Raw genomic sequence first — 57,671 nt, 5'->3', positions numbered from 1 at the left:
TCTCGACGCATTCGGCGTTGTCGGCGATCGTGATGCCGACCCCGTGCTCGGCCAGCCAGTCGTGGCCGCCGTAGAACGTCGTGGCCTCGCCGATCAGCACGTTCGAGATGCCGAACTGGCGCACCAGGCCGCTGCAGTACCAGCACGGCGACAGCGTCGTGACCATCGTCGTGCCGCGATAGCTGCGCTGACGGCCGGCGTTGCGGAAGGCCGAGGTCTCCGCGTGCATGGAGGCGTCGTTGTCCTGCACGCGCCGGTTGTGGCCCCGGCCCAGCAGACGGCCGTCGCCGTCGAAGAGCGCGGCGCCGATGGGGATTCCGCCTTCGGCGAGTCCCATCCGCGCCTCTTCAACGGCGACGGCCAGCATTTCTTCAGCGGTCATGCGGCTGAAGTTACTTCGTCTTGAACAGCTTCACGGTCATCGACGTGCCGCTCTGACGCAGAACCTTCAGGCCGACACCGACGGCGGGCAGCTTCACGCCCGCGTTCGGCTGCTCGGCGAACCAGAACTGCTTGGTGTCGTCGAACGTCGGCTGGGCCGCGGCGCCGCGGATGTAGGAGGCCTTGCCGTTGACGTGCAACGTGAAGGAGTCCGACTTCTGCAACCCGAACGGCGCGTCGTAGCCGCCGACGGTCGGCGACCAGCGCTGGCCCTCGAGGTTGTAGATCGGCGCCGGGTTGGCGTCGATCGGGAGGATCAGGCCCTCACCGGGGTGCTCGCTGACGTTGTTGTCGAGGAAGCTCGTGTTCCACAACGACACCAGCAGACCGTCCTGGTACGGGAAGTGCTCCACGAAGTCGGGCTTGTCCGGGAAGCTGTACCGGTACGGGCCGGTCTTGTTGTACTTGCCGTACGACTCGTAGGTGCGGTTCGACGCGACGTAGAACTGGTCGAACGTCTTCGTCTCCTTGCCCGCGGTCGTGCGGAAACCACGCGTGGTCCACGGCGAAGCGGACTCCGCGCCGTCGGTGAGCACCGGCACGCCGTCGGCGGTCACGGTGATCTGGTCGGCGAAGAAGCCTTGCAGCGCAAGGGCACCGTCGGTGCGGTAGGCCAGGCGCAGCTTGGTGTTCCTGCCGGCGTAGGCGTTGAGGTCGACGCTCAGGTCGACCCACTGGCCACCGGACGACGCGCTGAGCGCCGGCGCGTTGGCCGAGTCGCGCTGGAACGGCTGCCCGTTCGCGACGCCGTCGAGCTGGGTCCAGCTGCCGTCCTCATTGGACGCTTCGACGTAGAGGTAGTCGTAGTCCACCTCGATGTCGTAGCGGGCCTTCATGCTCAGCGACGCCGACGTCTTGCCGCGCAGGTCCAGCGGGACCGTCATGGAGTGGTCGAGGTCGTTGCCCTTGTCGCTCCACCACATCTTGGTGCCGGCGAAGGGCGCGCCGTAGTCGAACGACTTGGAGATGTCCGGCAGCACCACGACGAGACCCTGGGCCTTGGCGGTGTTGTACTCGTGCGGGCCGAGCTCGAACACCTTCTCCTGGCCCGCCACCGCGACCTCGTAGTCGAGCCAGCCGAGCTGCAGCTTGTCCCACGCGGAGAACTCGTTGGCCCGCTCACCGGGAACCTCGCCGGGCGCGTTCACCCGGTTCTGGGCCATGATCGACCACCAGTTGACGCCGTTCGAGCCACCGGCGGTGTCGTAGTGGTCCGGCAGGCCCAGGTCGTGACCGAACTCGTGCGCGAAGACGCTGACGCCGCCGTTCTCGGGCTGCACGGTGTAGTCGCCGACCCAGATGCCGGTGTCACCGACCTGCGCACCACCGAGCTTGTTCGTGCCGGGGCCGGTCGAGTAGTTCTTGAACGCGTAACCGCGGTGGCTCCACAGCGCGTCCTCACCCTGCAACGGGTCACCGTCGGCCTGGTCACCGCCGGCGTGGACGATCTGGAAGTGGTCGATGTACCCGTCGGGCTCGTTGAAGTCGCCGTCGGAGTCGTAGTCGTAGCGGTCCCACTCGTCGTACTGCGCGAGCGCCGCCTTGATCTGCTCGGTGGTCTTGCCGGCGGCCTGCTGGTCCGCGACCCACTGCGAGACGGCGTCCTTGATGAGCTCACGCGAGTTGTTGCAGATGTTGTCGGCGCACGGGTACCCGTTGCTGCGGCCGTAGCGCGCCTCGTTGTACTTGACCTTCACCCAGTCCGAGACGGTGCCGCTGACCGTGTACCGGCCACTCGACTGCTTGTCGTAGAAGTTCGCGACCGAGTTGGCGTCCTTCTTGCGGCTGAAGTACAGGTCCTGGAAGTACTGCCGGCTGAAGTCGGGCTTCCAGATCGTGGTGTTGTCGACGGCCCGGTTCGGCTCGGGAATCTGGTTGCGCACGGGCCCGTCGAACCGCTGCGGCCCCGGCACCGCGGGGTTCGTGTCGCGATCCGGGTAGTCGGGGTGCCGCTCGTTGCCGAACTCCGCCAGGATCACGAAGATCTTGTCGGTCTTCTCCCGCTCGAGCTCGACGTACTGGTCCTTGCCCTGCTTCTTGCCGACCTTCGCGACGGTGCTGCTGCCGCGCTTCTCGGTCTTGGCCTCCCCGGTCAGCACCTCGGCCAGCGCCTGCTGCTTCAACGCGCGGCGCTTGACCTCCAGCTCGTGCGGCTGCTCGTCGGACTGCCGCGCCTCCTGCTTCTCCGGCTGCGCGGGCGGTGTGGCGGTGGCCGGCGTGACCAGGCCCGCCGTGATGAGCGTGAGCGCCGCGGCTCCCGCCAGTAGTCTTCGCACGGTTCGTTCCCCTCTCGGAATCCGGAGGGCACGCTACGTAGCCGACTTGAGACTCAACACGTCCGAAAGTCGGGACTAACCAGACAAGCCGATGTCCAGCATCGCGTCCTCGGCCGTGCCGCCGAGCTCCGGGTCGTCGAGGAGCTCCCGCAGACGGGCGACGACCTCGGGCACCACCACGCCGTCGAACATGGCCCGGCACGGCTCTGGACCTCCAGCGCGGAGCTCGTCGTGCCACCGCGCCACGCACTCGGCGATCACGATCTCGGACGATCGTGCGATCCAGTCGGCGAGGTCACCGATGACGGTCCGCCGGAGGCTCACTTCGGCGGCAGCGCTTCCACGAACTCACGGCACCGCCCCACCCAGTCGTCCAGCACTGAGTCCTCCGACACAGCGGCACCGTCCACAACAACCCAGCCCTTCATCGGCCGCCCCGTGAAGTCGAAGACCCGAGCCCCGGGCTGAGCCAGGGCGTCGGCCTGCCCCTCCGGCCCGACGCGGGCGATCAGGTCGGTGCCCATGACCCCGACCAGCATGTTTCCGTTCCACATGAACACCAGCCCGCCGAACATCTTCTTCGTGATGACGCCCGGCAGCGGTCCCAGAACATCGCCCAGCCGGTACGCCAGGCCTTCGTCGTACGCCACACGCTGAATCTTGTCTCAGCGAGTTGCCAGGCGCCTCTCAGATTCGTGTGGCTTGATGGACATACAGGACATTAGGAGGCCATCTTGTTCGGCTTGGTCGGCTTCGTGCTCTATTGGCTGCTGACGCTGTTCATCCTCGTGATGATCGGCCGGATGATCGTCGACTGGGCCGTGACGCTCGAGGCCCGCGGCGACTGGGTGTGGAAGGTGCGCAGGGTGACGCACGGGGTGACGGAGCCCGTGCTGGCGCCGGTGCGGAAGGTGTTGCCGCCGCTGCGGTTCGGCGGGTTCGGGCTGGACCTGGCGTTCACGGTGGTGTTCATCGCCGCGTTGATCCTCAGGTCGATCGTGTGGTGAGGACGCCGGGGTTCAGCACGCCGGCGGGGTCCAGCGCGGCCTTGGCGCCGGCCAGTGCCAGGGCGAAAGGAGCCGGACGCTGGCGGGTGTACCAGGGCATGTGATCGCGGCCCACTGAGTGGTGGTGAGTGATGGTGCCGCCCGCGTCGATCAACGCCTCCGACACCGCGGCCTTGATCTCGTCCCACTGCGAGGTCAGGCTGCCCCACCTGCCCGGCGCGTAGATGCCGTAGTACGGCGCCGGACCGTCTGGGTAGACGTGAGTGAAGCGGCACGTGACGACTCCGATGCCGCACACCGCGCGCAAAGCAGACGTCGCGGCTGAGACCACCGCGGCGTGCAACTCCGCGAAACGATCCCACGTGCAGGCCGTCTCGAACGTCTCGGTGATCATCCCGTGCTGGGCCATCACGTCACGCTGGTAAGGCATGCGCAGGAACGACTTCCGCCACTGCGAAGCCGCCCCTTCGACGACCTCGCCGTCCCCGCACAGCTCCAAAGCCCGTGCCAGCAACGCGTCCACCGGGTGATCAGCCGACTCGAAAGCCAGCACCAGCACCGAAGAGGCCGCACCGGCGTTCAAGAAGGCCTCCGCCGGATCGAGCAGACGGCAGTTGGCGGGATTCAGCCCGGACTGCGCGATCAACCGCGTCGCCTCGACCGCGCGCTCGAACGACGCGAACCGCACCGAAGCCCCCGCACGGAAAACGGGCGGCGACTGCAACCGCATCCACGCCTCGGTGATCACACCGAGCGTCCCCTCGGAGCCCAGGAACAACCGGTCAGGCGACGGACCGGCCCCCGATCCCGGCAACCGGCGCGACTCGGAAACGCCGGCCGGAGTCACGACGCGGAGCGACTCGGTCAGGTCGTCGATGTGCGTGTAGAGCGTCGCGTAGTGGCCACCGGCACGGGTCGCGAGCCAGCCACCGAGCGTCGAGAACTCGAACGACTGCGGGAAGTGCCGCAACGTCAACCCGAAAGGCTTCAGCTGCGCCTCCAGCGACGTCCCGAACACCCCCGCCTGGATCCGCGCGGCACGGGACACCGGGTCGACCTCCAGCACCCGGTCCAGCAACGAGAGATCCATCGTCACCACACGGTCCAGGTCCCGCGGCTCCACCCCGCCGACCACGGAAGTGCCGCCACCGAACGGAATCACCGCGACGTCATGCGAAGAACACCAGTCCAGCACGTCGACGACGTCCTGCTCGGTACGCGGCCGCGCGACAGCGTCCGGCAACGGCCCGACCACCCCGGCGAGATTCCGCGTGACATCGCGATAAGCCTGCCCACGGCCGCGCGAAAGCCGATCAACGACGTCAACGGAGTAGAGATCACCTGGTGGCACAACGCGCGGCGGCGGCACGTCCAGCGAGGAGGGATCCGGCGCGGAGTGGAACGTCAGGTCCGCGTCCGGCAGCACCGCCCGCACACGGGAGACCAGCTCACGGCGTTCATCCGGGGTGACGGCGTCCTCGACGTTGCCCCAGCCCCACCACGACCTCGTTGTCATGGCGAGCAACCATAAGCGAAACACCAAAGTTCCGGAATAGCGTGAGTAGAAGTACTCGCGCGCACAGCACGACCACAGCGCTACCGTCCGAGCTATGAAGTCCCTGGGGGTCGCACTTCTACTGCTGCTGGCGGCTGTGCTCGGCGCAGTCGGTGTCTACGTGATCAGACCTGACGGCAACAGCGACACCGACAAGACGGCGGAGAAGGTCGCGGCGCGCATCGGCTACCCGGTGCCGCGCGACGCCAACGCCTACGCCCGTGCGGCACTGGAGGGGCACACCGACCCGAAGTACTTCGCGGTCGTCGAGATCACCGACAGCCCGACGGACGACCCGCAGAAGGTCCGCGCCACGCTGGTGTTCCGCATCTACGACCCCGGCACCTCCGAGTCCCCGCCGTCCTTCCGGCTGTGGGAAGAGGACCCGGTGACCGCCTGCTACCGAGCCGACTTCAACTACTACGGCGTGCTGGGCAGCGGCCCCGAACGCGTCCGCTGCCCCGAGAACGCCAGGCCGATCACTCCCCCGCCCGTCCAGAAGACGGGCGTGCCGGACACCTACCTCGAGGCCTTCAAACAGATCCTCACCGAACTACCGCCCACCGTCACGCAGGACGAGGTGCTCGCGACCCTCCACACCAGGCTGCCGCCGGTACCGGTCGACGAGCAGACCAAGCTGCCCTGGGCCGAGCCGCGCCTCGACGCCTTCGTCAAAGACGGCCAGATCGGCGTCATCGCCGCAGGTGGCGGGTCATGCCTGAACGGCGTGCGACTGGCCGACGGAACGGTTGCCGCGTGGTACCCGCCTCGCGTGCAGACCCAGCCCGGCGAGTACGGATGTTCCGGCGAGAGCGCGCTGGCGCTCTACAAGGTGCCGCCGCCGCACTGATCAGCCCGCTCCGAAGCACACGAACCCGACGGCGGCAGCGTAAGCAGCGTCGTCGGCAGCGGCCCGTTGCACCGCGGCCAGAGCCTCGGCCGGCGCCATCCCGGCGGCCAGTTTTTGGTGCAGCTCCACCATCACCGGCGCCGTTCCGTCGGTCGGCACCGGCACCACGGGCGCGATCAACGTCCGGGTTCCCAGCCCCAACAGAGCAGCTGTGAACCCCATCAGCTCATCGCCGGGCCGGACCGCCGACTGCCCGGTGTCACAGGCCGACAGCACCACTCGCGTCGGAGGCTGGTGCAGCCGCTCGATGTCGTAGACCGTCAACGGCCCGTCGGCCAGCTCCAGAGCCGAGAACAGCGGGTTGTCGACGCGGAACGACCCGTGCGCCGCGATGTGCGCCAGCGCCGCACCGTCCATTGCGGACGCAACAGCGCTCACGGTCGCTTCCGAGTCAACGAGAACACGACCGGGAACGTGCGAGCTGATCGCCTTGATCTCGGCAGGCGCGGCCGCCATCCGCGGCCCGGCCGCCAGAACAGCCTCTCCGGAAGCATCGGCAACGGAACAGGCCCGCAACCACACCGAAGCCGACGGCGCGACCGTCACCTGACGCTCCAGCACCGCCCAAGGCAACCCGTTCAACGCCCCGGTCGGCACCACGACCAGCGGCCGTCCGTCGATCCGCGAGGCCAACGGCACCATCAACCGCTGAGCCAGCAGAGAAGCCGCGTGAGCAGCAGAAGACCGCGCCACAGCCAGGTTCGGCAGCTGCGGCGGCAACGTCACCAGCCGGTGCAAAGCGAAGCGCAGCAAGCGAATCTCGCGGACCACACCCTCCGCCGACCCGAGCGGATGAAGCGTTGCCCGCCCACCTGCCAGGACGACGGCCATCAACGAGCCGTCGTACTCCACGAACTCGATCAGCGCCGCAGTCCCCAACGCGGCAGCCAGCGTCGCCACCGGCGGAGGCTTGAACACCGAGACCTCACCGGACATCTGCCGCGTGAGGTCGCGCACCCGCTGCTCGGCCCGCACCAGCTTCACCCGCAACGCACCCGCGGGCTTCCCGGCCAGCAACGCGGACTCGATGTCGGCCGAGACCGCCCGCAACGCCGCCAGCGCGTCCTCGAGCCGGGGATCGTCCGGCGGCGACACGGCCTTCATCCGCAACGCGCCCGCCCGCCAGCTCTCGGTCCACGACAGCACCCGAGCGGCGTTCCCGGACGCCACGGCCAGCCGCAGCCCCTCGAGCGCCAGCGCCTGCCCCTGCACCCCGGTGGACGCCCGCAGCTCGGCCGCCCCCAGCGAGACCCGGTACTCGTCCAGCAGCCCGATCCCCCGGCGCAGCGCGGCGGACGTTCCCCGGACATCACCGGAAAGCTTGCGCCGCAACGCTTCCGCGTACCACCCGCGCACCCGCAACCCGGCCGGGCCGCGCAACCGGGCAGCAGCGGCGGCGGACAGCTCCGACACCGCCCGCGAGCGATGACCGAGATCGGCCGCGACCAGCCCGGCGTCGATCCGGGCCTCCAGAGCCGGCAACCGCCAGTCCATCGCGTCCAGCTCGGAGGCCACCCGCGACAACGCCAGCCGCAACGGCCGGGTCCGGTCCCCGCGCAGAACGGCGGCGTGCAGCTCCAGATACCGCGCCCCGGCCGCCCACAGGAGCCGTTGCTCGCGGCGGAACCGGCGCCGCGCCTCAGCGGCGAAGCCATGAGCCGCATCCGGATCGTCGTCCAGCAAGGCGATCCGCGCGCGGAAGTACAGCGCCTCCGAGACGCCCAGCGGGTTCTTCAACGCCTTCAGCTCGATGATCGCCCGGTCGGCGGCCGCGCGCGCCTCGTCCAGCAGCGGCACCGACACCAGCAGCTCCAGCCGGTTCACCAGCAGCACGGGACGCATCACGTCCAGCCGCCGGTGCACCTCCTCGGCCTTGTCGAACAGGGTCAGCGCGGCCGGCACGTCACCGGATCGGGTGGCCATGATGCCCGCGTTCCAGTGCACGTCGGCGACACCCAGCTCCTGGCCGAGCTCGCCCAGCAACGTCGCCGCGCGCTCGAAGTCCGCCGACGCCTCACGCATGTCGCCCACGTACGCGCGCACGAGCCCGCGGTTGTTCAAGGCCCGCGCCTCGACGAGCGTGTCACCGACGCGGCGGGCTCCGGCGATCGCGGCGGTGTAGTCGCGCTGGGCGTCGTCATGACGCGTCAGGTAGTGGAAGACAACGCCGCGCTGCATCAACGCGGCCACCGCGTCGGCGCCGGCGAGCTCAGGCATCGCGTCGTCGAGCGCCTTCAACGCCTGCTTGTGCTTACCGGTGTAGACGAGCACCCACGCCAGGCTCATTTGCGCCAATGCGGACAAACGGGGCAACGAAGCGTCGCCCGCGATCTTGATCGAGCGACGCAGGTGCCGAGCCGCACCGGGGAAGTCGTGCATCTCGCGCAACGCGAGGCCGATCGCACGCTCGGCGATCGACCATTCCGAGCGATCATCCGTCGTGCGGAGCACGGCGCGGGCCATCTCCACGGCCGCGCGCGGGTTGCGCTGCCTGGCCTCCAGCGCGTCCTCCGCACAAAAGTCGGTCACGGCATCACTTTATCCGGTGTGGTAGTTTGATCAAGCTCGGTCGGGGTGCCCGTCAACGCTGCTTTAGTGAGGCCGTGGTGTCGAAAACGCCAGAAAGCGCGGAGCTTTACCAAAAAGCTTTTCTGCAGCTCATCGCCGAGGACAAGAACATCAGTTTCCACGCCGAACGCGGGCGTGAATTCCTTTACCGGCCTGGTCAGCTGCTCGTCAGCGCCGAGGATCAGCAACGCGTGATCGAAAAGCTGCGCGAAAACAACATCGTCGCCCGGCCCGGCGAGGGATTCGCCGGAATGGCCCGTTTGACGTTGCCGAACAACGCCGAGGACATTCCTCGCATCGTTCGTTTGTTGAGAGATCAACGAAATTGGCCGAACCAGCGGGTGCCGCTGGTCCAGCCGCACCACGTGATCGTCGGTCACGGCGGCCTCATCATGGGCAACCCCGGCGACCGGCCCTACCCCACCGACCCGATCTCCGCGCCCAAGTCGGACGAGCGCCTGAGGGACGTCCGGGTCGGTGTCATCGACACCGGCATCTCCTCCGGCGCCGACAGCGACCACTCCGACTGGTTCGCCGAGCGCTACGTCAAGGAGGCGGACGATGTCGACCCCGCCTTCAGCAACGGTGACGTCTTCGCGTTGCAGGGCGGGCACGGCACGTTCGTCGCGGGCGTCATCCAGAACGCGGCGCCCGGCGTCACGTTCGACCCCGAGGTCGCGCTCGACGCGAACGGCTTCGGCGACGAGGAACGGCTCTGCCGCAAGATCACCGAGCTGGGCCGCAAGAAGGTCAACGTCCTCAACCTCTCGCTGGGCTGCTTCACCGAGGACGACGTGGCGTCCGAACCGATGCGGCGCACGATCGAGGCCCTGCCGGACGACATCGTCGTGGTGGCGTCGGCGGGCAACCAGGGCACGCAGCGGCCGAGCTGGCCCGCCGCGCTGTGCCGCGTCACGGCCGTCTCCGCCGCGGAGCAGACCAAGGACGGCGCGATCATCCCCGCCTGGTACTCGAACTGGGGCCACTGGGTGGACGCGTGCGCGATCGGCAACCGGGCGTCGACCTACCTCAAGGGCGAGTGGAAGCTCCCCGGCGAGGGCTCGACGCCGTTCGCGCTGTGGGCCTACTGGTACGGCACGTCGTTCGCCGCGCCCCTGGTGACCGGACGGATCGCCGCGACGATGGCCTCGGACGGCATCACCGCAGCTCAGGCACGTGACAAACTGTTGAGCGAGCCGGAGTTCCACCCCGGCTACGGAGTTTTTGTCAAATAGTTGTATCTGGGGAGCAACCTCGGCCTCCGCCAGTTGTGACCGCAAGGAGTCGACGTGACCGCAGGATCCCCGATCGCCGTGCTCGTGAGCGCGGCGGCCGAGGGCGACCAGTCGGCGTGGAACGAGATCGTCGATCGGTACACGCCGCTGGTGGTGTCGGTGATCTACAAGCACCGGCTGCGCCCGGCGGACGCGGCCGACGTGAACCAGACGCTGTGGCTTCGGCTCGTGGAGCAGATCGGACGGCTGCGCGAGCCAGAGGCACTACCCGGCTGGATCATGACGACCACCCGCAACGAGTGTCTTCGCGTGCTGCGCGTGCAGCAGCGGACGCATCTCTACGACCCGTTGTCCGAGTCCGATGCGCTGGAGTCGGAGCAGATCGACGCGGACGTGGAGGCGGACCTGCTGGCAGTGGAGCGGCGGCAGGCGTTGCGGGACGGGTTCGCCGAGCTCACGGACCAGTGCAAGCGGTTGCTGACGAAGCTGATGACCGACCCGCCGCCGAGCTACCAGGTCGTGAGCGAAGAGCTCGCGATGCCGGTCGGCAGCATCGGCCCGACGCGGATACGTTGCCTGGAGAAGTTGCGCAAGACCCCTGCGCTCTCAGCATTCCTGGGATCGCCGGCGACGAGAGGAGGTGTGCTGGGTGCGGCACGACTGGGACAGTGACGAAGTACTGCTCGACGCCTTGCGCGACGCGTTGAGCACACCTTCGGAAGACGTACCGCCGGAGTTCGTGGAGGCCGCGAAGGCCGCCTTCACCTGGCGCAGCATCGACGAGGAACTGCTGCTGATCACGTCGTACGACTCCGTGCTGGACGACACGCTGTTCGCCCGTGCGCGGTCGACGGCGACGGCGAGGCAGCTGGTGTTCGACGCGAACGACGTGTCGTTGCAGGTCGAGGTGTCGGCCGCGGGGATCACCGGTCAGTTGATGCCGGCGGTCGGATCGGTCACGCTGGTGACGCCTTCCGGCGACCACGAGACCGCGGCGGTCGACGAACTGGGGATGTTCGTGATGGGGGTGGCACCACGCGGACCCGTGAAGTTCCGGTTCGCAAGTGGTTGCACCGATTGGTTTATCCTCTGAACACCATTCGAGTGATGGTGGAATTCATTCGTTCGGCCTACATCTGCGGCCAGTAGGGTTGTCGACGCTCAGAATTCGCTTCGCGAGAGGTGTGCTGCTGTGGTCGAACGAGTCAGCTGGGTGCCGGAAGGCGTCAACGTCGACGTGCCGAGCTCTGCCCGGATCTACGACTACCTGCTGGGCGGCGGGCACAACTTCGAAGCGGACCGCGAGACTGCCGAGGCACTGATCAAGGTGCTGCCGGTGCGGGACATGGCGCGCCGCAACCGCGCGTACCTGCGCCGCGTCGTCCTGGAACTGGCGGGTCCGGGCGTGCGGCAGTTCCTGGACCTGGGTTCCGGCATCCCGACGGTCGGCAACGTGCACGAGGTGGCGCACGAGGTCGCTCCCGACTCGAAGGTCGTGTACGTCGACTTCGAGCCGGTCGCGATCACGCACGCCGAGCTGATGCTGGCCGGCGAGCCGAACGTGACGGCGTTGCTGGGCGACCTGCGCGAGCCGGAGAAGGTCGTCGCGCAGGCACGGGAGCTGCTCGACTTCTCCCAGCCGATCGGGCTTCTCGTCGTCGGCGTCCTGCAGTTCATCCCGGACTCGGACGATCCGTGGAGCGTGCTCTCCCGTTACGTGGAATCGCTCTCGTCCGGGTCGTACCTGGCGCTGTCGCACTTCACCGCGGACAGCATGCCGGCGGCGATGGCGGCCGGTGAGGAGATCTTCGCCCGCACCGCGGAGCCGATCACGCCGCGGACGCGTGCCCAGGTGACGGACATGTTGTCAGGGCTGGAGATCGTGGAGCCCGGCATCGTGTTCACGCCCGAGTGGCGGCCCGAGACGCCGGAGGACGTCGGCTCGGACCCGTCGAAGGCCAACCTCTACGCCGCGGTGGGCCGCAAACCCTGATGGCCATCGCGCCCCTGGCACAGCGCTGGGCGGCTGTTCTGATCGAGAGCGCGTACTCGCCGATGTCACGGCGAAAGCTGACGCAGCATCTCGAGGAACACGCCGCCCGGTTGCGTGCCTCGCAGACCGGTGTCGATCAGGCTGGGCCGGCGGTCGGCGCGTGGCTGGTGCGCAAGCGTTTCACCGGCCCGGACTCGTTGCGGCGCACGCTGGAGGTCCTCGCCGCGGAGTTCCCGCCCGACGTGCTCGGCGCGCTGGCGGCCGGGTACGTGCGGGCGACGCGCGACCAGCTGTTCGCCGAGCAGGAGAAGGTCAAGAACGCGCTGCTGAAGGCCGTCGAGGACGCTCAGCGCGACCTGCACGACAGCGAGGCCCGGTTCGCCCAGGTCTTCGCGTCGACCGCGGTGGGCATCGCGATCTTCGACCTGCAGGGCACCGTCGTGGAGGCGAACGAGGCACTGGCGTCGATCCTCGGGTACGAGGAGATGCCCAAGGAGCTGTTCGCCGAGGCCGACGCGCTGGCACTGGCGTCGGCGGGCGCACGCATGATCGTGTCCTCTGTGGACACTGACCGGCGCGAGTGGGAGCTGACGCGCCGCAACGGTGACACGGTGTGGGCGAACGTCGTGCTGTCGGTGCTGCGCGGGTCGGACGGGCTGCCGAAGTTCCACGTGGCGCTGATCGAGGACGTGACCGAACAGCGGATGCTGCAGGAGTGGTTGCGGCACCAGTCGTTGACGGACCTGCTGACCGGGCTGCCGAACCGCGGGTCGTTCCTCGACAAGCTGGAGTCGGCGCTGGCGTCCGGCGAGCCGCACACGCTGGGGTACCTGGACGTCGACAGCCTGACGATCGTGAACGACGGCCTGGGTCATGTCGCCGGCGACGCGGTGCTGGTGGAGGTCGCGCGGCGGTTGCGGGTGGTGCTGCCGGACGCGGTCGTGGCGCGGGTGGGTGGCGACGAGTTCGCCGTGCTGATCCAGGGTTCGCCGGACGTCGCGGCGCTGGCGGCGACCATCGACGAGGAGCTGTCCGAGCCGGTGTACCTGGAGGGCGCGGGCGTCGCGGTGTCGACATCGATCGGGTTCGTGCACGCGGCCGGGCCCGGAGTCGATCCGATCGCGGTGCTGCGGCGGGCGCACTCGACGTTGCGGCGCGCGGAGACCGGCGGCAAGAGACAGTGGGCGATCTACGACCACGAGGCCGACGTGGCTGATCGTGGCCGGTTCGCGCGGATCGCGGCGATGCCCGGTGCCTTCGAGAACGGCGAGATCTCTGTCGAGTACGCGCCGGTGTCGTGGGTTTCGGGCTCGCTGGCCTTCGTCGAGGCGTCCCTGAGGTGGGGTGCTTCGCGGCACGACGACGTCGTGGCCTATGCGGACGCTCTCGGGCTGGCCGCGCGCGTCGGGCAGATGGTGTTGCAGGACGCGTGTTCGCGAGGGGAGCCGGTGCTGATCCGGTTGTCCCGGGACCAGTCACGGGATCCGGACCTGGCGGCGCACGTGCGGTCGAACCTGCGTGCGTGTGCTTTCCCGGCTTCGTCGTTGTTCCTGGCGCTGGACGTGCGGGCGATGCCCGACGGCGAGGAGAACCTCGAGGTGCTGCACGACATGGGTGTCCACGTGTTGCTGCACGAGTTCGGCGGCGGGTTCACCGGTTTGTCCACTGTGGACCGGAGCCCGGTGTGGGGCGTGCGGCTCGCGTCGCCGCTCTCGGAACGGCTGGCGCGGCAGGGACTGGCGCTGATGGTGCCGTTGCTGCGATCGGCGGGAGTGCACGTGATCGGCGGTCCGGGCGATCGCGACGAGCTTCAGGCGCTGGGCGTGGACCTGGCGGTAGGCCTCCCGCGATAGTTCCGCGGGAGACCTACCTTCTTCGTCAGATCAGGCAGCGTCCTCGACCGTCGCGAGGTCGGCCTTGGCAGTACCGGCGAAGTTCCGCTCGACACGGGACTTCTCCGCCGCGTTCGGGGCGACGCTCTTGCAGGGAATGCCGCCGGTGGAACCGGACATCAGGCTGGAGCACGGACCGGGCTTGATGTCCGGCAAGCCCAGGATGTGCCCGATCTCGTGGGCGGCGATGCGGATCTTGTAGTAGCCCTGGTCGACCGCCTGCTTGCCCATCCAGATCTTGCCGTTGCCGAGCGTCGTCGGCTGTGCCCGCGGCCAGCCGGGGTCGGACACGATGGTGAAGTTCGCGCGCGTCCCCGCGGCGGCCTTCCTGATCTGGACGTTCTTCACGCTCGCGTTCCAGACCTTCACGGCCTCCGTGATGTCCGACTCGTACAGAGCCGCACCGGTGGAGTCGTAAGTGATGGTGCGAGCTGCTTGTGCGGTGCCCACGACGCCGAGAGACAGGGCGGCGGCGCTGGCGAGCACAGCAATTGTTTTGCGCAGGAACACAGGAATCTCCTCGCAATGCAGGGTAATTGCATCCCGACTGTATCGCCGAAGCGTTGGCACACAAGAAGAGTCAAGTGTCAAACAGCCCTGACACGGTCCAGAACCCTGGTAGGTGAGCCCCTCCTGCGCTGCGGTTTTGCGCTCCACAGCCACGAACAGACCGCCGCCAGAAGAGGGGTATAACTGTTGACGCCCTCTGGATCTGATGGTCCAGAGGGCGTCAACGAGATGAGGCGGTTCAGGCGAACGACGGCTGGCGCAGCGCGTGCTCCACCAGCGCGATCAGGATCTGTTTCGTCGACTGCCGGTTCCGTGCGTCGCAAGGAATTATCGGCACCGAGGACGGGATCGTCAGCGCGTCCCGCACCTCCTCGGCCCGGTGGTGCATCAGGCCGTCGAAGCAGTTCACCGCGATCACGTAAGGCAGTTCGCGGTCCTCGAAGAAGTCGATGGGCGCGAAAGCCTCGTCGATCCGGCGCGTGTCGACCAGGACGACGGCACCGATCGCGCCGCGGACCAGGTCGTCCCACATGAACCAGAACCGGTGCTGTCCCGGCGTGCCGAACAGGTACAGGATCAGGTCCTTGTCCAGCGACACGCGGCCGAAGTCCATGGCCACCGTGGTGGTGACCTTGTCCGGGACCGCGGACAGGTCGTCGACGCCGACCGAGGCCTGCGTCATGACGGCCTCGGTGGTCAGCGGGGTGATCTCGGAAACCGAGCCGACGAACGTCGTTTTACCGACGCCGAACCCGCCCGCGACGACGATCTTCGCCGACGTCGCGGTCAGGTCGACCCCAGGTGACCCGGGACGACCCGGAGCACCGTTGCTCATGGGGAGCTTCTCTCTACTCAGGCGCGCATGGAAACGTGCAGCTGGGCACGGATCTCCGGCGTCAGCTGGAGTCCGACCCGTTCCACCAGGCGGGTCATCGCGTAGCCGATGAGCCCGATGTCGCAGTTGGGCGCGGCGAGCACGGCGAGGCAGGACCCGTCGCTGATGGACATCAGGAAAAGATAGCCCCGTTCCATCTCGACGACGGTCTGTTTCACCTCACCCGCCTCGAAGCAGCGCGCCGCGCCGAGGTTCAGTGAGACCAGACCAGAGGATACGGCGGCCAGCTGTTCGGCACGGTCGTGCGGGAGGCGGTCCGACGAGGCGAGCAGCAGACCGTCCGCCGAGACGACGATCGCGTGCGCGACACCGGCGACCCTGCTGACGAAGTCCTCGACCAGCCAGCTGAAGTTGTCCAGTTCCTCAGTCGCGGTGGTCACTGGTGTTCCCTTTCTGCGATCACGGGGATGCCGCCGACGGCCGAGTCGAAGAGCGAGTCACGGCCCATCTGGACACCCTTCTGGTACGTGGCGAACCTCTGCCGGAGTCGTTCCGCGGAACGGCCTCCGGTCCCGGCGGCCGCCAACTGGGGAACGGGGGACGACGGTTTAGGAGAGGAGCCCGGCACCAGGCGCGCCTTCGGGACGCGTTTGGGCAGGCCGTTCTCCGTCGTCTGCGCGGGCACGCTGCTTTCCAGCGCCCCGGCGGCACGCCAGCCCTCGTCGGCCGATCCCCAGTCGGACACGGCGAAGTCTGCGACCGCGCGCGGCACCGCCGTTGGTGCCTCGGGCTTCGAAGGTTCCGGCGAACGCTGCCGCTTGGGCAGGCCGTTCACCGTGGAAGGTTCGGACTCGTCGTGTTCCGGCTCCGCTGCCGGAACGTCCTTTGTGGAGGGAACGATAACAGTGGCCTCGCCGGCCGTGGAGACCACACCGCCGGGCCGCTGCGGTGACGCGGCCGGGGTCATGAACCACCGGGACAGGCTGTCGGCGTCGATCTCCTCGACGTCGAGCTCGTCCCTGACGGCCGGGAAGATCTCGGTCGCCGAGTCGGCGGGCTCTGCGGGCCGCTCGATCGGCGGCTCGTAGGAGTAACCGTCCTCAGAGGACCCTTCGGCCGCCTCGACGCGAGCGGTGAACAGGCCGTCCGCGGACGTCTGCTCGATGCGATGACGTCCGGAGGACTCGTCGGGCTCCTCGGCAGCGGCCGGCAGCAGGACCGGGTACTCCGGCGTCCACTTCGGCACGCCGGCGAGACCCTCGTTGGTGGTCTCGACGGGCGTGGCGACGGGCAACGGCAGCGCGGGCGCGGGTCCCTTGTGCAGCAACGAGACCGGCAGGATCACCTGGGCGGTGACGCCACCCTCGATGTCGTCGTTGTTCGCGAGCGTCACGCGGATCTCGTGGCGCTTGGCGAGCTGGCCGACCACGTACAGGCCCATCTCGCGGGCCACCGAGACGTCGACCTCCGGCGGCTCGGCGAGCTTCGCGTTGGACTCGACGATGTCCGCGTCCTGCATGCCGACGCCGCGGTCGTGGATGCGGATCGCGATCTCGCCCTTGCGGGTCTCGATCGTGCGCACGGTGACCTTGGTGGTGGGCTTGGAGAACGCGGTCGCGTTGTCCAGCAGCTCGGCGACGAGGTGCGCGAGGTCGTTGACCACGCGGCCCTGCACCATCAGGTCCGGCGTCGGCGCGATCTGGACGCGCGCGTACTTCTCGACCTCGGACACCGCGGCGCCGAGCACCTCGGCGACCGCGACCGGGCGGGTCACGCGGCGGTTGACCGTCGTGCCGGAGAGCACCAGCAGGTTCTCGCTGTTGCGGCGCATCTGCGTGGCGAGGTGGTCGAGCTCGAACAACGACGCCAGGTGGTCGGGGTCCTGCTCGTCCTGCTCGAGCCGGTCGATCACGCTGATCTGGCGTTCCACCAACGCCTGCGAGCGCCGCGACAGGTTGATGAACATGTCGTTGACGTTCGCGCGCAGTGCCACCTGCTCGACGGCGAGGCGGACGGCTTCGCGCTGCACGAGGTCGAACGCCCGCGCGACCTGGCCGACCTCTTCGGTCGTGTTGAGCGGCACCGGGACGATCGCCTCTTCCGCGGCGCGTTCGGGGTCGCGGTGCGAACGGATTCGGCGAATGGCCTCGGGCAGCTGGTTGCGGGCGACGTCGAGCGCGCTGCGGCGCAGGATGCGCAGCGGCCGCAGCATCGACTGCGCGACCATCGCCATCAGACCGAACGCGACGAGCAGCGACGCGGCGACCAGTGCGGCGTCACGCCACGCGTCGGTGCGCGCGATGCTCGCGAGGTTCGAGGTCGTGGCGTCGGCCTGGCCCTCCAGGTCCACCGCGACCTCGCGCAGCAGGTTCGCGGTGTCCTCACCGATCTTGAGGACCTCGGCGTCCGTGATGGACACCGGCTTGCCCTCGGCGTCCTGCGCCAGCGCGAGCTTCACCAGGCGGTTGCGGCCGTCGACGGAGGAACCGGACACCTTGTCCTGGAACTTCTGCTGGTTCTGCGCGGAGGCCACGTCGTTGAACTCGTTGAGCGCCGCGTCCAGCCGGGACTGCGCGGCACGCAGCTCGTCGGCGCCACCGGGCGCGAAACCCTTGCGCAGCGCGGTCGCGGTGAGGATCGAGTTCTGCTGGCCGAGCTGCTCCTGCGCCTGGTACAGCGCCTGCGCGGCGGAGACCAGCGGAACGATCGCCGGTTCGCTCAGGCTCGAGATCGCGGCACGGTGCACCTGGCCGAGCGAGGCGATGATCTGGTTGTAGGCACCGATCACGGCCATGTCCGGGTACTTCGTGCTCAAGATCGTGATGCGCAGGCTCGCCAGGCCGTCCAGCGCCTGCAGCGACTTGCCGAAAGCTTCCTTCAGGGGCGCGCTCAACGCGGTGGCCGTCGCGCCCGAGTCCCGATATCCGCCCAGTGCCGTGTCGGTGAGGCCGGTGCGGGCGGCGTGTTCGGGACACGCGTTCTGCCTGCCTGCGGCGACACACTGCACTGCCCAGTCGCGCTCGACCTGAAGCGCGTTCTCCACCTTCGCGGCCTGGTGGCTGACAGCGAGTTCGCGCTGGACGGTGCCGAACAGCTCCACATCGTCGAGCTGGGTGTTCAGGCGCAGGCCCGCGAGAGTCGCGGTGCTCAGGGCCGGAACTAGCAACACCACCGCGAGCTTGCTCCGCAGCCGCCAGTTGCGTAGGCGGAACCGGTCGATGCCTCGCTGGTCCTCACGACCGCGCACCGTCAACACTCCCCGCCCCGTTTAATAGCTGCAAACCTGGTGGATCTTGGTGTAAAACACACGGTTCTCATACCGCCGTTCGGACGACAAAAACAGCTGGTTCGAGAATCAACAACTTGTGAGCTGGGCGGCTAAACGGCCCCTTACCGATAATTCATCTGGAGGAAACGAGAGCGCGGGCGACTGTGATCACGGCGCGATCACAGTTGCCCGCGCTGTTCGTCAACTGCCGGAGGGCTGGATGAGCATCGGCTTGACGTCGAACTCCTTGTCGAGCAGCCCGTAGCGCTGCATCAGCTGCGGGATGCGCTGCAGCCGGGTCGCGTCGAGCGTGGTCGGGAAGGCGCCGAAGTGGACGAGACCAGCGGTTTCCTTGTCGACCTTCGCGTATTCGACGAGCAGCGGCTCGACCGTGGGACGGTCGGCGGCGTCGGCCTGGCCCTTGGCGATCGCACGCTGGAACGCGGCCACCGTCTTGGGGTTGTCCTGGGCGAACTTGCCGGTGGTCGCGAAACCCGCGATCGGGATGTTGTCGGTCGGGCCGGACGCCGCGTCGAGGATCTTGACCTGGCCGGCGGCGCGCTGAGCGCGGGTGATGAACGGCTCGACCATGAACGCCGCGTCGACGGTCTTGTTCGCGACCGCCGCCTGCATGTCCGGGAACGGCAGCTCCTTGAACGTGACCGTCTTCGGGTCGACGTTCGCGGCCTCCAGGGTCGCCTTCGCGGTCAGTTCGGCGATGTTCTTGAACGTGTTGATCGCGATGGTCTTGCCCGCCAGGTCCTGCGGGCTCTTGATGGCGGAGTCACCGGCCGCCAAGATCAGGAACATGTCGGGTTTGGCCTGGTAGCCGTCGGCGATCAGCTTGATGCCGCCGACGTCCTTCCCGACTGCCTTCGACTCGGCGAGGAAGTACGAGACCCAGTTGCCGAAGGTCATGTCCAGCTCGCCCTTGACCAGGCCGGGGATCGCCTGAGCACCACCCTGAATCGTTTTGAGCTCGACCTCAAGGCCCTCTTCCTTGAAGTAGCCCTTCTTGTTGGCCACGTGCACTGAAGCCACGTCGAGGATCGGCAGGACCCCCAGGGTGATCTTCGACTTCTCCACCTGGCCGTTGCCGGACGCTGCGGGCGCCGGCTCTTTGCCGCCGAGCAGTCCACAGCTCGCCACGGTGGCGAGCAGCGTGGCAAGGGCGATGCCACGGACGGCCATACGGCGGACTCTTCGAGTCATCGGGAGCACTCTCCTGTCGGAGCGGTGTCGTCGTTGCGGGGTTAGCGCGACGGTCAACCACTCAGAGTAGTGATACTGCTCCAAAAGACCCCAGTTGACCGACACGCGCAGGTTCCAGTCCACTACCTGCGGTGAGCATCTAAGCACAGCAGGTCTAGCGCTAGGAGAACCTCAGTTGAAGCGCGCGGTAGCGGTCGTCGGCGCCGGGCCGGCCGGTCTGACCTTGGCAAACCTGATCCAGCAGTCAGGTATCGACTGCGTCGTCCTCGAAAAAGCTAGTCGTGCTCATGTGGAAACCCGGCAACGGGCGGGAGTCCTGGAACATCGCTCCGTAACCATGCTGGAGTCGCTCGGACTCGCCGATCGTTTACTGATGGAAGCAGACCGTCACGGAACGTGTGAATTCCGCGTGAACGGACAGGCGTTCCAGGTGGCGTACAGCGATCTGTACGGAGGCCGCAACCACTACGTGTACCCCCAGCAGGAAGTGGTCAAAGACCTGATCGGGTCTTTCCTGGACGCCGGGGGTGACATCCGCTTCTCGGTCAGCGACGTGGAGTTGCGAGACCTGACATCTTCTGAGCCGTCCGTGTACTGGACCAGCGCCGATGGTGTGCGCACGTGTGTCAGCGCCGACTTCGTCGCCGGGTGCGACGGGTTTCACGGCGTGTGCCGGCCGTCCATTCCCGAGGGGGTGCTGTCAGAATTCACGCACCAGCACGGGATTGAGTGGCTGGCAATTCTCGCGGAGGCCCCGCCGTCGACTAAAGCCATCATTTATGCATTGCACGAGGATGGTTTCGCCGGACACATGCTCCGGTCACCTTCCATATCGCGCTTCTACCTCCAGGTGCCGGTCGGAACTAAAGCGTCGGATTGGTCCGACGAGCAAGTGTGGGAGGCGTTGCACAAGCGCTTCACACTGCACGGCTCACCGTGGTCGCTGACCGAGGGCAAGATCATCGAGAAGCGCGTGCTGGACATGCGCAGCCACGTCGTGGAGCCCATGTCGTACGGACGGCTCTTCCTGCTGGGTGACGCAGCCCACATCATCAGCCCGGTCGGCGCCAAGGGCATGAACCTCGCCATGAACGACGCCGCAACGTTCGGACGTGCACTGATGGACTTCTACGCCACCGGGTCCGAGACCGGCCTCAAGACCTACTCGGAGGACTGCCTGCGCCGCGTCTGGCGGGCCCAGGAATTTTCCCAGTGGATGGTGAACATGATCCACACCGACGTGAGCTCGCCGTTCTTCGGACGCCTGGCGCAGGCCCGGCTGGAGCACCTGGCCGAGTCACCTGCCTACCGCGCGACCTTCGCGGAGAACTACGTCGGCCCCTGAGGGCACAGATCTCGCCCTCTGGGGTGAGTCCCGGGGTCCCCTAACGAGTGACACCGTCCCCCTAGGGATCTCGTTTCGTCACGATCTGGGGCCAACTCCCGATGCCGGGGGATGTCGTTCATCCATACGGTTCAACACGACATCCCCCGATTCAGCTACAGGAGCTTGAGTCCCATGCAGCAGCAGACCGAGACGACCACGGTGCAGACCGGCCCGACGACGGTCCAGTCGGGTGACACCACCGTCGAGACCGGCGGCACCACGGTGCAGACCGAGCAGATCACCCTGCACGACTTCACCCTCGGCCTGCTGACCGACCTGGACGCCCGCGAGGCGTTCCAGCAGGACCCGCTCGGCTGCCTCGAGGCCGCCGGCCTGAGCGACATCACCGCGGGCGACGTCCACGACATCCTGCCGCTGGTCCTCGACGCCGCGTCCGTCGCGAACGTCGACGCGATCGACGACGTCCTCGGCGGCAGCGAACTGCCGGCCGTCGACAGCCTGCTGCAGATCGCGGGCAACGCGGAGGGCGTCACCAACGTGGCCGACGTGGCGAACCTGACGAACATCGCCGCTCCCTCCGCCATCACCGCGCTGGTCTCGGACTTCTCCGGCCTGGGCGACGTGTCGAACACCCTCGACGCCACCGTTCTGAAGGGCACCGACGTCGTCTCGAACGTCTCGGACAACGCCGTGATCACCAAGGTGACCGACGTGGCGGACGTGCACGACGTGTCCAACGTGCTCGTGAAGGACCTCGACACCGACGTCCTCACCAAGAACGCCGTCGACGCCAACGTGCTCGTCAAGCACGCCGACGTGCTGGTCAAGGACGTCGCGGACGTGCACGACGTCGCGAACGTGACCGACAACGTGGTTCAGGACGTCGCGCAGGTCGGCGACGTCCACAACGACCTGCACCACGACCTCGGCCAGGTCATCGGTGACGTCAACGTCGGCGACATCCACGTGCTCGACGGCATCGGCAACCACAACGACGTGGACGTCCACTTCTGAGTCGTTCCTGGCGGTTCACGGGGGAACGGATGGCAGGCACCCCCAGCACTCTGCCCCCGAGTGCGGGTGCCTGCCTCCCCCAGGTCTTGCTCACACACCCTCCCGCAGTACTTCGCACGGTCGATGGCTTCTCGTTGGCTGGCGGGCCTTCTCGCAAGCCCTGTCGCCCGTGCGACGCAGATCAGCCCCGGACCGCGGCGGTCCGGGGCTGATCCGTTCTCAAGCCTGGTCGTAGAGCGTGCCGACTCCCCGCTTCATCGCCTCACGAACGCGGCGCAGGTCCACAGGCGACCCGTGCGTCCCACCCTCGTCGACCGCGGTCCACACGTCCGGTGGCGCCATCCCGACCGGCAGGTCTAGGTACCAGGCGAACCCACGCGGCCTTGGCGGCACACCGGCGTCCACCAGGTACGAATTGACGAACGTGTCGATGATGTCCTGGTCCGGGTGCATAGGCACAGGCGTGCGAACGACCCGGCGCGGGCCGGCGACCCACGCCAGGAGCAGCTGGTAGCCGTTGTCCGGCAACGCCAGCAGCCGCCGGCCCTCGAGCAGCACAACCCTGTCCCGCCCGCCAGACACCTCTACAGGCTCCGCGTCGACGACGAGGAACAGGTTCCAGTCGGTCACTCGCGAAATTCTGTCAGGAAGAAACGGTCTCGCTGAGCGACTCGCGCTCCGCCGCGGCCCACTTCTCCACGTCCAGCGTGGGCTTGCCGACGTTCAGCAGCCGCGCCACCTTCGACCGCAGCGCCACGAACCCCTCGTCGGTCCGCGTCGTCACCTGGTCGCGCTCGGCGGGCAACGGCACCTCCAGATCGGCCACCAGCCGTGCGGGAGAACCCGACAACACCAGGATCCTGTCCCCCAGGTACACCGACTCGTCGATGTCGTGCGTGACCACGAGAACGGTCGTGTCGTGTTCACGGCGCACGCGAAGCAACAGGTCCTCCAGCTCGAACCGCGTCTGCGCGTCCACCGAGGCGAACGGCTCGTCCATCAACAACAACGAGGGCCGGTACGCCAGAGCGCGCGCGATCGCCACACGTTGCTGCATGCCACCGGAAAGCTGCCACGGCCGCTTGCGAGCCGCAGCGGACAGCCCGACCCACTCCAGCGCCTCGGCGGCACGCTTGCGGCGTTCGGCGCGCGGCAACGACCGCAGCGGGAACTCCACGTTGCCCTGCACCGAGAGCCACGGGAAGAGCGACCGCGAGTAGTCCTGGAACACCACCGCGAGGTGCGAGCCGTTCAAGGACACGTCACCACGCGAAGGCGCGACGAGCCCGGAGATCGTGCGCAGCAGCGTCGACTTGCCACACCCGGACGGTCCCACCACACACACCAGCTCACCGGCGCGCACGGTGAACGTGAGGCCGCCGATGGCCTCGTAGTCGCCGTAGGTGTGGCCTAGGTCGGCCACCTCAAGCATGTTGCTCATCCCGACTCCTCGGTTGCCACGCCAACACCCTGCGTTCCACCGCAAGCAGCGCGGTGTTGAGTCCGTAGCCGAGCACGCCCAACAGGACGACGCCGGCCCACATGCGCGTGTAGTCGAACTCGCGCTGTGCCTGCATGAGCTGCGATCCGATGCCGTTGTCCGTGCCCACGAGCTCGGAGATCACCATCAGCACCAACGACAAGGACAGGGACACCCGCAGGCCGGCGAAGATCTTCGGCGACGCGGCGGGCAGAACGACTCCGAGAACCCATTGCCAGCGCGGGATCTGGAAGACGGCGGAAGTGTCCACTTTGGTCACGTCGACGGAACGGGCACCGTCCACGCTGTTGAGCAGCACCGGCCAGATGACACCGAACACGATGGTCGCCAGCTGCATCGAGGTGCCGCCGCGGAACAGCAGCAGGAACACCGGTACCAGCGCGGGCGGCGGGATCGAGCGCAGGAACACCAGCAGCGGTCCCGCGTACTCCATCGCCCGGTCGGAGCGGCCCAGCAGCAGTCCCAGCGACACTCCGATCACCGAGGCGATGGCCCACCCGGACAGCAGCCGCGCGATCGACGGCACGACGTGGTCGGTGAAGTTCGCGGGCTCCACGACCCACCACTCCCACGCGGCCTGAAGGATCTTCGACGGCGGCGGGAAGAACGGGTCGTCGGCGAGCCAGCCGAGCAATTGCCAAATGGCGACGAGACCGGCGAACACGGTCCACCGCTGCAGGAACTTGGTCACCAGGCCACCCAACGCCGGCGGACGCGTTCGAGGCCGTTGTTCAGCAGGACGCCGATCGCGCCCGCGACCACGGTGCCGACCAGCACCTGGTCCATCCGGCCCGGCCCGCTGCGGGCCTCCATGATGAAGTAGCCCAGTCCCACCTGGCTGCCCGCCATGAGCTCGACGCTCACCATCACGACCAGCGCGGTCGTCGCCGCGAGCCGGATTCCGGTGAGGACGAACGGCAACGCGCTCGGGAGCGCTACCAGGAACAGCACGCCGAGCCGGCCGGTGCCGAAAACCCTTGCGGTGTCGACGAGAAGCGGGTCCAGTTCGTCGAGCGCGTAAATGGTGTTGAACAGGATCGGCCACAACGCCGCGTACACGGCCAGCGTGATCTTGGTTTCCGGACCGAAGCCGAGCATCACCAGGGCGAGCGGAATCAGTGCCACAGAAGGGATCGGGCGCAGGAACTCGATGACCGCGCGCGTCGCGTGACGAACGGCCGGGATGCTGCCGAGGACGAGTCCACTCGGCACCGCGATGGCGACGGCGATCACGATGGCGATCAGCAGTGCCAGGACCGTTGCCACGACATGACTGATGAACGCCGGCGAGGTCAGTTGCGTGACCAGCTCACCGAACACGACGGACGGTGGCGGCAGTGAGTCCGCAGGGAGAAGCGGAGAGCGTCCTAAGAGCTCCCACAGCACGAGAAACCCGGCGATGCCGAGGAGTCCCCTTGTGAACGCACGCACTCGGTCACCCTAGAGAGTGGATCTCCCCTTCACAATGCGTGCTTGCTCAACTCCAGGTTGTTTCCCAGACCTCGGGGCGGTTCAGCAGACCTTGACGCGCTCCACTTCGCCGAAGCTCTTCACCCATTCGGAGTCCGTGAGCCGCGCGCCGTCTTTTTCACACATCTTCTTGATGATGCGGGTGCTGTCGAGGTCGTACGGCAGCAGCTCCGGGTTCTGGCTCCCGCTGCGCACGAGGAAGTCGCCCTGCTGCGGCCGGTACACCGCGCGCATCTCGTGTCCGTGCCCGGACACGTACACGAGCCGGTCCGCGTCACGTCCCGACGTGTAGAGCCGCCGCACCTCGAAAACGTTGTCACGCACGACGGCCACGCGGTCGTCGTCGGAGAACGTGACGTGCGAGGCGGTGCGGAGGACGCTGTCGAGCGTCGCGCGCAGCACGGGCTTCCCGCTGGGCACGCGCTGCCACACCTCGACGACGGCCGCGGGCGAGAGCTCGACGGAGAGCCACCGGTTGTCGCCGCTGTAGGTGAGGCCGCGGACGATGGCGTTCCTGGTCAACGCCGGCGTGATGCTTTCGACGGTGCCACCGATGCTCCAGAACCCGATCGTGGTCTGGCCCTTCGCCGCGTCCCAGACCGCGGTCGCGAGCTCGCGACCGTCCTGGCTCAGCGCCACGGCTCCCGCGTCGCGCTCCGGCACCGGCAGCTTGCGGGGGTGCTTCGGGTCGACGATGTCGAGGAGCTCGAGGTGATCGGCCGCGCTCGGCGTCGGAAGCTCGGGCTCGACCGCGTCACCGATCCTGCCGATGATCCGCGAGCCGTTCGCGCTGATGTCCAGCGTCCGGAAGCGGTCCTGCAGCGGCGCGAGATAGGTGACGTCCTCAGCGCTGTTGACCGCCCACAGGTGCTGACGGCCGGCGGCGTCCTTCGTGACCGCACGATGTTCGGCGAACTTGACGACCGTGTGCCGGTCGAAGAACCGCTTGCCGGGCACCGCGGTGTCCCCGTCGATGCCCCACACGCGGTCGGTGCCGTCCTCGTCGGTCACCGCGGCCAGCTCCCCGCGCGGGGCGACCAGCACGGCGGCGTCGTCGGCGGTGGTGCCGGTGAACGGGATCCCGCGCGCGACCGCGTTGGCCAGCCGCAGCACCTTCTCGGAGTCGGGCGACGGGCTGACCTTGTAGCCGACCAGCGCGTACTTGTCCGCGTACGGCCGGCGCTGCTCCATGAGCGCCTCGGACTCGGAGATCGCCTTGCCGCCGAGTTCCCGGTCGTGCATCTCGGTGAGCTGGCGCTCGTTGGCCAGCGCGTAAACGACCGTGCCGGGCACGAGCGCGAGCAGCACGGCCATCACCGCGATCAACGCCGTCGAGCGCCGCGTCTCACGTCTGGTGCTGACGTCGACGAACCGGCGTTCCTGCGCCGTCAGGAACTCGCCGAGCTCCTTGGCCTTGCGCAGCCGCGCGCCCCGGTAGAGCGCCAGCGGGTCGCGGTCGCTCGCCTCCCACAGCTCGATCGCGGTGACGAGCTGCTGGTGCGTGCTCAGGTTCTCGCGTTCCGCGTCGATCCACTCGGTGAGCAGGGGCCAGCGCAGCACCGCGTCGTGGGCGAGCTCGACGCCGTCCTCGGTCAACGTGACGAGCCTGGCTTGGGCGAGCAGGTCCAGCAGCCGCGGGTCGAGGTCGAGCCTGCGGGTGCGGCGCTGCACGATTCCGTTGCGCTGCACCGAAACGAGCCGCAGGAAGACTCTCTTCAGCGCGTTGCGGTCGTCCTCTTCGAGGCTGTCGAAGAGGGTGTTCGCCGTCTGCGCGACGACGTGTTCGATGCCGCCCGCTTCCTCGAACCCCGCCCGCGACATCGTCATGCCGCGCTTGCGCCGCCACGTCTCGGTGAGCGCCTGCTGCACCAGCGGCAACGCGTGCTGGTTCGCGGCGTCCGCGACCAGCCTGGCGATCACGGCGGTCTCGACGGTGGCGCCGATCTTGGCGGCGGGCTCGGTGATCGCGCGGCGCAACTGGTCCGCGCTCATCGGCTCGATGACGATCTCGGTGCCGCCCAGGGCCTCGCACCGGTCGCGGTGGTCCGCGCGGACCGCGACGACGACGTGCGGGCAGCGGGTGAGGGCGGTGACGAAGTCCTGCTGGTCCAGCGCCTTCTCGAAGTCGTCGACGAGGAGGGTGAGACCGGGCCGGTGCTGGCGGATCCTGAGCCTGAGGTGGTCGGGGTCCTGCCGGAACTCCCTCGCGAGCTGGTCCGCGGTGGTGTTCTCGAAGATCTCGGCGAGGGCCCCGGCGAGGTCCTCGAGCGCGTTGTCGCGGGGCGTGATCACCACGGCGTCGTCGAGGGCGGGCTTCAGGCCGGCGTGGATGAGGGAGGTTCGTCCCGCGCCCGAGGCTCCGACGAGAACGGTGAGCGGTTTGGCCTTGACCGACTCGACGACTTGCTCGACCAGACACTCACGACCGAAGAACCTCTTCGCGTCGTGTTCACCGAACGGTTCGCCGCCCGGATACGGTGCGTTGGGGTGGAGTGGCAGAGTGTGCTCGGCGGCGAGCTCACGCCACCGCTTGGTCCACGGCGTCGCGTCGCCCTCGCAGGCCCGGACGAACGCCAGCGTCAGCGCGAGCGACGGCAGCTTCCGCCCGCCCGCCGCGTCGGACAACGCCGTGGGCGAGTAGTTCGCCCGCCTGGCCAGCTCGCGATAGCTCGGTTTGCCGGCCTGGTCACGCAGTCTGCGCAGGTCACCGGCGAACTTCAGCAGCGCGGTGTCCTCCGGACCCAGCGGTCGTTCCCCTCGTGGCATGCCGCCTCCCGGCCGGATTGTCCACCAGAGGTTCGCCTGCCGTCTAACGGCCCGCTAACCGGTCACCATCCGGCCGATCGCTTGGTGATCGTTCCACCGGCCGGACCCGCACCGGCTCGCCTTCAGTCGCGGCAGGGCGGGGTGAAGTCGAGGTCGCCGAAGTACCGCTGCCACTCCTCGCGGGTCATCCGCCGGATCGTCTGCTGGCAGATCCGCACGGCCGGATCCCGCAGATCCACGTTCCACAGCCGCACCGCCATGTCCGCGCCGCCCGTGACCACCTCGTCGCCCTTGGGCGTCAGGCCCACCGCCGCGACCGGGCCGGTGTGACGGCGCAGCAGTGCCTGCTCGACCGGCTCGCCGCGGTCCTCGAGCCGCCACACCCGCACCAGACCGTCGTCCGTGGCCACCGCGACGCTGCCGGTGCCGAGCCACGCGGAGGTCACCCCGCCGCCGCCGGACGGGATCTCGGCGCGCAGCACGGGGTTGCGCGGGTCGGTCGTGTCCCAGAGGTGGACGGCGGTGGTGGTCGTGGTCATGAGGAGGTTCTGGCCGGAGAACTGGGCGGCGCCGGCGAACTTCGTGGTCAGGGCCAGGAGCTTGGGGTTGCGCAGGTCGGTGACGTCGACGAGATGGACGGAAAGGCCGGCGGTGACGGCGGCGAGGATCTGGCCGTCGGCGCGGAAAGCCATGCCCGCCAACGGTCCCAGGCCCAGCTGAGTGCTGGTGAGGAGTCGCGGGTGTTCGAGGTGCACGTCGGTCCAGAAGCTCACCGCACCGTCGTGGTCCGTGGTGACGAGGGTGGTGCCCTGCCAGGCGATCGCGGTGGCGCGCGCGGGAAGGACGGTCAGCTCGCGGGGCTTGCTGAGGGAGACGTCGACGACGTGGACGGCGCCGTCGTCGCCCAGGGAGGCGACGAGGCCGCCGGTCGAGTCCATCGCCAGGGCCGTCACGGCGCCGGAATGCCTCGTGGCGTCGTGGGAGGTGCGCGGGGACGGGAGGTCTTCGAGGTCCGTCAGCACCACAGTGCCGTCGCGGTGGCCGGTGACCACCTGCTGCTGTGTCGGGCCCACCACCAGTGCGGTCACCTCGGACTGAGCCGTGCGCAGGGTTTGAGAGGGGACGTCCTCCTGGCGCAAACCGTTGCGCGCCTGGGGCAACGGCACGAGCTGGTAGGCGGCGAGCGCCACCTGCTGGGCGAGGTCGGGGTTGGTGGAGCGCAGGATCGCGGCCTCCCCGACGGCCTTCAGGACGGCGGCGGCGGTGCGTTGTTCGGCGGCGGTTCTGCCGGCCTGCAGGGCGAAGACGGTCGAGCTGGCGGCGACGACGATCAGGGCGGCGAGTGCGGCGAGCAGCTGGCGTTGACGGCGGGTGCGTCTTCGGGTGCTCGCGGAGTCCTCTTCCTCGGCGGCGAGGCTGGCGGCGAGGAACGCGCGTTCCCTGGAGTTGAGCGACAGACCGGCCGGGACGTTCGTCAGCCGGCGGCCCCTCAGCAGCGCGCCGGGATCGCGGTCGAGGGACTCCCAGGTCTGCGTGGCGTCCGTGAGCTCGCGCTGCGCCTTGATGTTCTCGCGGTCCTCCTCGATCCACTCGCCGAGCGCGGGCCAGCCGCGGATCAACGCCTCGTGCGCCAGCTCGACGCCGTCGCGGTCGATGACGACGAGCCTGGCCGCGGCCAGCGCCTGCAGCACTTCGTCGTCCGCCTCGAGCTCGTCCTTGTGGGCACGGCGTTTGGTGTCCTCGACGGTGACCAGCCGCAGCAGGATGCGTCTGGCCTGCGCCTGCTGCCGGGACGTGAAGCCGTCGAAGACCTCCTGCGCGGTGCGGGCGACGGCGTGTTCGAGGCCGCCGACCTCCTCGTAGCTCGACAAGGTGAGCGTCATGCCGCGGCGGTGCTGCCAGGTCTCCGCGAGTGCGTGCGAGAGCAGCGGCAACACCGCGGCCTGGCCGACCGCGTCGGCCATCAGGCGGGCCAGCAACGCCGTCTCGACCTTGGCACCCGCGACGGCGGCGGGTTCGGTGATGGCGAGGCGGAGCTCGTCCGGCGTCATCGCGCCGACCATGACCTGGCCGCTCAGCGCCTCGACGAGCTCGGGATAGTGCGCGCAGTGGCCGTAGTAGTCCGCGCGCACGCCGATGACGACCTTCGCACAGCTCCTCAGTGCCGCGATGAGCCACGTGCGCAGCTCCTCGCTGCGGCACAACGTGAACAGTTCCTCGAACTGGTCCACGACCACGAGATGCTCGTGCTTGCGGTGCAACGCCGCGGGATCTCGCAGCTCGTCGGCCAGCTCGACGGCATCCGCGCCGGTGAGCCGGGCGAGCGCGACCGCGCACTCCTCCACGGGGTTCGCGCCGGGCGTGAACAGCAGAACCGGCTCGCGCGTGCGGGCGATGAGACCGGCCCGCAGCAGCGACGACTTCCCCACGCCCGACGGCCCGAACACGCCCGTGAACCGGTTCTTCGACGTGAGCAGCTCGGCCGTCAACCGCTCCCGCCCGAAGAACTTCGGCGCGTCATCCGGCTGGAACATCGCCAGCCCCACGTACGGACTGTCGTCGGCCCCGTCCGGTTCGGACGCGGCGACCTCCCGCCACCGCCGCGCCCACTCCTCCGGGTCGGCGTCGCAGGCCTGCACGTACGCCTTCGTCACCGCGAGGCTGGGCAGCTTCCGCCCGCCCGCCGCCTCCGAGAGCGCGGCCGCCGAGTAGTGCGCCCGCCGGCTCAGCTCCCGGTAGGTAGGACTGCCCGCCTGCTCCCGCAGCCGGCGCAGATCAGCGGCGAACTGCAGAAGACCGCTCTCGCCCTCGTCGAGAGGGCGTTCCCGTCTCGGCATCCCGTCATTGTTCAGAGAACTTTGTTCAGCGGCCAACACATGACCGTGAACAACCCGTTCGCCCTAACGTCGGTGCCGGGGACGTGCCCCGGTGTCATTCGCCCCGAACCGGCGCCGGTGTGGCCGTGGGTGACCCGCACAAGCGTCACCCACGGCTCAGAACGCCCTCAGCGCCTTGTCCGCCGCCTCAGCGCTTGTCCAGAACTTCGTTGTCAACCTGAGCGCGTCGGCCGCGTACAACGAAGTCCTGCCTACATTCGTCATGACGGTTCGGGGGAACCGGCACCGAAGATGACGGGGGCGATGCGCATGTCCACTGACTCCGCGACGACAACCACCCTGATGATCTGCGAGATCGCGCGCGGCGTGCTCGTGCACTGGCCCGGTGAAACGGCGAGGCGCATCCCCGTCGGGGCGAAGTTCTACGTCGACGCGTGGGCGGGCGACGGCTGGTACCGCGGCAGGCTCTCGGACGACCCGCGGCCCACGCACATGCACGCGAGGGACCTGGGCCTGCCTTCCGAATCCGGCGTTCAGCACACCGGCATCCGCTTCACGTCCGGGAAGTAGCGGCGCCACTCCTCGTCGGTCAGCTCGATCGCGTGTTCACGGCACAGTCCGGCCTTCACCTTGTCCAAATCGGTGTGCAGTGACCAGGTGGCCGGCTGACCGTCGACCACGCTGAAGGCCTTCTCCCGGTCCCGGTACCGCAGTCCGTCGGCGGCGCCGCGGAAGCCGCCGAAGGATCCGGCGGTGACCGCCTCGCCGCGCGCGCTGATGTCCCAGACGTCCACCGAGGCGGCGTTCTGCACGGCGATCTGCCGGTCGTCGGCGCTGAAGAGGAAGTTGCGGGTGTCCGCGGCGACCCGCGGCACCGTGCCCCACACCGCCGGCACGCCCGCGATGTCCCAGACGGTGATGCCCGTGCTCGTCCACCCCGCCAACTGCTTCCCGCTGTTGCTGACCGCGAGGGCGATGGTCTGGTCGGGGACCGTCAGCGATGTGCGGATGTATCTGCCACCGTTGCGGAGGTCCCAGATGTCCGCGAACAGCTTTCGCTGAGGCTCGGTGCGGGTCAGCACCACGGCCTCTTCACCGGACGGAGCCACCGCGGCGGCGAAGACGTGCGTACCGGGCAACTGGGTCTCGACGGGGTGTGCGGGATCGCGCAGGTCCCAGAGGAACGCCTGGCCGAGGCCGATCTCGTCCTGCAGGACGACACCCGCCGCCATGGTGCCGTCCCGGTTCACGCTGAAGCTGTGCGACGGGCGGGGCAGCGAGATCGTCCCGAGCTCCTTCGGCGACCGGGGGTCGGCCATGTCCCAGATGCGCACAGGACCCGACTTCTCGAAGGTGAAGGCCCGCCGATCGTCGTCGGTGAGCCTGACCTGGACGACCTGGTCCCCGATCTTCGGCGGCACCGTGCCCTCGGCGTCCCACCTGGCCACGATCGAGGCCGGCCCGGCCCCGTCGGCCGCGATGAGGAACTCGCTGTTCGTCGACATCGTCAGGAACCCGCCGACCAGTCCAGGCCTGGGCGTCACCGCTCTGGTCTGCCAGGCGGCGTCGGCGTTGAGGACGGCGTCGCGCGTCACCGGCGCCGGTGTCACCGCGTGCGCGGCGAGAGCGAGGCGCGCCGCCTTCAACGGATCGGTCGGGACCAGGCGCATGACCTCCGTTGCAGCACGACCCGCCAGGGCGTCGTTGCGCTGCTGCGTTGCCTCACCGGCCTTGACCGCGGCGAACACGACGGTGCCCGCCAGCAGCAGGACCAGCACCGACAAGACGCTCACCACCACTCGGACCCGGCGCGCCCTGCGGCGGCCGTCGGCCTGGCTCGCGGTGAGGAAGGCGCGTTCGGGTTCGGAGAGGGAGTGCGGGCTCAGTTCGGCGGCCTGGGCCAGTCGCGCGCCCTTGTAGAGCAGGTCGCGGTCGCCGCCCCACTGCGCGGCGGCCTCGGTGAGCTGGTGGTGGACGCGCAGGGCGTCGCGGTCCTCGGCGATCCAGTCGCGCAGGCGCGGCCAGGACCGGATCAACGCCTCGTGCGTGAGCTCGGCGTGCTGTTCGGTGAGGGTGACGAGGCGGGAGTTGGCGAGGCGTTCGAGAACCTCCGCGTCGAGGTCCTCGCGGGCCGCACGGCGCTTGGTGTCCTCGGTGCCCTCGCCCAGCGCGATGAGGCGCAGGAAGGTCCCTCGGGCCGTCAGCTGCTGACGGTGCGTGAGCTGGGAGTAGACGGCTTCGGCGGTGCGGGCGATGGCGTGGTCGACGCCGCCCGCCTGCTCGTAGCCGGCGAGCGAGAGCGTCATGCCCCGGCGGCGGTGCCAGGTCTCGACCAGGGCGTGCTGGACGAGCGGGAGCGCGGCGGCCTGACCTGCCACGTCGGCGACGAGGCGGGTGACCAGCGCGGACTCGACGGTGGCGCCGACGCGCTGCGCGGGTTCGGTGATGGCGCGGCGGAGGTCGTCGGCGGTCATCGGGCCCACGAGGACCTGGGCGCCTTCGAGTGCTTCGACGAGTGCCGGGTGGCGGCCGATGTGCCCGTAGAAGTCGGCACGCACGCCGATGACCACGCGCGGCGCTCCCACCAGGGCCTCGACGAACCAGTCGCGCTGCTCGGGACCGCAGAGGGTGAAGATCTCCTCGAACTGGTCGACGACCAGCACGAGGTCGTGCTGCCGGGCGATCAGGCCCAGCGCGGCGGGGTCGGTGAGCTCGGAGCGGAGCACCACCGCCGAGTCACCGGTCGCCTGGGCGAGCCGGACGGCGCACTCGTCGAGCGGCTGGACGCCCGGTGTGAAGATCAGGGCGTTGTCCAGGCGCGGGAGGAGGCCCGCGCGCAGCAGCGAGGACTTCCCGGAGCCCGAAGCGCCGAAGACCCCGACGAACGAGCGTTCCTCGACCAGCTCGACCAGCTTCGCGGTGAGCTTCTCGCGACCGAAGAACCGGTCGGCGTCCTCTTTCTGGAACGCCTTGAGGCCCACGTACGGCGCTTCGCCCCTCGGCTCCGGCGGGGCGGCGATGGCGCGCCACCGTTGCTCCCACTCCTGCCCGTCTCCGTCGCAGGCCTGCACGTAGGCCAGGGTGACGGCGAGCGTCGGGAGCTTCTTGCCGCCGGCGGCGTCGGACAGCGTCGCCGCCGAGTAATGCGCGCGTGAGGCGAGCTCGCGGTAGGACGGTTTGCCCGCCTTGTCGCGAAGTCTGCGCAGATCAGCGGCGAAACTGCCGATCTCGGTGTCTTCGCAGTCCAGCGGACGTTCGGTGCGTGGCATGTCGGTCTCCCCCTGTGACCGATTGTCTACACCGTGTTGTTCAAAGCGCATGGCCGACCCCTTACAACGTGTTCGCTCGTAGCGTTTGCGTTGCAGGTGGTGATCGGGGGATCGCCAGGGCCCCTCCGGTTCTCGGGGGACCGGAGGGGCACGCGTCAGAGTCTGATCAGAGTCCGACGAGCTTGTACAGGCCGCCGACTTCCTGGCGGTTGAGGACGCGCATCGAGCCGGGGCGCTGGTTGCCGAGCGAGACGTCACCGACCGCGACCCGCACCAGCGACTGCACCGGGTAGCCGACGTGCTCGAGCAGGCGGCGCACGATGTGCTTGCGGCCCTCGTGCAGGACCACCTCGACCAGGGCCTTGCCGGGCACGGCGCTGATGAGCTTGAAGGAGTCGACCTTGATCGGGCCGTCGTCCAGCTCGATGCCGGCCTTGAGCTTCTTGCCGAGGCCCTTCTCGACCGGACCCGGCACCTCGGCGAGGTAGGTCTTCATGACGTTGTAGCTGGGGTGCATCAGCCGGTGCGCGAGCTCGCCGTCGTTGGTGAGCAGCAGCAGCCCCTCGGTCTCGGCGTCGAGCCGGCCGATGTGGAACAGGCGCTCCTTGCGGTTGCGCACCAGGTCGCCGACGCACGGGCGCCCCAGGTCGTCCTCCATCGTGGACAGCATGCCGAACGGCTTGTTCAGCGCGATCGTCACCACGTCCTCGCGGAGCTGCACGCGCACGCCGTCCACGTGCACGACCGCGGTCTCGGGGTCGATCCGGCGCCCCTGCTCGCGCACGATCTTGCCGTCGACCTGGACGCGGCCCTGGTCGATCAGCTCCTCCGAAGCGCGGCGGGAGGCGATCCCCGCCTGTGCGAGCACCTTCTGCAGGCGCACGCCCTCGTTCTCAGACATCGTCGATCGCATCCACTTCGGGCAGCAGCGGCGCGATTGCGGGCAGGTCGGCGAGCGACGACAGCCCCAACCGCTCCAGGAACAGTTCGGTCGTGCGGTACAGGATCCCACCCGTGTCGCTATCGGTGCCCGTCTCCTCGATGAGCCCCCGCGCGACCAGGGTCCGGATCACACCGTCCACGTTGACGCCACGCACCGCCGCAATCCGCGCCCGCGTAACAGGCTGCCGGTAGGCGATCACCGCGAGCGTCTCCAGGGCCGCGCGGGTGAGTTTCGCGCGCTGACCGTCGAGCAGCAGCTTCTCCACGAACGGGGCGTACCGGTCTCGCGTGTAAAAACGCCAGCCGTCTCCCGCCCTGCGCAGGTCGATGCCACTGCCGGACTCGGTGTACCGGGTGGAGAGTCTACGGAGTGCTTCCTTGATTCGCTTAACCGGCTGGTCAAGGGCACTGCTGAGCTGGTCTTCGGCGATCGGGCTGTCGACCACGAGCAGGACGGACTCGATCGCGGCCTCGAACTCCAGGTCGTCGGTGAGGTCGGGGAGGCCGCTGTCCTCGATGGCTTCCTCGGGGGCGGCGGCGAGCAACTGGGCCTCAAGGGCGGCAGCGTCGGTGTCGGGTTCGGCGGCGGGCGCGGCGTCGGTGTCGGGCTCGATCTCGGGCTCGGGCTCGGCTTCAGCGGGCGCGGCGGCAGCGGGTACGGCGTCGGCGGCAGCGTCAGCCGGGTCGGGCGCGGCTTCGGCGGCGAGGACTTCCGGTGCGGCGTCGACAGGCTCGGCGGCAGACTCGGGCTCGGCTTCGGCGTCAACAGGCTGGGCTTCGGCGGCGTCCGAGTTGTCCACAGGCTCGACCTCTGACGTGCCGTTTTTGTCGGTGCCGCCCGATAGACTGGAAACCGGGGGGACCCCCGCGACCTCAGGCTCGGGCTCAGCACTTTCCGGCGCGACATCTTCCGACGCGACTTCGAGCTCAGCGCCCTCCGACGCGACACCCGCCAGCGCGGCCTGGAGCTCAGCACCTTCATGCGCGACCTCGGGCTCGGCACCTTCCAGCGCTACCCCCTGCGGCTCGGCACCCTCCGGCACGGCCTCGGACTCAACACGCTCAGGCCCGGCCTCAGCACCCTCCAGCGCCGCCTCGAGCTCAGCACCTTCCGGCCCGACACCCTCCGGCACGGCCTTGGACTCAGCACCCTCCGGCCCGGCGTCAGCACCCTCCGACGCGACCGCGGTGTCGTCGTGACCGTCCTGATCGAACGCGGGGCCCGGGTTCCGCACCTCTGCCGCGTCCGGCCCCACCACTGGCTCGCTCATCAGCCGTAGTCCTCGTCCTCATCGCCGGCATGCACCTGCGCCTGCGCCTCCTCCAACGTCCCACCGACCCAGGTCACCTGCAGCGGTCCGAGCGGGTCCTCCTGCTCGAACGCCAGCGACTTCTCCCGGTACAGCTCCAGCAGCGCCAGGAACCGCGCCACGACCTCCATCGTCTCGGTGCAGTCCGCCACGATCTCCGAGAACGACGCCGTCCCGCGTTCGATCAGCAACGCTCGCAGAACGTCCGCCGTCTCGCGGATCGACACCCGGTGCTGGTGGATGTGCGCGACCGACAGCGTCCGCTTCTGCTTCGGCCGGAAAGCAGCCGCCGCGATCAGGGCGAACTTGTCCGGCGTCACCCCGAGCATCACCTCGGGCAGCAGTCCCTCGAACCGCGGCTCCAGCGACACCGACCGCGGATACCGCCGGTACGCCCCCTGCTCCAGCTCGGCGAACAGAGCAGCCACCTGCTTGTACGCCCGGTACTGCAGCAACCGCGCGAACAGCAGGTCACGCGCCTCGAGCAGAGCGAGGTCGTCCTCGTCGTCGACGTCACCGGCAGGCAGCAGGCGCGCGGCCTTCAGGTCCAGCAACGTCGCCGCGATCACCAGGAACTCGGTGGTCTCGTCGAGGTCCCACGAGTCACCCATCCCGCGGATGTGCGCGATGAAGTCGTCGGTGACCTGGTGCAACGCCACCTCGGTCACGTCGAGCGTGTGCTGGGAGATCAGCTGCAGCAGCAGGTCGAACGGGCCCTCGAAGTTCGTGAGGCGGACCTTGAACTTGCCGTCGTCGACCGGTGCGTCAGGGAGTTCCTCGGTCACTGCTCGCGCAACCTGCGTACCAGCAACGACGCGTCACCGTGCGTCTCCAGGTCGTCCAGCACGATGGCGATCGCCTCGCGCACCACGCGCCCGCGGTCCACGCCCAGGCCGTGCGAGCCGCGCAGCAGCAGCCGCGCCTGCTCGAGCGCCATCAGTTCCTCGTCGGACACGTACACCGTGATCTTCGTGGTGTGCTTCGTGCGACCGGAACCACGACGCTGCTGCGGAGCCACCTCGTCCGACGAGACAGAAGAAACTTCCGCAGGAGCGGCAGAGGTCAGCCGGAACAGCTCGGCCGCCCCCGGCAGTGAAGGGCGACGGTTCACCGGGCGATCACCTCGCGGGCCAGCGCGCGGTACGCGTTGGCACCGGAGGACCGAGGCGCCCACCGCGTGATCGGCTCACCGGCGACGGTGGTCTCCGGGAAACGCACCGTGCGGTTGATTACCGCGTCGAACACGATCTCGCCGAACGCCTCCACGACGCGGGCCATGACCTCGCGTGAGTGCAGCGTGCGCGGGTCGTACATCGTGGCGAGGATGCCGGTGATGTTGAGCTTGGGGTTCAACCGTTCCTTGACCTTCTCGATGGTGTCGATGAGCAGCGCCACCCCGCGCAGCGAGAAGAACTCGCACTCCAGCGGGATCAGCACTCCGTCCGCGGCCGCGAGGGCGTTCACCGTGAGCAGGCCGAGCGAGGGCTGGCAGTCGACCAGCACGTAGTCGTAGTGGTCGATGACGGGACGAAGGGTGCGCACGAGCGTGTGCTCGCGGCCCACCTCGGACACGAGCTGGATCTCGGCCGCCGACAGGTCGATGTTGCTCGGCAGCAGGTCCATGTCGTCGACCATGGTCTTGCGGATCACGTCGCGGACGGCGGTGTCGCCTTCCATGATGACGTTGTAGATCGTGGTTTCCAGCTGGTGCGGGTGCACGCCGAGGCCCACGGACAGCGCGCCCTGCGGGTCGAAGTCGACGAGCAGGACCCGTCTGCCGTACTCGGCCAGCGCCGCGCCCAGGTTGATGGTCGACGTCGTCTTGCCGACGCCGCCCTTCTGGTTGCACACCGCGAGGATCTTCGCCGGACCGTGGTGCAGCAGCGGCGGCGGATCCGGGATGTGGCGGCGCGGGCGGCCGGTCGGCCCGATGCCGTCGCGCTGCTCGTGAGCGACATCGTCCACCGGCGCGGCGTGCGGGGCCAGGTTCAGATCGGCACGGGGCGCGAAAGCGTGCTCCGGTGTCGACATGGCTGGCGTTCCCTCACTGGTCGTAGTCGTCTCTCCGGGCGCAGCCTAGGCCGCACCCGTGCGAGCGGCAACGCGCCTCGCCGGGGTTTGTCAAGACTTTGTTACGCCGGAACATCCGCTCGTGTACGCCTGTCGGCGGCGGAAAGCACCACGTCGAGCAGGCCCGGGAAGAGATGATCCAGGTCATCGCGACGCAGTGACACCCAGCGCTGGTTGCCCCTGCACCGTGTTCGTGTGATGCCAGCTTCGCGCAACACGCGCAGGTGCTGGGAGAGGGTCGACTTCGCCACGTCAACCTCGAAGGCCCCGCACAGCCTCTCACCGCTCAACTGGATCTGGCGCACGACCGCGAGCCGGGTCGGGTCGCTCAGCGCGTGCAGCACAGCGGCGAGATCTATGGCCTGTGGGGACGGCTCGTCCAAGTTCGGCACCTGCCCACCGTACCCGTGGAAGCCTCATGTTCCAGTGGCCCGAGGGTGTGCAGTTGCGTAGACCTCCCTCAAAGTCGTAACGGTTACCAGTGTGTACACCTGAGTGGTCGTAACCGATGCATGCCCGAGAAGTTCTTGCACCACCCGAACGTCCGCACCCCCTTCCAACAGATGGGTGGCGAACGAATGCCGCAACGTGTGCGGAGACACCACGGCGGTGATTCCGGCTTCCTCCGCGGCGGTCTTCAGAACGGTCCACGCACTCTGCCGCGATAGCCGTCCACCGCGTGCATTCAAGAACAATGCAGGCGTCCCACGGCCTTTCGCCGCCAACGCGGGCCGCGCACGAACCAGATAGGCGTCCACAGCGGCCAATGCCGGTCGCCCGACCGGAACGAGCCGCTGTTTTCCTCCTTTCCCGTCCAGCAGCACCGTCCGCTCGGAAGCGTCGATGTCGTCCACGTCCAGCCCCACGACTTCGGAGATCCGCGCTCCGGTCGAGTACAGCAGCTCCAGCAGGGCTTTGTCCCTGAGGTTTCCCACATTGTCGAGCAGCGTCAGGACATCGTTGACCGGTAACGCTTTCGGCAGCCTCTTAGGTGGCGAAGGCGGATGCACGGCTCGTGCGGCGTCATGCGGCACAACACCTTCCCTGTGCGCGAAGCGGTGCAACCCGCGCACGGCGACCAACGTGCGTGCCGCCGATGACGCCGCGAGGCCGCTTTCCCGCAACGCCGCCAGGAACTCGCTCACCTGAATCTCGGTCACCGCGCCCAGATCCGCGACACCGATGGACTCGAGGTGCTCGGTGTAACGGCGCAGATCGCGGGTGTAGGAGTCGAGCGTGTTGCGGGCGGTGCCGCGTTCCACGGCGAGGTGGTCGAGATAGGTCGCCACCAGCTCAGCAATCACGCAAGTCCTTCCAGCACAATCTCTCCGTCACGCGCGTTGACACCCTTCGCCAGTGCGGGATCCTCCGCCACGGCACGCATGAAACCTTTGTCCGCCAACGCGATGACGTACGGCAGCGTCACGTTCGTCAGCGCGTACGTCGACGTGTTCGGCACCGCGCCGGGCATGTTGGCGACGCAGTAGAACACGGAGTCGTGCACGCGATAGGTAGGTGAGTCGTGCGTCGTCGGCCTGGTGTCCTCGAAACAGCCGCCCTGGTCGACCGCGATGTCCACGAGCACGCTGCCGGGACGCATCCGCGACACCAGCTCGTTGCTGACGAGCTTCGGCGCCTTCGCACCGGGCACCAGCACGGCGCCGACCACCAGATCCGCCCAGACGCAGGCCTTCTCGACCTCGTAGGCGTTCGACGCGATCGTCTGCAGGTGCCCGCGGTAGGTGAAGTCGATCTGCCGCAACCGGTTGACGTTGTTGTCCAGCACGATCACCTCGGCCTGCATGCCGACCGCCATCGTGGCCGCGTTCATCCCCGCCACACCCGCGCCGATCACCGCGACCTTGCCCGCCGCGACGCCGGGAGCACCACCCAGCAGCACACCCCGCCCGCCCTGCGCCCGTTCCAGGCAGTGCGCGCCCACCTGAGCCGCCATCCGCCCGGCGATCTCGCTCATCGGCGCCAGCAACGGCAGCGACCCGTCCGGCAGCTGCACCGTCTCGTAGGCGATCGCCGTGATGCCGGAGGACGCGATCGCCTTGGTGCACTCCGGGCTCGCCGCGAGGTGCAGGTAGGTGAAGAGCACCTGATCACGCCGCATCCGGTGGTACTCGGGCTCGATCGGCTCCTTGACCTTCAGCACGAGGTCCGCGAGACCCCACACCTCGTCGGCTGTCGCGGCGATGCGCGCGCCCGCCGACGTGTACTCGTGGTCGGGAAAGGACGAGCCCGCACCGGCGTCGTGTTCGATCACGACCTCGTGCCCGCGGCGTACCAGCTCGACCACGCCGGCGGGCGTGATCGCGACCCGGTACTCGTGGTTCTTGATCTCCTTTGGGACACCGACCAGCATCGTCGCAGCGTATTCCCGATATCGATCTATTGCATCGGATAACGTGCTGGCCGTGTCAGACGCATTCGGGCCAGAGCAGCAGCGCATCGGCAACCAGCAGCGCGAAGAGGCGATCACCGCGCTCAACGACCACTTCGCGCTGGCGCGGCTCGACATCGGCGAGTACCAGGAGCGGGTGAACCGCGCGTCCGTCGCGCAGTCCTACTACGAGCTGGCCGAGTTGTTCCGCGACCTGCCCCAGCCGCACCCGCCGTTCCTCGCGCCGCCCTCGGTGCCGTTCGCCGCCGTGCCCCCGCCGCCACCGGGCTTCCCGCCCCAGCCCACCCAGGCCTACTACCCGCCGCCCACGGGCCAGCAGTACGCCGTCCCGCCACCTCCGCCGGGGATGATGCCGCCCGGCATGGGCTACGCGAACCCGGCCGCGCCCTACGGCTACGACCCGATCACCGGCCTGCCGCTGTCGGACAAGTCGAAGATCGCCGCGGGCGTGCTGCAGCTGTTCCTGGGCAACCTGGGCATCGGCCGCTTCTACACCGGCCACGTCGGCATCGCCGTCGCCCAGCTGCTGACCTGCGGTGGCTGCGGCATCTGGTCGTTGATCGACGGGATCATCATCCTGGTCAACGGCGGCACGGACGCCCAGGGACGCAAGCTCAGGGACTAGCCTCGGCGGCCGCCTTGATCGAGGCGGCCTCCGTCTCGACGTACCGCCTGGTCAGCGATTTCGTCATCAGCCAGCCGATCCCGGCCAACGCACCGGACACCGTCAGCGCGAGGGTGAGCCGGCACCCGTCCGCGTGCGGCTCGACGTCGTGCGCGGCGACGACGGTGACACCGGACGAGCGCGACTCCCAGGTGTACGAGCGCCCGTCGGTCAGTTCGGTGACCGTCCACACCGCCGGGGACAACCGGGGCTGCTTCAACCGGGTGCGCGAGCCGAGGGCCAGTGGTCCTTCGTCGAGCCGTTCCACCGAGTCGACCGTGGGGATGCGCTCGGGCCAGCGTTCGACGTCGACGACCACGTCCCAGACGCGCTCAGGTGGGGCCTCGATGACGACGGAGTGCTGCAGGCCGGGCATGGGCCGAAGTCTAGATCCCAGCGAGGTTGCGTCCCACGCCCCAAACGGCAGCAACGACGAGAACGGCGACACCGACCGACTTCGGCACGGATCGCCGTTCCCCGGTCCACTTGTCGCGCGTCCACCGCGAGAACAGCCACACAGCCAGTGGCACGCCCAACGCGAGCAACACGGCGTTGTAGTGGAACGCGCTGACGACATCACCGTGCAGCAACGCGTGCACCATCCGCGTGGCACCGCATCCAGGGCAGTTGAGCCCCGTCAGCCAGTTGAACGGGCACTTGGGCAGCAGGTTGCCCGGCTTGGTCGGGTCGACGAACAGCAGCAACACCGCGCCCGCGCCGCCCAGAGCAAGAACGCTGAGCGGCGCGCGCAACCGTGTGAACGCACCGCTCAGCGTCTTCATCGCTCCAACTTACTTCTTGCGCGCGGCGAACCGGGTCGGCTTGTCGCGGAAAGGCGCGTCGGCCGGACGCGGCTCGGCGCGACCGTCCAGCACCTCGCGGGCCGCGAGCAGCCCGGCGACGGTCGACGCGTTGACGATCTCACCCGACAGGATCATGCGCACGGCCTCGTCGATCGGGAAGCGGTGGATCTCCAGATCCGCTTCCTCCTCGCCCTGCACGTCGCGGTCCACTTCGGACAGCTCGCGCGCCAGGAACACGCGCACCACCTCGTCGGTGAAACCGGGCGAAGCGGCGACGTCGACCAGCACGTGCCACTGCTCGGCGGCGAGCCCGACCTCTTCGGCCAGCTCCCGGCGCGCACCGACGACCGGCTCCTCGCCATCGTGGTCGAGCAGGCCCGCGGGCAGCTCCCACAGGTGCCGGCCCAGCGCGTGCCGGTACTGGTGGATCAGCGTGACCTGACCGTCGTCGTCCGCCGCCACGACCGCGACCGCGCCGTTGTTCTCGACGATCTCGCGCTTGGCCGTGCCGCCACCGGGCATCTCCACCTCGTCGACGCGCAACGCCAGGATCTTCCCGACGTGCAGGTCCTCGCTGGAGACCGTGCGGAAGTCGTGTCGCGACGTCACTTGGACGCCCCCGCCGCCAAAGGGAGGCGGTCGGCCACCCGGTAGTCGATCGCGGCCTTCACGAACGCGGCGAACAGCGGGTGCGGCTTCGTGGGACGCGACTTGAGCTCCGGGTGCGCCTGCGTGGCCGCGTAGAACGGATGCACGTCGGCGGGAAGCTCGACGAACTCGACCAGGCGGCCGTCCGGCGACACACCGGAGAACACCAGACCGGCGTCGGTGAGCTTGCTCCGGTACGCGTTGTTGACCTCGTAGCGGTGCCGGTGGCGCTCGGAGACCTCGGTGGACCCGTACGCGTTCGCGACCACCGACCCCGGCGTGAGCTTCGCGATGTACGCGCCGAGACGCATCGTGCCGCCCATGTCGCGCTGACCGGCGACGACGTCCTGCTGGTCGGCCATCGTGGAGATGACCGGCGAGCCGCCCTCTTCGAACTCGCTGGAGTTCGCGTCCTCGATGCCCGCGAGGTTCCGCGCGGCCTCGATGACCATGCACTGCAGGCCGAGGCACAGGCCCAGCGTGGGCACACCGCGCGTGCGGGTGTACTTCAGCGCGCCGATCTTGCCCTCGATGCCGCGCACGCCGAACCCGCCGGGGATCAGCACCGCGTCCATGCCGGACAACGCCCGTGCGGCACCTTCTGGCGTCTGGCACTCGTCCGACGGCACCCACTTGATCTCGACCTTGGCGTGGTGCGCGAACCCGCCCGCCCGCAGCGCCTCGGTGACCGAGAGGTACGCGTCCGGCAGGTCGACGTACTTGCCGACGAGCGCGATCTTCACCGTCTCGGACGGGTTGTGCACGCGGTTGAGCAGGTCGCCCCACACCGTCCAGTCGACGTCGCGGAACGGCAGGTCGAGGCGGCGCACCACGTACGCGTCGAGGCCCTCGGCGTGCAGGACCTTCGGGATGTCGTAGATCGACGGCGCGTCCACGGCCGCGACGACGGCGTCCGTGTCGACGTCGCACATCAGGCCGATCTTGCGCTTCAACGCGTCCGGGATCTCCCGGTCCGCGCGGCACACGATCGCGTCCGGCTGGATACCGATGTTGCGCAGCGCCGCGACGGAGTGCTGCGTCGGCTTGGTCTTCAGCTCACCGGACGGCGCCAGGTACGGGACCAGGCTGACGTGCAGGAAGAAGACGTTGTCGCGGCCGACGTCGTGGCGGACCTGGCGGCACGCCTCGAGGAACGGCAGCGACTCGATGTCACCGACCGTGCCGCCGACCTCGGTGATGACCACGTCCGGGGTGACGCCGTCGGCGTCCGGCTCGGCCATCGCGCGGATGCGGCGCTTGATCTCGTCGGTGATGTGCGGGATGACCTGGACCGTGTCGCCCAGGTACTCACCGCGGCGCTCCTTGGCGATGACCTCGGAGTACACCTGGCCGGTGGTCACGTTCGCGTCGCCGCTCAGATCCCGCGCGAGGAACCGCTCGTAGTGGCCGATGTCGAGGTCCGTCTCCGCGCCGTCGTCGGTCACGAAGACCTCGCCGTGCTGGAACGGGTTCATCGTGCCGGGGTCGACGTTCAGGTACGGGTCGAGCTTCTGCATCGTTACCCGCAGGCCGCGCGAGGTGAGCAACTGGCCGAGGCTGGAGGCGGTGAGCCCCTTGCCCAGGGAGGACGCGACGCCCCCCGTGACGAAGACGTGCTTGGTCGTACGTGCCTGCTGCACCAACGGGGCTCCCGTGAAAATCGTGGGGGCCGAATCCCCCTATCCACGGGCCATAACGCTAACACGCCGCCGGTCACTCAGCGCACCACGACCCGGCAGATCACATCACCCGATCGGCGCAGTGAGGGGTTTCCCCGAAGTTCCCCCGGCACGGGCCGGGATCAGGAATCGTTGTCACGTGACCTTCGACGTGGCAGGGGACGCCGCCAGAGCCGTGCACGAGCGCTCCGCGGCATGGCGTTTCATCGAGGGATTCGCGGCCGCGTGGGCCGAGCCGATCGGGCCGCTCGACGGCTGGAGCCGTGCCGACCTCTCGGCCACCGAGGAACTGCTCGGCGTCCGGTTGCCGGAGGCGGTGAAGGAGGCGCTGTCGTTGTTCGGCAAGCGGCCGGACCTCACCAGCAACCAGGACCGCCTGCTCACGCCCTCGGAACTGCGGGTGGATCGCGAGGTGCTGGTCTTCCGCGACGAGAACCAGTGGGTCGCGGCGTGGGGCGTCGCGCTCGGTTCGGACGACCCCGAAGTGCTGATCAAGCTCGACCTGCTGAACAAGTCCGAGGAGCGCTGGGACCCGTGGCTGCCGCGGTTCTCGCTCGCGTGCGTGGAGATGGTGTTGTCCGAAGCGCTGTTCCGCGACGGCGCCGAGACAGCGGACAGGGAGACGTCCGAGGCGGACATCTCCCTGCTCGAGGACCACTTCACGCTCCTGCCGTTGCAGAGCCCCGGCACCCGCTGGTTCGTCACGGACGACGTGATCGTCCGCGAGGACGACAGCCAGTGGCTGTGGGCCCGCGCTCGTACACCGCATGCACTTGAGGTGCTGCTCAAGGCGCTGCCAGGCGACTGGACGACTGAATACTGAATACAGTCTCCGATATACAGGATGCGGTGTTCGTGTTCAGCAGGCAGGATTCGGTATTCAGTGCAGGATTCGGTATCCGGTATGCGGTATTCAGCATTCGGGATTCAGCCTGCGGTTCCCGGCGAGGACGCCTCGGCGTTGCCGGCTACTCCATACCGTCCACTGCGGCCTTCCAGCTGTTCGCGCAGTGCCATGACGACGACGACCTGACCGGCCGGTGTGTCGGAATTGTCGACCGTAGACAGAATGGACGTCGCGTTGGTGTCCGCGCGGACCACACCGATGGCGCCGGTGCCGTTCGCGGCACCGTTGGCCCCCGCGAGCACGACGCCCGCGCCGGCCCGGTCGAGCTGGGTGGCGAACCGTGCGATCGTCGAAGCGCGGTCGGCGGCCGAGTCACCGATCGCGGCACCGCCCGTGAGGACGATCGCGAGCTGCGCGGGCTTCACACCCGAGGTCGCCTTCACGAAGCCCGCGTTGGACAGTCCGGCGAGCGCCGAAGCGGTCTCGTCAGCGGTGGCCTGCGGTTCGTTGTTGGAGGGGTTGAGCAGCAGCAGCGTGCCGAACAGGCCGCCCGCGCGGGTTCCGGGGTCACCGGCCGTGGGCAGCTGTGAGCCGGCGGGCTGCAGCCGTGCCACGAGGTCGCGGAGCTGGTCGGAGCGGGACGGGTCGGCGAACGCGTCGGTCAGCTGGATCTCGCCGGTGACGGCGGCGCCCGCGGACTTCAGCAACCCGGCGAGGGCGTCCCGATCGGACGGACGCGCGTCCGAGGTCGTGACGATGACGACGGTCCGGTCGGTGAGCCTGTCCTTGACCGCGAGCGGGCCGACGGACGCGGCGAACTTGTCCGCCTCGGTCAGCTTGGCGTTCAACGCGTTGCGGTCGTTCTGCAGGTCGTTCACCTGCTGTGCCAACGAGTTCTTTTCATCGCTCAACCCGGAGAGCAGCCGCCCGCTGATCGCGGTCGACCCCAGCACGACACCCACCGCGAGCGCCAGAAACACCGCGGTGATCGAGACTACGTGGTAGCGAAGCGAGATCACGAGAAGAACCCCTTGAACCAGTTGGCGACGGATTGCCACGCGTCGACGACGATGTCGACGTAGACGTGACCGACGCCGGACACCGCGAGTGCCGCCGCCATGGCGACGATCGCGGCGACCACCAGCAGAACGATCACGCCCATGGACACCCGGCTGCGATGCAAGGTCGCGACGGCCTCCCCGTCGACGAGCTTGCTGCCGAGCTTCAACCGGGTGAGGAACGTGGAGGGGTTGGAACCGGAGTGCCCGCGGTCGAGGAACTCGCGCAACGTCGCGCGCAGCCCCACCGTGACGACCAGGGACGCCCCGTGGGCCTCGGCGAGCAGCAACGCGAGATCCTCCGCGTTGCCCGACGCGGGGAACGTCACCGCGCCGATGCCGAGGTCCTGGATCCGCTGCAGGCCGGGCGCGTGGCCGTCGGTCTGCGCGGGCACGACCACCTCGGAGGCCTCGCGCAGTGACGCGGTGCCGATGCCGTCGGGGTCGCCGACGATGATGTCCGGCTTGTACCCGGCGTCGTGCAGCGTGTCCGCGCCGGTGTCGACCCCGATCAGCACCGGCCGGTACTCGCGGATGTACTTGCGGAGCTTGCGCAGCTGTTCCGCGTGCGACGGTCCGCCCGCGACGACCAGCACCTGCCGATCGCGCATCGGCACGTACACCTCGGGCACGCCGACGCCGTCGAGCACCAGCGCGCGTTCCCTGCGCAGGAACTCGATGGTGTTGGCGGAGAACGCCTCCAGCTGAGCCGACATGCCGGCCTTCGCCTCGATCATGGCGTCGGCGATGCTCTCGGCGTTCTGCTCGATCCCCTTGGCGAGCTCGCGTTCCCCGGCGTAGACGACACCTTCGTGCAGCCGGATCTTCACGCCTTCCCTGATCTCGCGCAGGGCGACCGCGCCGACGTTGTCGATGAGCGGAATGCCCGCCTCGATCAGCAGTTCCGGGCCGAGATTGGGAAAACGCCCGGAAATGGACGGCGAGGCGTTCACGACACCGACCACCTCGGCCGCGACGAGTGCTTCCGCGGTCCGCCGGTCGAGGTCGACGAGATCGAAAACAGCGACATCACCGGGACTGACGCGCCGCACCAGGTCGCTCACGCGCCGATCAACCCGCGCGACGCCCGTGACACCGGGAAGTTCGTGGTTGGAGCGGCTCAGCAGCCCGGAAAGCTTCATGCGTCCGATAGTGACTCACGGTGCGCACGCGACAGGTGAGGCACGCCGGGCAATTCGTGCTGGTCAGTCGTCGGGGTGAACTACTACGGCTCCAAACGCGAGGACCGTCGCCGCCAGCAGGACCCAGATTCCGTTGCCGAACCCGGCTTGCAGTCCCGGATCTATGGCGATGTTGCCCGCCTTGTGAAAGCTGATCGCGTTCAGCAAATACACGAACAGCATTCCGGTGACCCCGGCGAGTGCGGCTGCTCCGGCGAATGCGACCTTTCGCCATCGGATGCCGGCGAACACCACCGCGGCGGCCGCTACCGCCGGGATGCCGAAGAGCGGGCCGTGTTCGTCTTTCGTCGCTCCGAAGTGGGTGGCCCAGCCGGTGGTGATGTAAGCGGTCTGCGGCTGGTCCGGTGTCAGCCGGATCAGGAGTTCGGAGAACGGCAGGAACGTCGCGGTGACCGCCGCCGCGGCGGCCAGTGCGAGAAGGGCTGCGCTGAGGAGCTTCATTCGGGCTCCCTTTGTGCCGCGATGGCGCCGGTGAGGGCGACGAGCGTTCCGACCGCCAGGAAGACCAGGCCGTAGCCGATCGCGAAGTCGCCTTGTTGCTCGACGGCGTGGCCGCGTTCGGAAATGGTGAGGGTCGTGGTGATGCCGACCGCTCCGAGTTGGGCCGCTGCTCCGGCCAGGGCGGCTCGGTTGATCCAGATGCCGGCGATCATCAGGGCCGCCGTCACCGCGATGGGCAGGCCGTACCAGGGCGAGAGGTCGCCGGCGGGCCAGTCGCCCGGCTTGTTGACGACCTCCGTGCCCCAAGCCCGGACGACGACCTCGACGTCCTGCGCGTAGATGGTCGAGTACCAGGGCAACACGAGTGCCGTCGCGGTCAGCACCACCCCGGCCGCGATCAACGCCACCGCCGTCGGTCTTCCGATCACCGAGCCTCCTGCTCCTGCTCGGCGATCGCGATGCCGAACGGTGGCGTGTCGTCGTCGCTGTCGAGTTGATGCACGACCACTTCTTCTTCGGGCTGTTCTGCGGGCTCTTCGCGCTTTTGGGCGAGCACGGCCCCGACCAGGCCGATGATCACTGCCGCGATCAGCAGGTACGTGCCTTCGTGCAGGACCACCTCGTACCGCTGGCTGGCGGGCCACGACTCGTTGATGGTCGCTTCTTCGTGCCACAACTGAAGAACGTAGAACAACACGACGCCGGCCAGCCCGCCCGCCGCCGTGAGCGTCACGAGCCTCCCGGCGTGGGCCGTCCGCCCTCGCGCCATGAGCACAACGCCGACCACCATCGCCACGGCCGTGATGACCACCGGCCACCCGGCGCCGTAGTAGGTGGCGGTCGAGGCCCCTTCCTGGTACTTCGACGTCTGGATCCACAACGAGGTGGTGAACCTCCGGCCGTTCTGCTCGCCGACCTGACCAGAGCCGTACGTGTTCATGAAACTGCTGACCACCGCCAGCCCCGCTCCCACCAGCACGAGGGGCGCAGCGATCTTCCCGCGATCAATCACTCTTCGACTCTTTCGGCTCATCCGCGCTCTGCGGGTGCCGCGGTTCGATCGGTTCCACGATCACCGGGAACCCGTACGGCGGCGTCTCGCTCTCGTCGCCCTCGATCTGGTGGATCACAGCCCCGTCCCCCGTTGCTTCCCTGACCCGGCGCGGCAACTCCTGGTGCAACACCGCCGACACCACCGCCACCCCGGCCGCGACGATCAGCATCGTCACCCCGTCACCCTGCTCGACGTCGAACGGCACCGGCGCCTCGAGCTCCTTCAGCTTGGCGACCGTCCCCTGCACACTCCTGACCGCCGACCAGGCCACCCCCGCCAACAGCCCGGCGCCCAGCAACGACCCCACCCGCACGGCCGGAATCCGGAACGCCAACACGGCGGCAAGCGCCATGACGAGCGCGGCCCCCACCGCCGGTTCCCCGTATTCGATGGGCCCGAGCAACAGGGCCCCGCGGAAGTCGTCCCGCTCGGTGACCCACGAAGTCGCCTCGTACCGCAGCGTCCGGCCCTGCAACTGAGCCTGCACGACATAGGAGTTGAGGAAGGTCGCCGCCACCGCCAGCCCCGCCGCGACGAACACCAGCACCGCCCCGAACACCCGGCGCGTGGTCACAGATCCGGTCCACCTTCCACCGCACCACCGTGTGCGTCCGCTGACCGGGACTCGGTCACGTTCCCATCATGCCGAACCACCGGCTTGACGGCGCCGCGGCACGCACCCGAATCCGCTGCTCACCGTTGCCGGGGTGCCGTCGCACGGGCCCGCGTCCAGGTGCTGGGATGCCCGGCACCGGCGCGTAGCCGATTCAGCAGTGGTGTGGCCGGGGTGCCGTTCCCGGCATCAGCTCGCGGCGGGCGGGCTGGTGTTCCGCGGAACACTGAGATCCACCCACACCACCTGCGCTGGGGCTTCACCAGCACGACACCACGTGCCGCCGCCAACTCCGCAGCGCCCACACGGCCCACTACTCCGGTCAGGGCAACCGGGCCGAGGCGAACCGCCTCGACCCGCCAAACCCGACCGTCAAGCCTTCTTCTTGCGCAGCCGCCACCGGAGCCGACGACGTGTCCGCCTTCGCCGCCACCCGCGCCTGCCTCACGAACACAGGACCACGCGCCGCCACCAACTCACGACACCCACGCGGTCCCACCACTCCCGTCAGGGCAACCGTGCCGAGGCGAAACCTGCCGACCGTCAGGCCTTCTTCTTGCGCCGCCGCACCACCGGAGCCGACGACTTGTCCGCCTTCGCCGCCGCCAGCAACTCCTCGGCATGCGCGCGGCCCGTGTCGGTCGAGTCCATGCCCGCCAGCATGCGGGCCAGTTCGACCACGCGCTGCGTCTCGTCCAGCTTGCGCACCGCGGACCGCGTGAATGTGCCGTCGGCCGACTTGTCGACGACCAGGTGCCGGTCCGCGAACGCTGCCACCTGCGGCAGGTGCGTCACGACGATGACCTGGTGCGAGCGGGCAAGGCGGGCCAGGCGGCGGCCCACCTCAACGGCCGCGCGGCCGCCGACGCCGGCGTCCACCTCGTCGAACACGAGGGTCGGCACCGGATCGGAGTGCGACAGCACGACTTCCAGGGCGAGCATCACGCGCGAGAGCTCACCGCCGGACGCGCCCTTGTGCACCGGCAGCGCGGGGGCGCCGGGATGCGAGATCAGGCGGAGCTCCACGTCGTCGACGCCCGACGCGCCCGCGTGCAGAATCGAGCGGCCCACTGGCAGCGCCTGCGGGTCGCCGGACTCGGCGTGGCGCGGGCGGACGGCGAGTTCGACGGTGGCGTGCGGCATGGCCAGGCCGTCCAGCTCCTCGCTGACGGCCTTGCCCAGTTCCAGAGCGGCTTCGGTGCGCGCGGCGGTGACCTGCTCGGCCAGCGCCGCCAGCTCGACGGCCAGCTCGTCGCGGCGAGTGGCTAGCGCGGTCAGCGCTTCTTCGGACGTGTCCAGGCCGTCCAGACGAGCGCGCGCGTCGACCGCCCACGCGATCACGCCGTCGACGTCCGCCGCGTACTTGCGGGTCAGCGCCTTCAGCTCGGCCTGGCGCTGCAACACCTGCTCCAGGCGGCCGGGGTCGGCTTCGAGGTGGTCGAGGTAGCCGGAGATCTCCGCGCCGACGTCGGCCAGCAGCGTCGCGGCCTCGACGAGGCGCGGTTCCAGCTCGCGCAGCTTCGGGTCCTCCGACGTGGACAGGCGGCGCGCGGCCTCGGAGATCAGGCCCAGCGCGCCGGGGTTGTCCGGGTCGCCGTCCAGCGAGCCCGACACCGCGTACTGCGCGCCGGACGCCGCCTCGCGGAGCTGGTCGGCGTCGGCGAGGCGGCGGGCCTCGTCGTGCAGTTCGGCGTCCTCGCCCAGCTTCGGGTCGACCGCGTCGATCTCGGTCAGGCCGTGCCGCAGCAGGTCCGCCTCGCGGGCGAGCTCGCGGGAGCGCTCGGTGCGTTCCTTCAGCTCCGTCGAGACGCGCAGCCACTCCTCGCGGACGGCCTGGTACGCGCGCAACGGCTCGGCCACGTCGTCGGAGGCGAAGCGGTCCAGCACACCGCGCTGCTCGGTCGGGCGCATGAGGCGCAGCTGGTCGTTCTGGCCGTGGACGGCGATCAGCTGCTCCGCCAGCTCGGACAGCACGCCGACCGGCACGGAGCGGCCGCCGACGTGGGCCCGGGAACGGCCGTCGGAGCCGACGGTGCGGATCGCGATCAGCGAGCCGTCCTCGTCCGCCTCGCCGCCGACCTCCTCCGCCACCTTCGCGGCAGGGCTGCCCGCAGGCGCCTGAAAACGGCCTTCCACCACCGCCCTGTCGGCGCCGGTGCGCACTCGGGAAGCCTCCGCACGGCCACCGCCGAGCAGGTGCAAACCAGTCACGACCATGGTCTTGCCCGCGCCCGTCTCACCAGTGACTACGGTGAATCCGGGGTCGAGTTCGAGGGTGGCCTCGTCAATAACACCAAGGCCATTGATGCGCATCTCGGCCAGCACAGGGCGAACCTTACTTGTCGGGTCCGACATTTCCGGATGGGACCTTGCTCTGGGGGCACCGTACCCAGCGAGTGCCGACGCACCGAGCGGCGCGCTCAGCCTGCCGATGGTCCCCGCCACCCCTTCACCGGCAGGGCGAACTTCTCGACCAGCCGGTCCGTGAACGGAGCCTGGCGCAGCCGCACGACCTTGAGCGGCACCTCGCCCTCCACGATCTCGATCCGCGCGCCCGCCGGCAGTTCGAACGTGCGCCGGCCGTCCGCCGACAGCGCCGCAGGGTGCCCGGTCTGCTCGATCTCGAACGCCACGTGCGACTTCGGCGACACGACCAGAGGCCGCGCGAACAGCGCGTGCGCGTTGCTCGGCACCACCAGGATCGCCTGCACGTCCGGCCACACGACCGGGCCGCCCGCGGAGAACGCGTACGCCGTCGAGCCCGTCGGCGTCGCACACAGCACGCCGTCGCAGCCGAACGCCGACACCGGTCTGCCGTCGACCTCGACGACGACCTCCAGGATGCGTTCGCGGATCAGCTTCTCGACGCTGATCTCGTTGAGCGCCCACGTCTTCACGACGACCTCGCCGTTGACCGTCGCGACGAGGTCGAGCGTCATGCGCTCTTCCACGAAGTAGTCGCGCTCGAGCACGTGACCGACTGCCTCGTGCAACGCGTCCGAGTCGGCCTCGGCCAGGAACCCGACACGCCCGAGGTTCACGCCCAGCACCGGAACGCGCGCCGGCCGGGCGAGCTCGGCACCGCGCAACAGCGTGCCGTCACCGCCCAGCACCAGCACGAGCTCGGTGCCCTCGGCCGCGTGGTCGTCGGCGGGCACGACCTTGGTGCAGCACGACGGGCCGAGGTCACGCGCCTCGTCGTCGAGCACCCTCGTCGTGACACCCCCGACCGCGAGACGGCCGGCCACCTGACGGGCGAGATCAATGTTGCTCTGGTGCCCGGTGTGGACGACCAGCAGGACTTCCCTCATTGGGGCCCTTCTTCGACGGCGGTGCGCACCATCTCTGCAGCATCGACGGGTTCGCCTTTGCGCAGCCAGAGAAAGTATTCGACGTTTCCGGACGGGCCGGGCAGCGGGCTCGCGACGACGCCGTGCACTGCCAGACCCTGTTCCGCTGCCGCCCTGGTCACCTCGAGAACGGCTTCGGCGCGCAGCTCCGGGTCGCGCACTACGCCACCGGAGCCGAGACGTTCCTTGCCGACCTCGAACTGCGGCTTGACCATGGGCAGCAGGTCGCCCTCCTCGTCGAGGCACGCGGCCAGTGCGGGAAGCACAAGCCTCAACGAGATAAACGAAAGATCCGCTACGACGAGTTCAACTTTCCCGCCGATGTCCTCAGGCGTGAGGGCGCGGACGTTGGTCTTGTCCTTCACCACGACCCGGTCGTCGGTCTGCAGCTTCCAGTCGAGCAACCCGCGCCCGACGTCGGCCGCGACCACCTGACGCGCGCCGCCCCGCAGCAGCACGTCGGTGAAACCGCCAGTGGATGCGCCCGCGTCCAGGCATCGCCTGCCCGTCGGGTCGATCTTGAACCGCTCGAGCGCGCCGATCAGCTTGTGCGCGCCCCGGGAGGCCCAGTTCGGGTCGTTGCCGAGGTCCTTCACGACGACCGCGTCGGAGGTCTCCACGGCGGTCGCGGGTTTCGTCGCGACGGTGCCGCGCACCGTGACGCGGCCGTCCGCGACGAGTTGGCTGGCGTGCTCACGGGACTTGGCGAGCCCCCTGCGCACGAGTTCGGCGTCGAGCCGCACCCTGCGAGGCACTGTGCATCACACCTGTTCGATGCTCGACAGTGCTTCGGTGAGCGTCGCGTGCACGGCGTCGAACCGCGCCACGTGCTCGGCGAGGGGGACGTTCTCAAGCCCGTCGAGCCGCTCCAGCGCGCCTTCGATGGCGTCGGCCGGGTTGGGCGGCGGTCCGGGCAGGGGGTAGCTCACGGCTCTTACGGTAGCCGATGGAGTACCGACAGGTCCGCGCCGACATACGTGGGCCGCAGCTCTTCCGGAAGCGCTTGCGCCTCTTGCTCCGTCGATACACCCGTGAGCACGAGCAGCGAGTCCATTCCGGCGTTCACCGCGCCCAGAATGTCCGTGTCGAGCCTGTCGCCGATCACCAGCGGGCGGTGCGCGCCGAGCTCCTTCGCCGCCTGCTGCAGCAACGGTGTGGCGGGCTTGCCGGCGACGAGCGGCTCCTGCTCGGTGGCCGCCTTGAGCGCCTCGACGAGCGCCCCGTTGCCGGGCAGCAGGCCGCGCTCGGTGGGCAGGGTGGCGTCGACGTTGCACGCCACCCACAGCGCACCGCCGCGAATGGCCACGGCGGCCTCGGCCAGCTCACGCCAGCCGAGGTCCATGGACAGGCCTTGCAGGACCGCCACCGCGCCCTCGGCGGTGTCGGTCGGGGTGAGACCGCGCTTGAGCACCTCGGCCTGAAGAGCCTTGGTGCCGAGCACGAGCACAGTGGATCGCTTCGGCAGACGGTCGGCCAGCATGGCCGCGCCTGCCTGGGCGGAGGTGCTCACCTCGTCGATGCTCGTGTCGAACCCGAGCTCGACGAGGTGATCCGCGACTGCCTGCGGTGAGCGAGATGCGTTGTTGGTGACGTACCGGATCCCGAGGCCTTTGGCCCTGGCTTTCGCGATCTCGTCCGCGGCGCCGGGCACGACCTCTTTACCGCGGTAGACGGTGCCGTCGAGATCGATCAGCAACGCGTCGTACCGGTCGACCAACGTCTCGCTCACTGCTGTCCGATCTCCTCCGGGGAGGCGGTCTCGTCCTGGGTGAGCTCGAACGCGCGCTCGGCGGCGTCCGTCTCCCCCTCGTCGTCGGCCTCGGCGGCGTTGAGGAACCACTTGACGGATTCCTCGATGCGACCGGCCGCGGCCAGGTTGTCGGCGTAAGCGTAGAAGAGCCGCGCGGAGTACGGAGTGCGCTGCCCGGGATCGAGGTCCGGCCCCTGCAACGCGACCACGGCCGCCTCGAGCTGCCCCATGTCCCGGCGAGCACCGGCCGCGACGATCCGCAGCTCGATCTCGTCTTCTTGGGACAGGTCCTTCGCCGCCGGGTCCTTCGCGAGGTCGATGGCCCGCTCCGGCCGGCCCAGGGCCCGCTCGCAGTCGGCCATGATCGCCAGGTGGCCCGGTCCGGTCATCATCCGGCGCGCGGCCCGCAGCTCGCTGAGAGCCTCGGCCCACTCGTCCGCGAAGTACGCGGTCAGACCGGCCGCTTCCCGAACCACACCGACCCGCGCCGCCTTGCTGCGCGCGTACCGGGCGTGCTCCAGGGCGAGCTCGGGCTCCTCGTCGATCAGCAGCCCGGCCGCGGCCAGGTGCCTGCCGACGATCTCCGCGAGGCCCTTGGGAAGGCTGCGCAGCTCGGCCCGGATCTCCGGGTCGAGTGCCGACAGGTCGGCGTCTTCCGGCAGCTCGGGACGACCACCGCGCGGCGCGGGAGCCTCGTCCCGGTCTTCAGCGTCGGCCTCGGTCTCGTCGGCCTCGGTCTCGTCGGCGTCAGCGGCAGGAGCGGCGCTTTCGTCGTCGGCCTTGGTGTCGACGTCGATCTCGCGCTCGCCGGCGGCCTCGACCTCGTCGGCGTCGCCTTCGGCGGCAACGACGGTCTCGGCGTCCTCGGCCTCACGGCTGGCGGCGGCACGGCTGGCCGCGGCGCCATCGCCCAGGCGGTAGCCCGGACGCTCGCCGGCGTCCGAGGTCACCTCAGTGGCAACGTCCTGACCAGTGGCTTCCTGCTCGGCGACGCGCTCCTGGAACCGCGCCGCACGCTCACGGCTGCGCTCGTCACGACGGTCATCGCGCTGAGGCGCGGAACGCTCGTCGTTGCGGGAGTTGTCGCGGGAGTTGTCACGGTCGTCGCGACGGTCGTCCTTGCGGTACCCGCCACGGTCGCCACCGCGGTCGGAACGGAAGCCGCCCCGATCACCGGAGTCGCTCTTGCGGTAGCCGCCGCGGTCGCTGGAACCCTCGCGCTTCTGGTAGCCGCCACGGTCACCCGAGTCGCTCTTCCGGAAGCCGCCGCGATCGCTCGAGCCCTCCTTGCGGAACCCACCGCGATCACCGGAGTCGCTCTTCCGGTAGCCACCGCGGTCACCGGAGTCGTCCTTGCGGTAGCCGCCGCGGTCGCTCGAACCCTCGCGACGCTGGTAGCCACCACGGTCACCCGAGTCGCTCTTGCGGAACCCGCCACGGTCACTGGAACCCGAACGCTCGCCACCCCGGTAGCCGCCGCGGTCGCCCGAGTCGTCCTTGCGGTAGCCGCCGCGGTCGCTGGAGCCCTCACGGCGCTGGTAGCCACCACGATCGGAGCTGTCGCCACCGCGGTAGCCGGGACGGTCACCCGAGCGCTCGCCGCGGTAACCACCGCGGTCGCTGGAACCCTCGCGCTTCTGGTAGCCGCCACGGTCACCCGAGTCGCTCTTGCGGTAGCCGCCGCGGTCGCCCGAGTCGTCCTTGCGGAAGCCGCCGCGGTCACTGGAACCGCGGTACCCGCCACGATCGCCGGAGTCGCTCTTCCGGAAACCGCCGCGGTCGCTGGAACCCGAACGCTCGCCACCTCGGTAGCCACCGCGGTCGCTCGAGCCCTCGCGACGCTGGTAACCACCACGGTCGCCGGAATCGTCCTTGCGGTAACCGCCGCGGTCGCTGGAGCCCTCACGGCGCTGGTAGCCGCCGCGGTCGGAGCTGTCGCCACCGCGGTAGCCCGGACGGTCACCCGAGCGATCGCCGCGGTAACCACCGCGGTCGCTCGAGTCGTCCTTGCGGTAGCCGGGACGGTCGCCGCCGCGGTCGGAACGGAACCCGCCGCGGTCGCTCGAACGCTCACCGGAACGCTCGCTGCGGAACCCGCCGCGCTCGCCGCCCGAGCGGTAACCGCCACGGTCGTTCGAGTCGCTCTTGCGGTAGCTGCCGCGGTCGCTGGAACCCTGGCCGCGATATCCACCGCGGTCGCCGGAGTCGTCCTTGCGGAAGCCGGGACGGTCGCTGGAGCCTTCGCGACGCTGGTAACCGCCGCGGTCGCTGGAGCCAGAACGCTCGCCACCCCGGTAGCCGCCACGGTCACTCGAACCCTGGCCGCGGTAGCCGCCGCGGTCGCCGCCGGAGCGGTTGCCGGCGCGGTCGTCTCGACGGTCTCCGCTGCGGTTGCGGTCGCCGGAGCCCTCACCACGCTGGTAGCCGCCGCGGTCCTCGCGCGGCTTGTCGTCACGATTGCTGCTGAACTTGCGATCGCCTGATGGTCGGCCACCGTCGGAATGGCGCGGTCGGTCTCCCTGGCCACGCTGACGGTCGCCGGGACGATCCCCGAACCTTGACACCAAATCCTCCTATGGACACGCTGAAAGGGGCCTGTGAGCGAAGCACTGTAGTTGTGCCCCGCGATCACAAGCCCCTTCAGGGAAGTAAAGTTCGGCGGCGACCTACTCTCCCACACCGTAACCAGTGCAGTACCATCGGCGCAGAAGGGCTTAACTACCGGGTTCGGAATGGGACCGGGTGTTTCCCCAACGCTATAACCACCGAAACACTATGGAATTCACAACCTGAACCCCGAACACCGAAGTGCCTGGATTCGATCGGTTCTGGTTGTTCTTCCAGAACCGCACAGTGGATGCGTAGCATTTTTGTAACAAGTCCTCGGCCTATTAGTACCAGTCAGCTCCAACCGTTACCGGTC

55 protein-coding genes and 1 rRNA gene (1 of these 56 running past the window's edge) are annotated in these 57,671 nt (G+C 68.9%); 12 read left to right on the top strand and 44 right to left on the bottom strand.

All coding sequences use genetic code 11. The annotated features are described in order from the left end of the window. The 4 genes from ABZ345_RS24085 to ABZ345_RS24070 all read right to left on the bottom strand — a co-directional run. Positions 1–382: the 5' portion of a nucleoside deaminase gene (locus tag ABZ345_RS24085; protein WP_359852733.1), read on the bottom strand. Its footprint begins 62 nt before the window's first position; the window shows 382 of its 444 coding nt (coding positions 1–382); the start codon lies at positions 380–382; the stop codon falls past the left edge of the window. Positions 383–392: 10 nt separating this feature from the next. Then, positions 393–2,717 carry an immune inhibitor A domain-containing protein gene (locus ABZ345_RS24080; RefSeq protein WP_359852730.1) on the bottom strand — a complete coding sequence of 775 codons (2,325 nt, stop codon included), beginning with the start codon at positions 2,715–2,717 and terminating at the stop codon, positions 393–395. Positions 2,718–2,792: 75 nt separating this feature from the next. After that, positions 2,793–3,041 (bottom strand): hypothetical protein, encoded by a 249-nt coding sequence (locus ABZ345_RS24075; protein ID WP_359852728.1) that lies wholly within the window; start codon positions 3,039–3,041, stop codon positions 2,793–2,795. Then, entirely contained in the window at positions 3,038–3,367 is a 330-nt protein-coding gene (locus tag ABZ345_RS24070) for a TfoX/Sxy family protein (RefSeq protein WP_359852725.1), read from the bottom strand. The genes ABZ345_RS24075 and ABZ345_RS24070 overlap by 4 nt, the downstream gene beginning before the upstream one ends. Positions 3,368–3,451: 84 nt before the next feature. Here ABZ345_RS24070 and ABZ345_RS24065 point away from each other — a divergent pair, with 84 nt between their 5' ends. Continuing rightward, a complete protein-coding gene (locus ABZ345_RS24065; protein WP_359852723.1) occupies positions 3,452–3,724 on the top strand; it encodes a YggT family protein in 273 nt (90 codons plus the stop codon). Here ABZ345_RS24065 and ABZ345_RS24060 read toward each other — a convergent pair. Next, positions 3,705–5,240, bottom strand: coding sequence for an FAD-binding oxidoreductase (locus ABZ345_RS24060; RefSeq protein WP_359852721.1), 1,536 nt, complete (start codon positions 5,238–5,240; stop codon positions 3,705–3,707). The two genes, ABZ345_RS24065 and ABZ345_RS24060, sit on opposite strands and share 20 nt — an antisense overlap. 94 nt (positions 5,241–5,334) lie before the next feature. On the opposite strand from ABZ345_RS24060, the gene ABZ345_RS24055 reads away from it, so the two are divergent. Next, positions 5,335–6,129 (top strand): hypothetical protein, encoded by a 795-nt coding sequence (locus ABZ345_RS24055; protein WP_359852718.1) that lies wholly within the window; start codon positions 5,335–5,337, stop codon positions 6,127–6,129. Here ABZ345_RS24055 and ABZ345_RS24050 read toward each other — a convergent pair whose 3' ends face one another. Further along, positions 6,130–8,718 (bottom strand): CHAT domain-containing tetratricopeptide repeat protein, encoded by a 2,589-nt coding sequence (locus ABZ345_RS24050; RefSeq protein WP_359852715.1) that lies wholly within the window; start codon positions 8,716–8,718, stop codon positions 6,130–6,132. Continuing rightward, positions 8,715–9,137, bottom strand: coding sequence for a hypothetical protein (locus ABZ345_RS24045; RefSeq protein WP_359852713.1), 423 nt, complete (start codon positions 9,135–9,137; stop codon positions 8,715–8,717). The genes ABZ345_RS24050 and ABZ345_RS24045 overlap by 4 nt, the downstream gene beginning before the upstream one ends. Between ABZ345_RS24045 and ABZ345_RS24040 the strand changes: the two genes are divergently transcribed. The 5 genes from ABZ345_RS24040 to ABZ345_RS24020 all read left to right on the top strand — a co-directional run bounded on the left by ABZ345_RS24040 (position 9,123) and on the right by ABZ345_RS24020 (position 13,838). Further along, a complete protein-coding gene (locus tag ABZ345_RS24040) occupies positions 9,123–9,992 on the top strand; it encodes a S8 family serine peptidase (protein ID WP_359852710.1) in 870 nt (289 codons plus the stop codon). The genes ABZ345_RS24045 and ABZ345_RS24040 overlap by 15 nt on opposite strands. A 54-nt stretch (positions 9,993–10,046) precedes the next feature. Further along, on the top strand, positions 10,047–10,664 hold the full coding sequence (locus ABZ345_RS24035) for a sigma-70 family RNA polymerase sigma factor (RefSeq protein ID WP_359852707.1): 618 nt from the start codon (positions 10,047–10,049) through the stop codon (positions 10,662–10,664). Continuing rightward, on the top strand, positions 10,642–11,085 hold the full coding sequence (locus ABZ345_RS24030; RefSeq protein ID WP_359852704.1) for a hypothetical protein: 444 nt from the start codon (positions 10,642–10,644) through the stop codon (positions 11,083–11,085). The genes ABZ345_RS24035 and ABZ345_RS24030 overlap by 23 nt, the downstream gene beginning before the upstream one ends. A gap of 99 nt (positions 11,086–11,184) precedes the next feature. Then, positions 11,185–11,985, top strand: a complete 801-nt coding sequence (locus ABZ345_RS24025; RefSeq protein ID WP_359852701.1) for an SAM-dependent methyltransferase — start codon at positions 11,185–11,187, stop codon at positions 11,983–11,985. After that, entirely contained in the window at positions 11,985–13,838 is a 1,854-nt protein-coding gene (locus tag ABZ345_RS24020) for a diguanylate cyclase (protein WP_359852698.1), read from the top strand. Before ABZ345_RS24025 ends, ABZ345_RS24020 begins: the two co-directional genes overlap by 1 nt. A 30-nt stretch (positions 13,839–13,868) precedes the next feature. Here ABZ345_RS24020 and ABZ345_RS24015 read toward each other — a convergent pair whose 3' ends face one another. The 5 genes from ABZ345_RS24015 to ABZ345_RS23995 form a co-directional block, all read right to left on the bottom strand. Beyond that, the gene (locus ABZ345_RS24015) at positions 13,869–14,387 is read right to left on the bottom strand and encodes a snapalysin family zinc-dependent metalloprotease (protein WP_359852696.1); all 519 of its coding nucleotides are present in this window, start codon (positions 14,385–14,387) and stop codon (positions 13,869–13,871) included. Positions 14,388–14,625: 238 nt separating this feature from the next. Beyond that, complete coding sequence (locus tag ABZ345_RS24010) at positions 14,626–15,222, bottom strand: ATP/GTP-binding protein (protein WP_045317309.1); 597 nt, start codon at positions 15,220–15,222, stop codon at positions 14,626–14,628. A gap of 17 nt (positions 15,223–15,239) precedes the next feature. Beyond that, positions 15,240–15,662 carry a roadblock/LC7 domain-containing protein gene (locus ABZ345_RS24005; protein WP_030468876.1) on the bottom strand — a complete coding sequence of 141 codons (423 nt, stop codon included), beginning with the start codon at positions 15,660–15,662 and terminating at the stop codon, positions 15,240–15,242. Then, positions 15,659–18,469: a nitrate- and nitrite sensing domain-containing protein gene (locus ABZ345_RS24000; protein ID WP_359852692.1), complete on the bottom strand. Its 2,811-nt coding sequence runs from the start codon at positions 18,467–18,469 to the stop codon at positions 15,659–15,661. The genes ABZ345_RS24005 and ABZ345_RS24000 overlap by 4 nt, the downstream gene beginning before the upstream one ends. A 222-nt stretch (positions 18,470–18,691) precedes the next feature. After that, the gene (locus ABZ345_RS23995) at positions 18,692–19,702 is read right to left on the bottom strand and encodes an ABC transporter substrate-binding protein (RefSeq protein ID WP_359852689.1); all 1,011 of its coding nucleotides are present in this window, start codon (positions 19,700–19,702) and stop codon (positions 18,692–18,694) included. A gap of 175 nt (positions 19,703–19,877) precedes the next feature. On the opposite strand from ABZ345_RS23995, the gene ABZ345_RS23990 reads away from it, so the two are divergent. Then, on the top strand, positions 19,878–21,047 hold the full coding sequence (locus ABZ345_RS23990) for a 4-hydroxybenzoate 3-monooxygenase (RefSeq protein WP_359852687.1): 1,170 nt from the start codon (positions 19,878–19,880) through the stop codon (positions 21,045–21,047). A 174-nt stretch (positions 21,048–21,221) separates the two neighbouring features. Further along, positions 21,222–22,064 (top strand): IniB N-terminal domain-containing protein, encoded by an 843-nt coding sequence (locus tag ABZ345_RS23985; RefSeq protein ID WP_359852684.1) that lies wholly within the window; start codon positions 21,222–21,224, stop codon positions 22,062–22,064. A 219-nt stretch (positions 22,065–22,283) separates the two neighbouring features. Here ABZ345_RS23985 and ABZ345_RS23980 read toward each other — a convergent pair whose 3' ends face one another. From ABZ345_RS23980 to ABZ345_RS23955, 6 genes are all read right to left on the bottom strand, one after another. Next, the gene (locus ABZ345_RS23980) at positions 22,284–22,694 is read right to left on the bottom strand and encodes a DUF5956 family protein (protein ID WP_359852681.1); all 411 of its coding nucleotides are present in this window, start codon (positions 22,692–22,694) and stop codon (positions 22,284–22,286) included. Positions 22,695–22,707: 13 nt separating this feature from the next. Beyond that, positions 22,708–23,505, bottom strand: coding sequence for an ABC transporter ATP-binding protein (locus tag ABZ345_RS23975; protein WP_359852678.1), 798 nt, complete (start codon positions 23,503–23,505; stop codon positions 22,708–22,710). After that, positions 23,489–24,256, bottom strand: a complete 768-nt coding sequence (locus ABZ345_RS23970) for an ABC transporter permease (protein WP_359852676.1) — start codon at positions 24,254–24,256, stop codon at positions 23,489–23,491. Before ABZ345_RS23970 ends, ABZ345_RS23975 begins: the two co-directional genes overlap by 17 nt. Next, positions 24,253–24,996 carry an ABC transporter permease gene (locus tag ABZ345_RS23965; protein ID WP_359852674.1) on the bottom strand — a complete coding sequence of 248 codons (744 nt, stop codon included), beginning with the start codon at positions 24,994–24,996 and terminating at the stop codon, positions 24,253–24,255. Before ABZ345_RS23965 ends, ABZ345_RS23970 begins: the two co-directional genes overlap by 4 nt. A gap of 81 nt (positions 24,997–25,077) precedes the next feature. Next, positions 25,078–27,801, bottom strand: coding sequence for a helix-turn-helix domain-containing protein (locus ABZ345_RS23960; protein WP_359852671.1), 2,724 nt, complete (start codon positions 27,799–27,801; stop codon positions 25,078–25,080). 122 nt (positions 27,802–27,923) lie between these two features. Continuing rightward, on the bottom strand, positions 27,924–30,638 hold the full coding sequence (locus ABZ345_RS23955) for a helix-turn-helix domain-containing protein (protein WP_359852668.1): 2,715 nt from the start codon (positions 30,636–30,638) through the stop codon (positions 27,924–27,926). Positions 30,639–30,947: 309 nt separating this feature from the next. Between ABZ345_RS23955 and ABZ345_RS23950 the strand changes: the two genes are divergently transcribed. Continuing rightward, the gene (locus ABZ345_RS23950; protein WP_359852665.1) at positions 30,948–31,208 is read left to right on the top strand and encodes a hypothetical protein; all 261 of its coding nucleotides are present in this window, start codon (positions 30,948–30,950) and stop codon (positions 31,206–31,208) included. On the opposite strand, the gene ABZ345_RS23945 is transcribed toward ABZ345_RS23950, so the two are convergent. The 9 genes from ABZ345_RS23945 to ald all read right to left on the bottom strand — a co-directional run bounded on the left by ABZ345_RS23945 (position 31,172) and on the right by ald (position 40,600). Next, positions 31,172–33,907, bottom strand: a complete 2,736-nt coding sequence (locus tag ABZ345_RS23945) for an XRE family transcriptional regulator (protein ID WP_359852662.1) — start codon at positions 33,905–33,907, stop codon at positions 31,172–31,174. The genes ABZ345_RS23950 and ABZ345_RS23945 overlap by 37 nt on opposite strands. Positions 33,908–34,073: 166 nt before the next feature. Beyond that, positions 34,074–34,808 carry a pseudouridine synthase gene (locus ABZ345_RS23940; protein WP_359852660.1) on the bottom strand — a complete coding sequence of 245 codons (735 nt, stop codon included), beginning with the start codon at positions 34,806–34,808 and terminating at the stop codon, positions 34,074–34,076. Next, positions 34,801–35,649, bottom strand: coding sequence for an SMC-Scp complex subunit ScpB (scpB, locus tag ABZ345_RS23935; RefSeq protein WP_359853147.1), 849 nt, complete (start codon positions 35,647–35,649; stop codon positions 34,801–34,803). Before scpB ends, ABZ345_RS23940 begins: the two co-directional genes overlap by 8 nt. Before the next feature lie 470 nt (positions 35,650–36,119). Further along, on the bottom strand, positions 36,120–36,944 hold the full coding sequence (locus ABZ345_RS23930) for a segregation/condensation protein A (protein WP_359852657.1): 825 nt from the start codon (positions 36,942–36,944) through the stop codon (positions 36,120–36,122). After that, positions 36,941–37,270: a hypothetical protein gene (locus tag ABZ345_RS23925; protein ID WP_359852654.1), complete on the bottom strand. Its 330-nt coding sequence runs from the start codon at positions 37,268–37,270 to the stop codon at positions 36,941–36,943. Before ABZ345_RS23925 ends, ABZ345_RS23930 begins: the two co-directional genes overlap by 4 nt. Next, positions 37,267–38,190 carry an AAA family ATPase gene (locus ABZ345_RS23920; RefSeq protein ID WP_359852652.1) on the bottom strand — a complete coding sequence of 308 codons (924 nt, stop codon included), beginning with the start codon at positions 38,188–38,190 and terminating at the stop codon, positions 37,267–37,269. The genes ABZ345_RS23925 and ABZ345_RS23920 overlap by 4 nt, the downstream gene beginning before the upstream one ends. 101 nt (positions 38,191–38,291) lie before the next feature. Beyond that, positions 38,292–38,621: a metalloregulator ArsR/SmtB family transcription factor gene (locus ABZ345_RS23915; protein WP_359852649.1), complete on the bottom strand. Its 330-nt coding sequence runs from the start codon at positions 38,619–38,621 to the stop codon at positions 38,292–38,294. 24 nt (positions 38,622–38,645) lie between these two features. Then, positions 38,646–39,530 carry a site-specific tyrosine recombinase XerD gene (xerD, locus tag ABZ345_RS23910; RefSeq protein WP_359853144.1) on the bottom strand — a complete coding sequence of 295 codons (885 nt, stop codon included), beginning with the start codon at positions 39,528–39,530 and terminating at the stop codon, positions 38,646–38,648. Continuing rightward, on the bottom strand, positions 39,530–40,600 hold the full coding sequence (gene ald, locus ABZ345_RS23905) for an alanine dehydrogenase (protein WP_359852647.1): 1,071 nt from the start codon (positions 40,598–40,600) through the stop codon (positions 39,530–39,532). The genes xerD and ald overlap by 1 nt, the downstream gene beginning before the upstream one ends. A 52-nt stretch (positions 40,601–40,652) precedes the next feature. Between ald and ABZ345_RS23900 the strand changes: the two genes are divergently transcribed. Further along, positions 40,653–41,264: an NINE protein gene (locus ABZ345_RS23900; protein WP_359852644.1), complete on the top strand. Its 612-nt coding sequence runs from the start codon at positions 40,653–40,655 to the stop codon at positions 41,262–41,264. Here the strand turns inward: ABZ345_RS23900 and ABZ345_RS23895 are convergent. From ABZ345_RS23895 to ABZ345_RS23880, 4 genes are read right to left on the bottom strand one after another with little or no spacing between them, the layout of a single operon-like run. Beyond that, a complete protein-coding gene (locus tag ABZ345_RS23895; RefSeq protein WP_359852641.1) occupies positions 41,254–41,679 on the bottom strand; it encodes an SRPBCC family protein in 426 nt (141 codons plus the stop codon). The two genes, ABZ345_RS23900 and ABZ345_RS23895, sit on opposite strands and share 11 nt — an antisense overlap. Positions 41,680–41,689: 10 nt before the next feature. Beyond that, positions 41,690–42,085 carry a DUF2752 domain-containing protein gene (locus tag ABZ345_RS23890; RefSeq protein WP_359852638.1) on the bottom strand — a complete coding sequence of 132 codons (396 nt, stop codon included), beginning with the start codon at positions 42,083–42,085 and terminating at the stop codon, positions 41,690–41,692. A gap of 9 nt (positions 42,086–42,094) precedes the next feature. Beyond that, a complete protein-coding gene (locus tag ABZ345_RS23885) occupies positions 42,095–42,715 on the bottom strand; it encodes an NUDIX hydrolase (RefSeq protein WP_359852635.1) in 621 nt (206 codons plus the stop codon). Beyond that, on the bottom strand, positions 42,712–44,397 hold the full coding sequence (locus tag ABZ345_RS23880) for a CTP synthase (protein WP_359852632.1): 1,686 nt from the start codon (positions 44,395–44,397) through the stop codon (positions 42,712–42,714). Before ABZ345_RS23880 ends, ABZ345_RS23885 begins: the two co-directional genes overlap by 4 nt. Positions 44,398–44,572: 175 nt before the next feature. Here ABZ345_RS23880 and ABZ345_RS23875 point away from each other — a divergent pair, with 175 nt between their 5' ends. Then, the gene (locus tag ABZ345_RS23875; protein ID WP_359852630.1) at positions 44,573–45,256 is read left to right on the top strand and encodes a hypothetical protein; all 684 of its coding nucleotides are present in this window, start codon (positions 44,573–44,575) and stop codon (positions 45,254–45,256) included. A 104-nt stretch (positions 45,257–45,360) separates the two neighbouring features. On the opposite strand, the gene ABZ345_RS23870 is transcribed toward ABZ345_RS23875, so the two are convergent. From ABZ345_RS23870 to rrf, 13 genes are all read right to left on the bottom strand, one after another. Next, a complete protein-coding gene (locus ABZ345_RS23870) occupies positions 45,361–46,299 on the bottom strand; it encodes a copper transporter (protein ID WP_359852627.1) in 939 nt (312 codons plus the stop codon). After that, positions 46,296–47,480, bottom strand: coding sequence for a putative cytokinetic ring protein SteA (steA, locus tag ABZ345_RS23865; protein WP_359852624.1), 1,185 nt, complete (start codon positions 47,478–47,480; stop codon positions 46,296–46,298). The genes ABZ345_RS23870 and steA overlap by 4 nt, the downstream gene beginning before the upstream one ends. A gap of 63 nt (positions 47,481–47,543) precedes the next feature. Beyond that, positions 47,544–47,981: a hypothetical protein gene (locus ABZ345_RS23860; RefSeq protein WP_359852621.1), complete on the bottom strand. Its 438-nt coding sequence runs from the start codon at positions 47,979–47,981 to the stop codon at positions 47,544–47,546. Beyond that, positions 47,978–48,409, bottom strand: a complete 432-nt coding sequence (locus tag ABZ345_RS23855; protein WP_359852618.1) for a hypothetical protein — start codon at positions 48,407–48,409, stop codon at positions 47,978–47,980. The genes ABZ345_RS23860 and ABZ345_RS23855 overlap by 4 nt, the downstream gene beginning before the upstream one ends. Continuing rightward, positions 48,406–48,993 (bottom strand): hypothetical protein, encoded by a 588-nt coding sequence (locus tag ABZ345_RS23850; RefSeq protein ID WP_359852616.1) that lies wholly within the window; start codon positions 48,991–48,993, stop codon positions 48,406–48,408. Before ABZ345_RS23850 ends, ABZ345_RS23855 begins: the two co-directional genes overlap by 4 nt. Continuing rightward, complete coding sequence (locus ABZ345_RS23845; RefSeq protein ID WP_359852613.1) at positions 48,986–49,609, bottom strand: hypothetical protein; 624 nt, start codon at positions 49,607–49,609, stop codon at positions 48,986–48,988. The genes ABZ345_RS23850 and ABZ345_RS23845 overlap by 8 nt, the downstream gene beginning before the upstream one ends. Before the next feature lie 582 nt (positions 49,610–50,191). Next, the gene (gene recN / locus ABZ345_RS23840; protein WP_359852610.1) at positions 50,192–51,973 is read right to left on the bottom strand and encodes a DNA repair protein RecN; all 1,782 of its coding nucleotides are present in this window, start codon (positions 51,971–51,973) and stop codon (positions 50,192–50,194) included. 95 nt (positions 51,974–52,068) lie between these two features. Beyond that, positions 52,069–52,959 carry an NAD kinase gene (locus ABZ345_RS23835; protein WP_359852607.1) on the bottom strand — a complete coding sequence of 297 codons (891 nt, stop codon included), beginning with the start codon at positions 52,957–52,959 and terminating at the stop codon, positions 52,069–52,071. Then, complete coding sequence (locus tag ABZ345_RS23830; protein WP_359852604.1) at positions 52,956–53,753, bottom strand: TlyA family RNA methyltransferase; 798 nt, start codon at positions 53,751–53,753, stop codon at positions 52,956–52,958. The genes ABZ345_RS23835 and ABZ345_RS23830 overlap by 4 nt, the downstream gene beginning before the upstream one ends. A 6-nt stretch (positions 53,754–53,759) precedes the next feature. Next, on the bottom strand, positions 53,760–53,927 hold the full coding sequence (locus ABZ345_RS23825; RefSeq protein WP_359852601.1) for a hypothetical protein: 168 nt from the start codon (positions 53,925–53,927) through the stop codon (positions 53,760–53,762). A gap of 5 nt (positions 53,928–53,932) precedes the next feature. Next, positions 53,933–54,727, bottom strand: a complete 795-nt coding sequence (locus ABZ345_RS23820) for an HAD-IIA family hydrolase (protein ID WP_359852599.1) — start codon at positions 54,725–54,727, stop codon at positions 53,933–53,935. After that, positions 54,724–57,312: a hypothetical protein gene (locus ABZ345_RS23815; RefSeq protein WP_359852596.1), complete on the bottom strand. Its 2,589-nt coding sequence runs from the start codon at positions 57,310–57,312 to the stop codon at positions 54,724–54,726. Before ABZ345_RS23815 ends, ABZ345_RS23820 begins: the two co-directional genes overlap by 4 nt. An 89-nt stretch (positions 57,313–57,401) precedes the next feature. Then, positions 57,402–57,518: ribosomal RNA gene (rrf, locus tag ABZ345_RS23810) — 5S ribosomal RNA — on the bottom strand. Positions 57,519–57,671 lie beyond the last annotated feature (153 nt).

This window comes from Lentzea sp. NPDC005914 (assembly GCF_040629405.1).
GTDB lineage: Bacteria > Actinomycetota > Actinomycetes > Mycobacteriales > Pseudonocardiaceae > Lentzea.
This window is presented reverse-complemented; position numbering and strand designations above follow the sequence as displayed.

What these genes read in the sequence shown, in the direction of transcription:
- ABZ345_RS24060 (WP_359852721.1), bottom strand. Translation starts at nt 5,240, where the DNA reads ATGACAACGAGGTCGTGGTGGGGCTGGGGCAACGTCGAGGACGCCGTC.
- ABZ345_RS24055 (WP_359852718.1), top strand. Translation starts at nt 5,335, where the DNA reads ATGAAGTCCCTGGGGGTCGCACTTCTACTGCTGCTGGCGGCTGTGCTC.
- ABZ345_RS24020 (WP_359852698.1), top strand. Translation starts at nt 11,985, where the DNA reads ATGGCCATCGCGCCCCTGGCACAGCGCTGGGCGGCTGTTCTGATCGAG.
- ABZ345_RS24010 (WP_045317309.1), bottom strand. Translation starts at nt 15,222, where the DNA reads ATGAGCAACGGTGCTCCGGGTCGTCCCGGGTCACCTGGGGTCGACCTG.
- ABZ345_RS23995 (WP_359852689.1), bottom strand. Translation starts at nt 19,702, where the DNA reads ATGACTCGAAGAGTCCGCCGTATGGCCGTCCGTGGCATCGCCCTTGCC.
- ABZ345_RS23985 (WP_359852684.1), top strand. Translation starts at nt 21,222, where the DNA reads ATGCAGCAGCAGACCGAGACGACCACGGTGCAGACCGGCCCGACGACG.
- ABZ345_RS23975 (WP_359852678.1), bottom strand. Translation starts at nt 23,505, where the DNA reads ATGAGCAACATGCTTGAGGTGGCCGACCTAGGCCACACCTACGGCGAC.
- ABZ345_RS23960 (WP_359852671.1), bottom strand. Translation starts at nt 27,801, where the DNA reads ATGCCACGAGGGGAACGACCGCTGGGTCCGGAGGACACCGCGCTGCTG.
- ABZ345_RS23955 (WP_359852668.1), bottom strand. Translation starts at nt 30,638, where the DNA reads ATGCCGAGACGGGAACGCCCTCTCGACGAGGGCGAGAGCGGTCTTCTG.
- ABZ345_RS23950 (WP_359852665.1), top strand. Translation starts at nt 30,948, where the DNA reads ATGTCCACTGACTCCGCGACGACAACCACCCTGATGATCTGCGAGATC.
- ABZ345_RS23945 (WP_359852662.1), bottom strand. Translation starts at nt 33,907, where the DNA reads ATGCCACGCACCGAACGTCCGCTGGACTGCGAAGACACCGAGATCGGC.
- ABZ345_RS23940 (WP_359852660.1), bottom strand. Translation starts at nt 34,808, where the DNA reads ATGTCTGAGAACGAGGGCGTGCGCCTGCAGAAGGTGCTCGCACAGGCG.
- ABZ345_RS23920 (WP_359852652.1), bottom strand. Translation starts at nt 38,190, where the DNA reads ATGTCGACACCGGAGCACGCTTTCGCGCCCCGTGCCGATCTGAACCTG.
- ald (WP_359852647.1), bottom strand. Translation starts at nt 40,600, where the DNA reads ATGCTGGTCGGTGTCCCAAAGGAGATCAAGAACCACGAGTACCGGGTC.
- ABZ345_RS23895 (WP_359852641.1), bottom strand. Translation starts at nt 41,679, where the DNA reads ATGCCCGGCCTGCAGCACTCCGTCGTCATCGAGGCCCCACCTGAGCGC.
- ABZ345_RS23890 (WP_359852638.1), bottom strand. Translation starts at nt 42,085, where the DNA reads ATGAAGACGCTGAGCGGTGCGTTCACACGGTTGCGCGCGCCGCTCAGC.
- steA (WP_359852624.1), bottom strand. Translation starts at nt 47,480, where the DNA reads ATGAAGCTTTCCGGGCTGCTGAGCCGCTCCAACCACGAACTTCCCGGT.
- ABZ345_RS23860 (WP_359852621.1), bottom strand. Translation starts at nt 47,981, where the DNA reads ATGAAGCTCCTCAGCGCAGCCCTTCTCGCACTGGCCGCCGCGGCGGCG.
- ABZ345_RS23835 (WP_359852607.1), bottom strand. Translation starts at nt 52,959, where the DNA reads ATGAGGGAAGTCCTGCTGGTCGTCCACACCGGGCACCAGAGCAACATT.